The organism is Rhodococcus sp. NKCM2511, from assembly GCF_014905595.1.
GTDB classification, from domain to species: Bacteria; Actinomycetota; Actinomycetes; order Mycobacteriales; family Mycobacteriaceae; genus Rhodococcoides; species Rhodococcoides fascians.
Genome location: NZ_BNHJ02000001.1, coordinates 2,806,339 through 2,863,165, shown reverse-complemented (window position 1 = coordinate 2,863,165; position 56,827 = coordinate 2,806,339). Strand labels below are relative to the sequence as shown.

Here is a 56,827-nt window from a genome sequence, read left to right as displayed (position 1 = left end):
GTGCGGTGGCATCGTTGGCTCGCCCAGGCCCGCGACGTCGACGACAACGGACGTATTGCGCTGTTCCACGGCTGGGAGTCCGGCATGGACAATTCGCCGCGATGGGATTCGGCCTACGCCAATGTGGTTGCCGGTGAGATGGATCCGTATTTTCGCGAGGACAAGGCGGTCATCACGGACTCGTCTCAGCGGCCCAGCAATCTCGAGTACGACCGCTACATCTGGTTGGTGGAGGAGATGAAACAGGTTGGCTACGACGACGATGCGTTGAAAACCAAGATGAGCTTCGCCGTCGAGGACGTGTTCGTCAGTGCCATCTTCGCCGTCGCGTGCGACGTCCTCGCCACCATCGGGGAGGACCACTCGCGGCCGCGCTCGGATGTGCGCGAATTGCGCGGGTGGGCGGACAAGTTCCGCACGGGAGTCATCGCGACCACCGACACGCGTTCGGGCGGGGCAAGAGATTTCGATCTGCGGACGGGTCAGTGGATCGGCACGGAGACCATTGCCATGTTCGCGCCGCTGCTGTGCGGAGGATTGCCGCGCGAGCAGGAGCGCAATCTCATTCGGATCTTCGAGGGCACCCGGTTCTGCGGACATCCGGACCTGCGGTACGCGGTACCGCCGTCGACGTCCCCGGTGTCGAAGGACTTCCGTGCTCGCGAGTACTGGCGTGGACCGGTGTGGCCGGTGATGACATGGCTGTTCTCGTGGGCTTTCGCACGCCGCGGGTGGTCGGAGCGATCACTGTCTTTGCGAGACGAGGGTCTGCGTCAGGCGAGTGACGGCAGCTTTGCCGAGTACTACGAGCCGTTCACCGGCAAGCCGCTCGGCAGCATGCAGCAGTCCTGGACGGCCGCTGCCGTGCTGGATTGGCTCGGATGAGCCGCGCGGGTCAGCCGAGGTAGCTGTCGACCAGCGGGCCGACGACGTCGAACGAGGTGGCGTCGGGCACGAGGTACTTGGCGATCGTGCCGCAGACGAAGGGGTGCCACGCGGACCCGGAGTCGGTTCCCATCGAGGACACGGCGAGGATGTCACCGAAGTAGATGCCCGGCAGGTGCCGCTGGGCGAGTTCGTCGTTGTGCGAGGCAACGGCGAGCAACTCTTCGGCGTGGCTGCGATCGATCTCGTCGCCCATGGACCCGAGCAGGTCGGCGCTGTCGGCGCTGGACCGAACGGGGTCGCTGTCGAGCAACGTCAGTGCCCCGACCGTAACGCCGCGACTTTGCAGCTCGACGGCGATGGCGTGCGCGAGTACTCCACCGAAGGACGTGCCCAGCAGGTGTACGGCCCCGTCGGTCTGGATGCGAACGATGTCGTCGGCGTACTGCGAGGCCAAGGCGACGAGGGACTCCGCGAGCTCTCCCGACGTCGGGACCTGGACGCCGTAGATGGGACGCGCGTCGTCGACGTGTGCTGCGAGTTCCGCGTAGCAGTCGACCAGCCCGACGAGGGGGTGGATGCAGAACACCGGGTCGAGGTGGCCGGCCGTACGAATCGGTGCGATGGTCGGCACCGCGTAATCGGACGGGTCGAGTTCCGTGAGAGCCACGTGGATGCGATCGTTCACGACAGTCATGGGTGCGCCTCCGAGCCAAGAGAAGTAGTTCGTGTTTCTATGGTTTGTTCGTGCCGACTCTGGGTATGTCGCCGTCGGCAGCGTGAGTGTTACCCACGTCTCATCGAGAACGACTCAACCACGTCTCGGAACAGAACGCATTAGTGACTGTTCACCATCGTCGGCTCAGGTCCACCGGGCGTCCCGCAGGTGTTTTCTCGACGTCGACGGGCGTCCACCTGCAGATCCAGTAGCCAGACCAGCAGTGCGGCAATGGCGAACACGGCCCCCGCAGCGCACACTCCCGTCCACTCGAAATGCTTCCACGCCCACGTCCCGACGGCAGATCCTGCTGAGGCGCCCACGAAGTACGTCGTCATGTAGACGGAGTTGATTCGGGCGCGAGCAGCCGGTTCCAGGGCGTAGACGATGTGCTGGTTGCTCACGTGCACGCCCTGCAGAGCCAGTTCGAGAAGTACGAATGCGACCACGAACACCACCCAGTAGTGGCCGCCGACGGCGAACATCGGCCAGAGTGCGATCAGCAGAACCGCACAGGTACCGCTGGCCCATTGCACCAGTCCGCGGTCTGCGAGCCGGCCCGCGACGGAGGCCATCAGAGCGCCGCCGACACCGGCCAATCCGATCAGTCCGATCTGGACGGCACCGAAACCGAACCTCGACGACAGCAACAGCGTCATCGTCGCGAACACCGTGCTCACCGACGCGAAGCCGAGACCGCCGAGCGCCGCGCGGGTCCGAAGCCTGGGGTGGGTGCGTACCAGCCGAACCATCGACACCAGCGCCGAGCCGTAGGTGACGTCCGCCGTCACGGTGTTGCGTGGCAGCACCCGCCACAGGCCGACCGCGGCGATCAGCATCAACACCGCGGCGACGCGGTAGACGCCCTGCCACCCCGTCACCGACGACAGCAGCCCCGAGATGCTGCGTGCCAGCAGGATGCCCGTCAGCAACCCGCCCATGACCACTCCGACGATGCGTCCGGATTGCTCCGGGTGTGCCATCGACGCGGCGAACGGCACGATCACCTGCGCCGCCACCGAGAACAGTCCAGCGATCGCCGTGCCGACGAGGAGCCAGGAGAGGCCGGGAGCGAATCCGGTGATCGCCTGACCCGTCGCGGCGAGAATCATCAGCCCGACGCTCAACGTGCGGCGATCGACGACGTCGCCGAGAGGCACGATGAGCAGCAGGCCGAGGGCATAGGAAATCTGTGCGACGGTCACCGAGGTGGCTGCCGCTGTCTCGGACACGTCGAATTCGGTGGCAATGAGGTCGAGCAGCGGCTGGTTGAGATAGTTGCCGCCGGCCGAGAGTCCGGTGGCGATCGCCATCAGGGCGACGACGGGGGTGCTCACGCCGGTGCGCGAGGTGCTGGCTGTCTTCACAAGAACAAGGGTGCTCGTTGCACATCCAGCTGTCCAATAGAACGTTCCGAACGATCGATCGTCTAAACAGATAGAGTTGCGAAGCGTGGAACTCAGACACATCCGGTACGCCGTGGCGGTCGCCGAAGAGCAGCACTTCGGGCGTGCAGCAGCTCGGCTGCGAGTCGCTCAATCGGCGCTGAGCAGCCAGATCAGAGACCTGGAAAAAGAGCTGGGCGTAGAACTGTTCGCGCGCACGAGCCGAAGCGTCACCATCACCCCGGCTGGACAGATCTTTCTCGAACGCGCGCACAGCGTGCTCGGTGCCGTGTCCCGATTGGTGGCCGACGTCGCGCCCGATCCCACGACCGCCATCAGGCGGCTGCGTATCGGCATGATTGCGCCTCTCGCCCGTGTCGATCTGGCCGCGGTGGTCGGCCGGATCTCCCAGCGATTTCCCAACACGTCGGTGACGTTGCTGCCGCGGCCGAGCAACGACGTTCTCGACGGCATCGCACGCGGAGACCTCGATCTCGGAATCATCGGGCTCGCGCCCGGACGCCCACATCCGGGATTGACCGTCACCGCCCTGTGGACCGAGCCACTGTCACTGTTCGTCGGTCCCGATCATCCTTGGGCTCAAAAGAATTCGATACGGTTGTCCGACCTGTCCGAGATGACGATGATCGACCGACCGGCGGGAAGCGAGGCCAGACTGCAATCCGATCATGCATTCACCCGCTCGTCGGTTCCCCGCGGCCGCATTCTGGAGGCCGATTCGGCCGACCTCATCGGTCAACTCACCGCAGCAGGGTTGGGTGTGACACTGCTGCCGTCGTCCTTGGCGTCGATCCTCCCCGAACTGCACATGATCGACGTCATCGATGCACCGACCCGAACGGTGTCGGTGGTGACCAACCCCGAGCACGCGAATGCCGCGATCGCCGCGGTGGTCGAGGATTTGATCGCGTCGTCGGTGGCGAAGTGAACACAGCCCGACGCCCGTAGTCGAGGGTGCGACCACGGGCATCGTAGCTCTCTCGAAATAGCCTGGGCTAGGCGGACTTCCACACCGCGACGATGGACGGCCGTGGCTGCGTGTCGCCGCCGTCGGGCCAGTGCGAGATCGGAGCGTCGGCGGTGGCGTCGTCGCTTTCACCCGGGTGCTGGACGCAGACCATGACGCGCTCGTCGGTGACGATGGGGCCGCAGGTCTCGCCGCCGGCGGGGACGGTCAGGAACTGACGTGTCTCGCCGCGACGGGGGCCGTCGAGCACCACGGCGAACAGGCCGTCGTTGGAATCGAGGGCGTTGCCGTCGGTCGAGACCCACAGGTTGCCCTTCGAGTCGAACGCGAGATTGTCGGGGCACGAGATAGGGCTGACCTGACTCTTGTCGAATCCGCCGAAATACGTGTCGGCCTCGTTCGGATCACCGCAGACCAACAACAGGTTCCACGTGAACGACGTCCCGGCGTGGTCGTCCTCGAGTTCGAGTACCTGCCCGTTCTTGTTCTTGTTGCGGGGATTGGCCTCGTCGGCGGCCGCTTTGCCCTCGGTGCCGCGGTTGGAGTTGTTGGTCAGTGCGACATACACCTTGCCGGTCACCGGGTTCGGCTCGAAGTCTTCGGGGCGGTCCATCTTGGTTGCGCCCACTGCGTCACCCGCCTGACGGGTGAACACGGCGACTTCCTCGGCCGACATACCGTCGACGAGAGACTTGCCGCGGCCGTCCTCGCCGGTTTCCAGCAAGGGGATCCACGTTCCGCTGCCACGGAATTCACCGTTGGAGGGCAGGGCGCCCGAGCCGTCGATCTCGTCGGGCGTATCGCCGGTGAGGCTGGCGACGTACAGCGTGCCGGCGTCGAGCAAGGTCAGGTTGTTGCGCATCGCGGCCTGGCCGGTGCCGGGCATCATCTTTCGGCTCGAGACGAACTTGTACATGTAGTCGAAACGTTCGTCGTCGCCGCTGTACGCCACGACGGTGCCGTCGTCGGTGACGTGGATGGTCGCGGCCTCGTGCTTGAACCGGCCCAGAGCGGTGTGCTTGATCGGGGCCGACTGCGGATCCCACGGATTCACCTCGACGATGTAGCCGAATCGGTTGACCTCGTTGGGTTCCTGCGCCAGATCGAATCGCTTGTCGAAGCGCTCCCACTTACGTTCGCTGGCACCGCCTTCGACGCCGTAGCGCGAAAGACGCTTGGCCACAGTCGCATCCGTGACGGTCTCGGCGTTGGCGAAATACTGGTTGAAGTTCTCCTCACCGGAGAGCACCGTTCCCCACGGGGTCAGGCCGCCCGAGCAGTTGTTGAACGTGCCGAACACCTTGGTGCCGGTGGGGTCCACGCTGGTCTTGAGGAAGTCGCTGCCTGCGGCGGGCCCGGTGATGACGAACTCGGTGGTGCCGGTGATGCGCCGGTTGTACTGGCCCATAGCGGGGGTGAGCTTGCCGGTGCCCGATTCGCCCTGCACCTGTACGACGGAAAGGCCGTGTGCCGCAAGGGCTACGTCGAACTGCTCGCGGGTGGGGTTCTCCGCGTCGTAGCCCTTGAACATTGCCGGTTCCGTGCTGTACTCGTGGTTGACCACCAGCAGGTGGGCGTTGGGCGTGCCCTCGATCGGCAGCAGGCCGGCGAAGTCGTTGTTGAAACCGAACTGCTTCTCCTGCGCCGCGCCGGTCTGCTTGTCGAAGTCGAAGGCCGGTGCGCCCGCGACGACGGCGTCGCCCCACCGAATGACGATGCCCTGCTCGTAACCGTCGGGAACGACGACGGCATCCTCGGTGTTCGGTTCCACTGCAACGAAATCCACGCCGTCGACGGGCGGAGTATCGGTTCCCGACGTACCCGTGGTTGCGCTACCGGTCGCGGCCGGCTCGTCGGTCGAACATGCGGCCAGTGCGCTACCGGCACCGACGGCGAGCACTGCCATGGCCCCGCCCTTGATGACGCCGCGCCGCGACATCGCGGTCTTGACGATGTCGCCGAAGTACTGGCCCTTCGACGTATTGGGAATCTCGTGGAAACAGGCATCGCCGCACTTGTACTTGCAGGTCAACGATGATCGTTTGGAGCTTCCGTCGTGAACGGCGAACAGGGGCAGTGGCTTCATGTCACGGCACGCTGTCACCCAAAAGCGAAAGTAAAGGAACGTTCAGGTGAAGTTGGGGAGAACGAGGTTGCCCTAACGTCCGATCGTCTGCCACAGCGGATCCGACGGTCCGATGTCGTAGGTGCAGTCCGTAGGCCGCGGATCCGGTACGAAAGCCCACAACAGCGCCCCTGCTGTACCAGCGGCACGCTGGCCGTCGATCTTCGCGGCAATACCGGTTGCTCGAGAATCGACATCGCCGCACGAGCCGGCGAGTTGACCGATCTCCCCGACCAGCAGGGGTTTGCCCACCGCGGCGCTCTGAGTGATCCGCCGCTGCAACCCGTTCCACTGATCTCCGGGCAGCGGCACGCCGTCTGCACCGTAATCGTGGTACTGCAACACATCGACGAAGGGCGACTGGGCGAGGTACTCGTACTCGTCACCCTGGCTTCCGCACTGGCCGCCGCCGGTGAGGCCCGCTGTGATCACGGTGCGAGGATCGACGGAGCGGAGCTGTTGTCCTGCAGTGTCGAAGAACGAGCGAAGCACCTCTGCAGCACCGGCCGTACACGTTCGGCTGGACCAGGAGCACGAGGTATCCGTGCACGAACTCGTCTCCGGTTCACCGACGAGCTCCCACGCAGCCAACGCCGACGAGTCCTTCCATCGATTCGCAGCGGTGAGCATCCATTGCTCGAAGCTGATCTTCGCGGTCGAGGTGGGCGTGCCGGGGGCCGTCGTCCAGCCGTCGACGTACCACTGCCTGTCTTTGAAGACGTTTCCCTCGCACGCCCCGTCCTGGGGTGACAGCACCGGTACGAGGAGTTGATCGTGAGCCTCGGCTGCGGCGAAGACCGCATCCATCGGCCCGAAGTCGAGGGCACCGGTGAATCGGTTGATCGCCAGTGCCTGAAAGGCGTCGAACCGGGTCAGCGAATGTGGAGGAAGCGCCTCGAAGTAACTGTCCAGGTCCACCATCGCCCCGCATCCGGCATTGACCGACCAATCGGTGGCGAGTTGGTAGGCGTTGAACCCGGTCGGCCACCACGGTCGACCGTCGAGTGCGAGACCATCGGTGCTCGCGGAGACACGAGCGCCGGCAACAGGTGCCGCCGTGGCGGTCTCGGCCATGCCCGGTATTACCGTCGACATCAGGACAGCACCGAGAACGCACTGAAGGACTTTCGACGCGATGCGCATCGCCGTAATGGTAGACGCGGATGCGTAGATTCCGAAGCCGTCGATGACGAGCGGCTTTACCGAATTCGACTCCGCGCCGGAGGACATTGTCGGCTGTTGATCGACGGAATCGACAAAGAGCGAACTGAATCGCCGTTACAGTCGGAGAAACCGAATTCAACGGCGGGTTCTGGCGCTGTTTGCGTGCTGTGAGTATTGTGATCGGCACTCCGAAAGTCCTGCGCGCCAACGAGTCGCGCTATTCTCTTGACTCTCCGTTCATTTCGAAGACTGGACATTTCTCATGCGAATCGTTCGCGCTGCGTCTGTGACAGCTCTCGCCGTGGTCCCGATATTGCTTTCGGTGACCACAGCGTCGGCGCAACCCGGCGATCAGGACCAACCCACTGCTGCAAGCGCAGACGAGCTCTCTCGTTTCACTTTTCCCGAGTTGGGCTTGGGGCAGTCCACCACGGTCGACCTGACAGGACCGCGTACGAGGGTGACGGTGCCATCTCCTGCAGGGGCCGTTCCGTCGACCCTGAACGCGGTGCTGACCACGCCCGCTTGGCTCGATCGCGGGTGGGTCGACGTCGAATCGGACGGGCGTCCGATCACTCGTATCGCCCTCGACGGCGCTGCCCCGACCACTCCGGTGTCGATTCCGCTGGCCGCTACGCGAACGGTCGACGGAGTGATTCCACTCGATCTGATCCCTTCCGTCATTCCCGACGATCGCTACTGCCCCGATCCCGATTCGGACGCGGTCCGATTGATCGATGCGACCGTCGACTACTCGGGAGCGCCGGCCGTCCCGGGGACCATCGCTGATTTCCTACCGGTGCTGCTGCGCAAGTTGACGCTGTTCGTGCCCGCCACGCCTGACCGCGAAACTATCACCGCAGCAACAACTGTGGCCACATCCGTGGTACACCACTACGGTGCGCAGCCGGTCCAGGTAGAAGTGCGCCCGGACAGCGAGCTTCAGGGGGCGGTACCCGACGGCTCGTTCGAAAGATCGATCGTGCTGACGAAGAACTCCGACGCCGGTGCCGAGTTGATCTACCCCGTCGAGCAGGCTCCCCCACGGTTGTACCTCGCCGGTACGGGATCGGATCTCACCGATCAAGCCCGGTTGATCACCAGTGACCTCTCCCAGATCGCAATCGGCACCTCGGCATTGGCCGGACCGGGGGCACCCCAGGCTCGACTCGCACCCGATTCGATCACCCTCGACGACCTCGGAATCGGAGCCGTCTCCGGCACAGGAGGTTCCACGGCAACCGCATCTGTCGATATCGATCAGACGCGACTCGGACGATCGGCCGGGAGCGTGTCCGTGCACCTGATCGGCAGCTACACCCCGGGTGCCGGATCTGTGCGAGCCTCGGTCGACGGATCGCCACTCGAAGTCTGGGAGGCCGACGACACCGGCCGTCTCGATCGATGGATCGACATCCCGGATACCGCACTCTCTCGCGTGGGGACTCTCGATGTTTCCGTCGACCATCCGTCGGCCTCTTCCGGCAGCTCCTGCGCTGCCGCCGCCGAAACGACTGTCACCGTAGCCAGTTCGACGCTCGTGCGATCCACCGATTCGTCGTCACCGGTGCCACTGGGATGGCGGTCGATGCCGCAGGCCTTGATGCCGCAGTTCGACATAGCTCTCGCCGACGAGTCCTACGCCGGAGTTGTCCGGGCTGTCACCCTCGCGATCGGCTTGCAGCGGTTGTCGAGCCTGCCGCTCGATCCCGAGGTCGTATCGATGGAGCAGGCGCTCGACGGTAGCGCACCAGCCGTCGTGATTTCGCCTGTCGCAGAGCTTCCGGACTCGGTGACGCTGCCGCTGTCCTCGGTCGACGAGACGACCTTCCGAATCACGGACCCCGAGGCCGCGGGCGGTGCCACCGAGCTCACGGTGGATATCGCCGAGCCCTTGGCGACGATGCAGGTCACGTCGGTGCGCAGCAACGCCGTCCTCGTGGCGTCGTGGAATTCGGCACCGGACGAACTCGACGGCATGTTGTCCTGGCTCGATGCCGATCCGGCGCGGTGGTTTGCGCTGAACGGCGATATCCTGTTCGCCGCGCAGAACACGGAGCCGATGTCGTTGTCCAGCAGTGCATTGTCCGGAGCAGACGCCGCGGCGGCGGCCACCGACGACGGGACCTCCGATCGGATGGTGGTGGTCGTCGTCGGAGTCGGCCTGGCGGTACTTGCAGTCGGCGGCGTCGCGGCATTCGTGTTCGCCGTCCGATCACGTCGTTCGGCGCGCGATCCGGGTCGAGACAGCGGCTCACAATGAGCGAGGACGGGCAGCTGCCGCGGTCTTTCACGCGGTTCAGGTTGTCTCGCGGCCCAATCGCCGTTCTGGTATTTCGGTGGTCCGTTCTGGTCGGCTGCGTGGTGGTGGCTTTCTTCTCCACCTGGGTGCGGCTTGCCCAGGAGGCAGCCGACGGTGCCATCACCGCATATGTTTTCGTGCTGCCGCTGCTCGCAGTGGTTGCGGCTCAGGGGGTGGCGCGGCGACGAGCCGACGAATTGCCCATCCACGACCGCCAGACCGACAACATAGTCGGCGGCATCGCGTTGCTGGTTTCCATCGCGATCAAGGCGCTGTGGCTACCCCGGTACGCAGACCAGTACGAACTCGCCCACCTGGATGTCTTGGCGGCACTTGCCTTCTTCTTCGGCGGGGCGATTCTGATGTTCGGGCTGCGGCCGGTCGGACGATTCTGGTCTGTGTGGCTGTTGCTGTTGGCGTTGAGTCCGCTGGGCTACCGGTTGGTCGCCATCGGATTCGGTGGCAGCAGGTTTGCGTATGCGGCGGTGATGGTGCTGCTGGCCGGCATCGCAGGTGCCATTGCCGTCGGCCGAACCGCACGTCGGGGTTGGCTGGGCTTCGGATGCACGGTGTCGACCGGATTCGTCGTCGCCGCAGTCATGTTGGCCATGTGGCCGCAGGTCGACATCGTCTGGTTGCAGCTCGTCCCGACCGTCGGCGCAGCCGCGGTCACGGGAGGTGCCTTCTATGTCGTAGCCCGTCGCGGTCGGTTCGACGCCCGGCAGCCGCGCCGGGTCGGGTCGCTCACGGCGAAGTGGTCGCCGAGCTCGAAGGCCGTTGCGATCGTTGCTGCGGTAGTTCTGTTCTTCGTTCCTCTGCCCGGTCGAATGGAGTTGTCGACGGTTGCGGGACCACCGGGACCGGTATCCGAGCCACTCATGCCACCCGTTGGCTTCACCCGAACGGACCTGCAGGAATTCGACTGGGTGCGGGCATTTTTCGGGCAATCGTCGTCGTTGGTTCGACAAACCATGCGAGCAGACGTCGGAAATCCCGCATGGGATGTTCGTGGGCGGCCACGGACGGTGGTGGTCGACGTGTTGTCCACTGCGAATCGGGCCAGTCTTGCTGTGTACCCGGAGAGCACGCTCTATCGGCTCTCCAACACCCGTACGAGCCATCCGCTGCGCATCGATCTCGGTCGCGGAGTGACGGGCTCCTTGTACACCTCCGTCAGTGACGCTCTGTTGCTCACCTGGACGAAGCTCGTATTCGATTGGGAACGAGGCGATGTGACGCAGCGCGTGACCATCATCAGCGTCGACAACCACGATGCCGATGCCGAGTTCCCACAACCGACGCCCTCGATGGCGTCGAATCTCGGAACTGCCATCGGGACGTTTCTGCGTGGGAATGCGGTGTCCGTCGACGACGATCCGGAGTACAAGGATCTTGAACTGCTGACCACCTTCGGGACCGGGTTGCTCCGCCAGCAGTGGCGCTCCGGGGACGGTTCGGCGAGATGAACGATTCTCGGAGTTCGCGGCCGTCGCCGCCCCGCGTCGGCACCGAAACGGCAGAGTTCAAAGCGGCGGCGCTCGACGATGCCATCAACGGGCTCGCCGTCCGAAATCCGTTGGCTTCGGCTGCGATTGCTTTCGTGCCATGGCAGAAGTACACGGCGATCGTGGCTGCGGTGCTCCTCGTTGCCTGTGTGGTGTTCGCCCCGATCGGGACTCTGCTCGCGGTCACGGTTCTCTGCACCATCGGATATCTCCTGGCAATGATCGACCGCCTCCTGCTGTTCTCCCGCGGTCTCGACGCTGCCGCAATCGTCACCGTGACCGACGAGCAGGCGCGAGCGATTCCCGACGATCGGTTGCCGCTGTACACGATTCTGGTTCCGGCGTACGACGAGCCCGAGGTGGTGGGTGACCTCATTGCGGCGATGACGGGTCTGGACTATCCAGCCGAAAAGCTGCAGGTCCTGTTGCTGCTCGAAGAGGACGACGACGTCACCATCGAGGCCGCTGCGCGCAGCGGCGTCAGCGACCTCGTCGACGTCGTGCTGGTGCCTGCCGGCGATCCCCGCACGAAGCCGAAAGCCTGCAACTACGGCCTGCATTTCGCGACCGGGTCGATCGTGACGATTTTCGATGCCGAGGATCTGCCCGAGCAATTGCAGCTGCGCCGTGTCGTGGCGGCATTCGAGCGGCTGCCCGACACTGTGGCCTGTGTTCAGGCAAAGCTGGCGTTCCACAACGGTTCTCAGAATCTGCTCACCGGATGGTTCACCGCGGACTATGCGCTGTGGTTCGGATACCTGCTACCGGGTCTGATGGCCAGCACGTCGCCGATCCCCCTCGGCGGAACCTCCAATCATCTTCGGCGCGATGTCATCGACGAGGTCGGTGCCTGGGACGGGTTCAACGTCACCGAGGATGCCGACCTGGGTGTCCGAATCGCGGCCTCGGGCTACTCCACGGCGGTGTTGGACTCGACCACCCTCGAGGAGGCGAACAGCGATCCGATCAACTGGGTACGCCAGCGGTCCCGTTGGTACAAAGGCTATTTGCAGACCTGGCTGGTGCACATGCGCAGGCCGCTCGCGACCGTTCGCGTGCTCGGACCGGTGGGCACCTACAGATTCACCCTGCTACTCGCGGGAACGCCCATCACCGCGTGCATCAACATGGTTTTCTGGTTCACCACGGCAGCGTGGATTCTCGGCCAGCCGACGCTGATTGCGCAACTCTTTCCGCCGTACATCTACTACTTCTCGTTGTTGTCTCTGGTGGTGGGCAACATCGCCACGATCTACATGTACTTGATCGCAAGCAGGGAGAGCGACAACGCCTACCTGTTGGTTCCGAGCCTCACGATGCCCCTGTACTGGGTGATGATGAGCGTGGCGTCCATCAAGGGCTGTTGGCAGTTGGTACGTAATCCGTCCTACTGGGAGAAAACTTTTCACGGCCTGTCCGGACCCGCGCCGGAGACCGGCCCCAGCGAGGAGCAGACCCCATGACGTCGCGGACCCCAGCGGTCGTGTTCGGTACCGCTCTGGCGGGCTACCTGGCGGTGGGACTGACTCTGAGCATGCGGTTCGGCTACATGCTGGGGGATGCGCTGTCGCGAACCTCGGCCGCGCAGGCGGTGTTGCTCAGCCGGGATCCGCACGTCTCTGCCATCGGGTTCATCTTCACGCCGTTGACCGCGCTGGCACAATTGCCGATTGTCGCCTTCGCATCCTGGTGGCCGGGTATCACCCGGTGGAACATCTCGGGTATCGCCGTGTCGGCTGTGTTCATGGCCGGAGCACTGGTGATGATCCACGGAATCTGCCGAGACCGTGGACTTCCCGGTCGTTACTGCCTACTGGTCACGGTGTTGTTCGCGGTCAATCCGATGATCGTCTTCTACGGAGCCAACGGCATGAGCGAGGCCGGCTTTCTGTTCTGTATGTGCTGGGCGGTGCGGCGATTAATTCGATGGGTCGGCACCGACGATGTGCACGATCTCGTTCTGGTCGGCATCGCTCTGGCTCTCGCCTTCCTCACCCGCTACGAGGGTGTGGTCCCCATAGCGCTCACCGCGGTGCTCGTGGCGGCCGTCACGGTACTCCGCCGGGGTCGAGTGCATTGGAAAGCGATGCGGCGCAGAGCAATTCTCGATGCTGTACTCGTTGCCGGCCCCGGTGCGGCAGCGTTCCTGGTCTGGATCACCACGAGCTGGTTGATCACCGGTGAGGCGCTCGCGCAGCTGTCCTCCAGCTACGGCAACGCCGCGATTCTGGCGCAGTCCGGTGGGTCCAGTGGCGACGTGCTGAGCACTGGCCTGTTCTCCTTCGCTGCAATTATTGCCTTGGGGCCGACGTTGGCGGTGTCTCTACCGCTCGCGACGGTACTGGCGATACGTCGCCGGGATCTGGAGTTCTCGGTTGCCCCCGTGCTTCTGGGCGGGGTGCTCGCATTTCAGGCCGCGAGCTACATCACCGGCTCCACGTTCGGCTTTCTGAGATTCTTCGTGTGCGCCATACCCCTGGCCGCTGTGGTTGCGGTGCAACTGTTTCCGGCCGGTCCAGACCTGGCGACCCGACGAGCGGGTGCGTACCGAAGGCACCGCCCGGCTTTGCCTGCCCTGCGTTCTGTTTCCGCGGCCGGGGTCGTCCTCCTCTGTGCACTCGGTCTTCCGGTCACCGGGTGGGCGATGATGCAGCCGTCGTTGTCGAGTCAGCAGTACGCGCTCGGGGCGCTCTTCGACCGAAATCCCTCGGCCGACGACCCTCGGGCTGTGGCAGCCCGGCGAATCATCGACTCGTTCTCCACCGAACGCCGACTCGCCTCGTATCTCGACAGTCAGGATCTACCCGAGGGCTCGATCCTGGTCGACACCGTCTACGGGTTTGCCGTCGTGGCGGCGTCGGAGCACCCGACCCGGTTCGTGATTCCGTCCGACCTCGACTTCACCAAGATTCTCAACGACCCGGCAACCGGAGGCGTGCAATATCTGTTGACCGTGCCGAACGAGGGCCGCGGGGTGTCCGATGCGATCAACCGGCGGTACCCCACCATTTACGACAACGGCGCGGAACTGTATCCACTCGTTCTCGAAGTACCGAACGATGGTGCCGATCAACCGAACTGGCGCCTGTATCAGGTGCCAGGCTGACCGGTCGCTGCTACAGCACCTGCGAGAGGAATGTCTTCAGTCGATCGGTGTGCGGATCGTCGAACAACTGCTCCGGCGTTCCGGTTTCGACGGCGCTGCCGTGATCCATGAAGAGGACCTTGTTGGACACCGACCGAGCGAAGCCCATTTCGTGGGTCACCACGACCATCGTCATGCCGCCCTTGGCGAGGTCGGCCATCAATGCCAGCACTCCCTTGACCAGTTCCGGGTCCAGCGCAGAGGTGGCCTCGTCGAAGAACATCACCTCGGGCTTCATCGCGAGAGCTCGTGCGATGGCGACGCGTTGCTGTTGGCCACCCGAGAGGTTGCCGGGACGCGAGTCCGCCTTGTTGGCCAGGCCCACCAGTTCGAGCTGCTCCATCGCGGCCGCGCGCGCCGCATCCTTGTTGAGCCCCAGCAGCTTCTGCGGCCCGAGCGCGATGTTGTCGGCGACGGTCTTGTGCGGGAACAGGTTGAAGTGCTGGAACACCATGCCGATGCGTTGACGAAGTTCGTCGGGATTGTCCTTCAGCACCGACTTGCCGTCGAGCAGGATGTCTCCCTGCTCGGGCTCGTGCAGGCGATTGAGGGCCCGCAACAGCGTGGACTTACCCGAGCCCGAAGGCCCGATGACAGTGGTGGTCTTACCTGCGTCGACATGCAGGCTCACCCCACGCAGAACCTTGTTGGTACCGAACGACAGGTGAATGTCCTTGCCGGTCAGAGAAACTGAAGTCACGTCGGCTACCTCTCCACCACGATGGATGTTTCGACGGGACCGAGGGTGCCCGAGGTGTCGGCCTTACCGGATCGCAGGCGTCGGTCGATGTAATTGACCAGGTGCGTCAGCGGGATGGTCAGGATGAGATAGAACAATCCGGCGGCCAGCAGCGGCGAGAGATTGCCGGTCTGGGCGGCGGTGTCCTGGCCGACGCGGAACAATTCTCGTTGCGAGGCAAGCAGACCCAGGAAGTAGATCAGCGAGCTGTCCTTGATCAACGAGATGAACTGGTTGACGATCGCAGGCAGCACGCGCCGAATGCCCTGCGGCACGACCACCAGGTTCATGGACCGTCGGTAGCTGAAACCCAGTGCGCGGGAGGCTTCGAGCTGCCCGGAGTCGACGCTCTGGATGCCGGAGCGGAAGATCTCACCGAAGTAGGCCGCTGCCATCAACGACAGCGCCAGGATGCCCAACGGGAACGGGCTTCTACTGCCGGTGAATTGGGTCAGCGTCGGGCCGAACCCGAGGCCGATGAGCAGGATGACCACGGCGGCGGGTAGTCCACGAAAGATGTCCGTGTACACCCGCGCCGGCCACCGCAGCCAGCGGGTGCGGGAAATACCCGCCACCGCCAGCCCGAGTCCGATCACGGTACCGATCACTCCCGACGAAGCCGCCAGAATGAGGGTGTTCGGCAATCCGACCGTGACCAGTTTGGGAATGGTCTCGCCGATCAGTTCCCAATCGAAGAACGTGTCGTACAGATTCGACAGAGTGCTCATGAGGTACGGGTGCCCTTACGACGCCGGCAGAACGGACGCCTTGCTGCCCGGCTTCCAGTCGGCGGGGACCTCACGGTCCGGGTACCACTGCTTCTCGAGCGTGCTCCAGGTGCCGTCGTCGACCACGGCGTCGAGGCCGGCGTTCAGGGCGTCGATCAACGGCTGATTGTCCTTGGCGACGGCGTAGGCGGTGAAGTTGGTGGTGTTGATGGTCTTCTCCAGAATGGAGACACCGTCCTCGGTCTTGACCTGACCGGTTGCCTGCTGCGACGGCGCGACCCAGGCGTCGACCTGACCGGACTTCACGTTCGCGTACGCGGTGTTGTAATCCGGGAACCGCACCGGCTCGATGCCGAGGGTGTTGGTGACGTAATCGTCCTGCACGGTGCCCTGCACGACGGCGATGCGCTGATCGGCGTTCAACTCGGCGATCGTCTTGATCGAGTAGTCGTTCTTCGCGACCAGTGCCATCTCACCGAAGTCGTAACCGTTGGTGAAGCCGACGGTCTGGCGACGCGCATCCGTCGTCGAAATTGACGAGGAGCCGGCGTCGTAGACCTTGTTGTTGACCGCTGCGAGCAGGCCCGAGAACTCGGTCGCCGAGAACTCGACGGTGAGGTTCAGCTTGGCCGCGACGGCTTTGAGTAGCTCGTTGTCGAAGCCGGTGAAGTTGCCTGCGTCGTCGATGAAGATGTTCGGCGGCGCGTCGGACAGGGTGCCGACGTACAACGTCCCCGGCTTGATCAGACCGAGGTTCGCGGTGTCGATCTGATCGAGCGCGGTGACGCTGTCGGTCGTGTACTTGTCGAGCGAGGCCTGGTCGGAACCGGCCAGAGCGTTCTCGCCGGTGCCACCCGAGCTTCCGTCGGAACACGCGACGGCTCCGAGCGTGAGTGCGAGCGTCGCAGCGACTGCTGCGATGGCACGGCCTCGTAAACGACGTGTGTTCAAGATGAAGCTCCTAGGTGCAATCGGGAGGGACGAACGAGGCTATCGTGCCGATGGAGGCACACGACAATCACATTGCAGTTGTATGAAGCAACCCGCTTGTTCCCGAAATTCCCTCACCTCAATCGCGTCTAGCGGTGTGCGTCCCGCCACGCGATGGCCTCGCCCAGTTCCGTGAGGTCGTAATCCGGTCCCCCGGTACCGACCGTGAACAGCGTGGCTCCGGCGTCGACGAAGTCCTGTGCGGTGTCCGCGCCCGGCCACGAGACCGAGCGGGTGATGCCCGAGGTGTCCCGCCCGACGGTGGTGCCGTGCTCGGCGAGGATCTCGGATTTACGCTTCAGTGCATCGAGGTCGGCGAAGCTGTGCCAGATGTGGGCGTACTCGGCCACGAGCTTGAGGGTCTTCTTCTCACCGCCGCCGCCGATGAGGATCGGGATGTCTCGCGTCGGGGCCGGGTTACCGACGTCGAGGCGGTGCCGAATCCTGCCGAGGCGCTCCTTGAGCAGCGCCAGACGTGAACCGGCCGTACCGAATTCGTAGCCGAAGTTGTCGTAGTCCTTCTCGTTCCATCCGGCACCGATACCGAGAATCAGTCGGCCGCCGCTGATGTGATCGACGGTGCGCGCCATGTCTGCCAGCAGGTCGGGGTTGCGGTAGCCACCTCCGGTGACGAGCGCGCCGATCTCCACGTTCGACGTCTGCTCGGCCCAGGCACCGAGCATCGTCCAGCACTCGAAATGCGCGCCGTCGAGGTCGCCGTACAGCGGATAGAAGTGGTCCCAGTTGAAGACGATGTCGACTCCCGCGTCTTCGGACCGCAGCACCGCGTCGCGGATCAGCTGATAGTCGGGCGCGTGCTGGGGCTGAAGCTGAACACCGATCTTGACGGTCATGTACGTCTCCTCGTCGTGTGGGCTGTCTCACCCATGATGCACCTCGTTTCGCGCGATGCACGTTGCCCGAGATCAGCCGACTCGTACTCCGCTCTCGGCCATCATCGCTCGGAGGACGAACCCGGCCTCGGAGCCGACGATGTCGCCGACCAACGTGATGTAGCGATCGACGAACGCTCCGCCGTGCTGTTGCTCGTCCTCGTCACCGAAGTGGTGAGCCAGTTCGTGGAGCACCACCAGCTCGCGCAGCGCCCAGGCCCGATTGCCTTGATGCAGGGGTACCGCGATGGTCGCGGCGTCGCGTTCGTAGTGGGCGGCACCCGATCCGGATCTGGCCCGGACGGTCACCGTCCGGCCGGCGTCGGGCCAGGTAGTCGCGATCCAGTCCAGCGCCAGCACCGCATCGACATAGCTCTGCACGGATTTCAACGAGGCGAACTTCCGCTCGATCGGCAGCGTGATCTGTGAGCCCAACACCGTCACGACGCGGTTGTCGCGCTCCTCGGCTCGATCGAACATGATCCGCACCATCTGTTCGGCGTCGTACACCGCCGACCGCTGCGCATCCCTCGGTCTGCTCACTCGTCCAGCTTAAGCAGGTCGAGTTGTTTCCGTACCGGCGCTCGCCTATGGTTCAAGTGACAACGATTGTCGAAGTCATTCCCACTTCCAGGCTCAGGAGTTCGTCGTGCTCGTCGTCGAGAATCTCCGCATCGACGCCGGACGCACCCGCATCGTCGACGGCGTCTCGTTCGAGATACCCACGGGTCGACGCGTCGGCCTGCTGGGCGCCTCGGGTTCGGGCAAGTCCTCCATCGCATCGGCTCTGGTCGGATACCTCCCGCCGGGCATCACGTGTTCCGGTCGCGTCGTCGTCGACGGCCACGATGTCGCTGGTGTTCCGACCCCGCAGCGGCCGCGCACCGCACGCCCGGCGATGGTCTTCCAGGATTCCGCGACGGCGCTGAACCCGATGGTCACCGTCGGCCGGCAATTGCGGACGGACGACGCAGCCGCGCTGCTGGCGCGAGTGGGTCTGCACGACACCGCGCGCATCCTGGCCTCGCACCCACTCGAACTCTCGGGAGGTCAGCGTCAACGAGTGTGTATCGCACTGGCATTGGCGCGCGAATGCTCGCTTGTGATCGCCGACGAACCGACGACGGCGCTCGACGTGTTGAGTCAGGCGCGAGTCCTCGACGCCCTTCGGCAGATGCCGTCGCTGCTGCTGATCACCCACGACATCGCCGTCGCCGCGCAGTTGTGCGACCACCTGCTGGTTCTCGATTCCGGCACAATCATCGAATCCGGTTCCACTGCAACGGTACTCAAGAATCCATGCTCGGATCGAACGCGACAGATGATCGACGTCGCTCGGGCGGCTGATCCGTTCCGGCAGCTGGTTGCATCGTGAGCCTGGACGAGGCTGCCGGTTTGGTGGGTACGGCACTCACCCGGCAGTACGACCGGCACGGCACGTCGCACACCGCGTTGGATGCCGTCACGTTCGCGGTGCCGCCGATCGGGCGTATTGCCGTCGTCGGTGAATCCGGTTCCGGTAAAACGACATTGCTGCGCCTGCTGCTTGCCGTCGATGCCCCGAGCGGCGGAAGGATCTCGCTCGACGGGCGAGTCGTCCGACCCGGATCGGCCGGATCGCTGCGGTGGTTCCGCCGCCGTGTGCAGTACATTCCGCAGGATCCGGCGACCAGCCTCGACCCGCGCCGCAGCGTCCTCGACCTCGTCGCTACTCCGCTACGCCTGCTCGGTATCGAGGGTGATCACCGAGCCATGGCCACCGGCGCATTGTCTGCCGTCGGACTCGATGCGCACTTCCTGGCTCGCCGTTCGGCCGAGCTGTCCGGCGGACAGAAACAACGAGTCGCCATCGCCCGAGCCGTGGCCTGCGCGCCGCACTATCTGTTGGCGGACGAGCCGGTCAGTGGGCTCGATCCCGACCTCCGAGAGCAGGTGCTCGATGTACTTGCCGGCCTACCGGGTGCGCTGCTGATCGTCAGCCACGACCTGTCGGCCGTGGCCAGACTCTGCAGCGACGTGTCGGTGATGCAGGAGGGTCGCATCGTCGAATCCGGTTCTGTCCGCAGCGTTCTCACTCGGCCCCAGCACGAGCACACCCGAGATCTGATCGACGCCGTTCCTCGGCTCACGTAACACAATCAGGAGCTACATTGACCAGCAACATGTTTCGCATCGGCGCGCTCGCAGCAGTGGGCACACTGACGCTCACCGGGTGCTTTTCGTCCAGTTCTGCCTCCTCCGACAACGGCGAGAACCGCGTGCGCGTGGCAATGCTGCAGCCACCTCGTTCGGGGTTGTCCCAGTTCAGTGACGACGCCTTCAAGCTGTCGCGCTGGTCCACCGCCGAGACGTTGATCGTTCTCGATGATCTCGGTGAGGCCGAGCCGGGTCTGGCCACCGCCTGGAACCGCGTGGACGATCGGACCTGGAACTTCGACATCCGGCCGGACGTCACGTTCCACAACGGAGCCCCGCTCGACGCAGCGGCCGTCGTCACCGCGCTGACCGCAGCCACGCAGTCGGCCCCCAAGCCGCGCATCCTCGACGGCGTCGAGATGACGGTGACCGCCACCGACGCCGACAGCGTCGCCGTGACCACTGCCGACGTCGATCCACTGGTACCGCAACGACTGTCGAGCCCACAGCTGGCCATCCTGGCACCCGACGCGTACTCGACGGGCAGCAGCAACCCCATCGGCACCGGCACCGGACCCTTCGTTCTGAAGGCCGTGAACGGCACGTCGACAGCAACTCTCGACCGCAACGAGAACTACTGGGGAGAGCCGGCGAAGGTCTCCGGCATCGACGTCGACTTCGTACCCGACGGCACGGCCCGCGCCGCCGCGCTACGCAACGGAACAGCCGATATAGTGGAGGCGATTCCGGTGTCTCAGGCCGCCAATGTCAATCAGGCACTCGTACACGAGGTGCCGATGCCGCGCACCAACACGCTATACCTGAACACAGCGTCCGGGGTCTTCGCAGACCCGGCCATGCGCGCAGCCGCACGCGAATCGATCGACCGCGACCGTCTGGTCGATCAGGTGTACGAGGGCCGCGCCGACGCCGCGAACGGACTGCTCGGCCCCGCTCTGCCGTGGGCCGCCGATCGTCCGGCCCGTACGCAGACCCCGGCCGGCGACGCCGCAGGGAAGAAGATCACCCTCGCCACGTTCACGGACCGAGCCGAACTCCCCGAGGTCGCGGTGCTGCTGCAGCAGGAGCTCGAAGCCAAGGGCTTCGTCGTCGAACAGGTCGTGCGCGAGTACCAGTTCATCGAAACCGATGCTCTCGCCGGTGCTTTCGATGCGTTCATCCTCTCCCGCGCCACCGTGCTCGACTCCGGAGACCCGGCAGCGTACATGTACTCCGACTTCGCCTGCGAGGGATCGTTCAACATCTCGCAGTTCTGCGACCCACAGGTCGACACCGCGCTGGCCGACGCCGCAGCCACCGAACCCGGCGACGCTCGCCGCACCGCGATCCTCGACGCCGAAAAACTGATCCTCGAAAAAGATGCTGCGGTACCGCTGCTGCACGAACGCGTCATCCAGGGAGAATCCGAGAACGTGACCGGCGTGGCCCGCGATCCACGCGAGCGCACGTTGATCACCAACCAGACCGCCTTCGAGTAGGCAGTGAGAACGACTGTCTCACGGCTGCTCTCGGTAGCGGGCGTCGTACTGCTCGTCGGGATGCTGCCGTGGTTGTCCGACCGAGATCCCGCACTGAGCATTCTGCGGGCACGCTCCGCCGAGCAAGAAGCGACGCCCGAGGCCCTCGCGGCCATCCGCAACGACCTCGGTCTCGACGCGGGGCCGCTACGGACATTCTGGAACTGGCTCACCGGCCTCGCGTCGGGCAATCCCGGAACATCCTGGAACACCGGCAAACCCGTACTGCCCGGTGCGCTCGAGGCACTGTCCGTCTCGCTGACCCTGATGGGTTTCGCGATGGTCGTCGCGCTCGTGACGGCCGCTCTCGTCGTCCTGCCGAGCATGCGGGCCGGGCTGCGCGGCACGCCGAAACGTACCGGCGGAAGCATTGCGGCCGCGCTGACGTCTCTGCCGGAGTTCCTGCTCGCCTCGGTACTGGTGGTCGTCGGAGCAGTGTGGTTGTCGTTTCCGGCGTACGGGTGGAACGGGCCGGAATATGCGGTGTTGCCCGCACTGGCACTGGGCCTTCCAGCGGGTGGCTTGATCGGTCGCCTCCTCGCCGACGCGGTAGCCGTGACCTTCACCGAGGGATGGGTGATCACGTGGACGGTGGCCGGGTTCTCGCGGCGGCAGATTGCCGTCGCTGTGTTGCGCCGGGCCGTCCCCGGACTCGCGTCGCAGGTCGGTTTGATCATGGTGGCCATGACGGGCGGCGCAGTGGCCGTCGAAAAGGTCTTCGCCATACCGGGATTGGGGCGCTCGACGCTCGGTGACGCGCAGTCGCAGGACCTGCCCGCCCTACAGATCGACATCCTGCTGCTGCTGGCCGTCAGTGCCGCCCTCGGTATCGCGGCGGAACTGTTACGCCGTCTACTGCTCGGCAGCGCACTGCACGAGAAGGCGATGCCAATTCCAGGCGGGGTGTTCCACCCCTCATCGCGTCGGTGGATCGTCCCGATAGCAGCCGCATCGATGCTCGCGGTGATGGTACTGGTGGGGCTGCCACGAGACGGCCAGGTCACCACCCGTGAGAAGTTCGCCCGACCATCGTCGACGTTCCCGTTCGGAACCGACGCGTCCGGCCGCGACTTGCTCGCCCGAGTGGCGGACGGGGCAGTGCGGTCGATCGGCCTGTCGCTGGCAGTCACGCTGGCGGCGTTGTGCGTCGGGGTACTGCTGGGGCTGATTCCCCGAGCGACCCGCGGCCTGGTGGAGGTCACCAATGCCGCACCGCCCGTCGTGACCGGCATCCTCATCGCCGCGATCTGGGGTCCGAGCGCCGGCGGGGCGGCTGTCGCGGTCCTGATCGTGACGTGGGCTCCACTCGCCGCGCACACCGCCGCACTCGTCGACGAGGCGCGAGCACAGCCCTACATCTCCATCTTGCCGACACTCGGTGCCCGCAACGGTCGAATCCTGTTCGGCTCCATCGTTCCCGGCGTGCTGCCGGCCGTGTTCCGGCACGCCATGATCCGCCTTCCCGGTGTCGCTCTGGCACTCGCCGCCCTCGGATTTCTGGGACTCGGTCCGCAACCTCCGACCGCGGATTGGGGACTGATCCTGTCCGACGGGGTAGCCGCCGTCGAGCGAGCACCGTGGGTCGCGGCAGCACCGCTGGCGTCGTTGATCGCGCTGGCCGTCCTCGCCGTCTCCGTCGCCAGCGCGACGTCGGGGCGGGTGAGAACGACCGGTAGCGTTGACGGCAAAGTCGATGCAGGAGGGCGCGTTACATGAGTTCGAGGACCGACAAGTCGCCGACGCGGTGGCGGTGGTCGTTTCTCGTCGACCTCGGGCGCGCCACGCCCACGGTGCGATTGCTGGTTCTCACCCAGATGACGTTCAACATCGGCTTTTTCATGGTGTTGCCGTATCTGTCGGTGCACCTGACTTCCGATCTGGGACTCGGAGCGGCACTCGTCGGCGTCGTCCTCGGTATCCGAACGTTCTCGCAGCAGGGCCTGTTCTTCGTGGGCGGCACCCTCGCCGATCGGTGGGGCATCAAGCCGGTGGTCCTCGTCGGCTGTGTCCTGCGAGTCCTGGGGTTCCTGGGCCTGGCCGCGTTCGATTCTCTCGCCGGTGTCGTCGCCGCGACGGTACTGGTCGGGTTCGCAGCCGCATTGTTCTCTCCCGCAGTCGAATCCGCGATCGCCATCGAAGCAGGCAAAAGCGAACGCACCGGCGGTGCCACCCGGGTTCAGACCTTCGCGCTGTTGTCGGTGTGCAATCAGATCGGATCGTTCACCGGCCCGCTCATCGGATCTCTGCTGTTGCTGGCCGACTTTCGGATCGCATGCCTCACGGCCGCAGTCATTTTCGTCCTCGTCATCGCCGCACACATCAGATGGCTGCCGCGCGAGCCCGGCGAACACCGCGACGATCCGTGGCTCTCGGGCTGGACCGACGTGATCCGAAACCGCACCTTCGTGCTGTTCGCCGTCGCCATGAGCGCGCAGTTGGTGGCCTACAACCAGCTGTATCTGCTGCTCCCCCTCGAGGTCGAACGGGCCTGGGGAACCCAGACGGTACTCGGCTGGTTCTTCGCAATCTCCGCAGTACTCGTCGTCACGACGCAGTTGCCCATCACCCGACGCGTCGCCGCGGTCTCGCCGCGCATCACGCTGCCGATCGGATTTGCCGTCATGGCACTCTCTTTCGCGTTGGTGGCGGTCCTCAGTCCTCTGGAGCTGACGGGGCTCGTCGGCCTGATTCCGGCCGCCCTGTTCGTGCTGCTGCTGGCACTGGGGCAGATGATCGCGATGCCGCAGGCCCGGGACCTCGTCCCCAAGATGGCCGCCGAACGCCGACTCGGTTCGTACTACGGATTCATGGCCTCCCTCGGCGGCATCGGGGTACTCCTCGGCTCGATCGCCGTCGGAGCGGTGATCGACGCGTCACCCGACACCGGCTGGGGAGCAGCAATCCCATGGTTGGTCGCTGCCCTGTTCCCCATCGCCAGTGTCATCGGCCTGCGAATCGTGTTGGCTCGACTCGACTGAGTTGGTTCTGGTGTCGCCGGCTTCTGTCGGCCGCCCGCATTTCCCCGCCCCCTTTTCTCCGCCCCCATCCCGCCGTCGTCCCCATCCCGCCGCCCCCATCCCGCCCACCCCATCCCGCCGCCCCCATTTCCCCGCAAAAGCGCGCGCGTTTGCCATACGCGAGCAGATTCGCCTCGAATTCGGGGCTATTCCGCGCGCACCTGGCGAACGCGCGCGCGTTTGCGGCAACCCCGACTGCAGCCGAGAGTCGACTCTCCCCCACGGGGAGGGGCGAGAATATCGACATGAACGGATTGCTCACGATCGGCGAGTTCTCTCGAATCACCCATCTGTCGGTGAAGACCCTGCGTCGCTATCACGAGTCGGGTCTGCTCGAACCCGCGACGGTCGACGACTACTCGGGCTACCGGTACTACGCCACCGATCAGGTCGGGGTCGCGCAGATCATCGGTCGATTCCGGAAGATGCAGATGCCGGAGCGGGAGGTGCGGGCAATCGTGCAGACACCCGATCCCGATGCTCGCGCTCGACTGATCACAGAACATCTCACTCGACTCGAGCGTCAGTTGGACGACACCAGATCAGCCGTGACGGCGCTGCGCCGGTTGCTCGATCCCACTCCGCCCGCGATCGATGTCCGACGCATTCTCACCGAACAGGGTTCTGTCGCAGCCATTTCCGAGGTGGTCGACGCGTCCGACGTGCTGGGCTGGTACTCGGACGCGATGGCCGAGATCGACGCGGTCGTATCGGACACCACCGGGCCGCCGGGCGGGCTGTACGACAACGAACTCTTCACCGACGGGCGGGGTGAGCTGACCGTCTTCGTTCCCACCATCGACGCGCCGTCCGTCGGCCGGGTTCGGCCGATGACGCTGCCTCCCGTCGAACTCGCGGTGACGGTTCATCACGGACCCCACGACGACATCGACGTCACGTACGGTGCGCTCGGGGTGCACGTGGAGACCAACGGCCTGGCCATCGCGGGGCCGGTTCGCGAGGTCTATGTCGTCGGGCCGCGGGATACCGAGAACTCGGCGCTGTGGCGTACCGACATCGGATGGCCGGTGTTCACGGCATCACCGGCCACGTAGCAGTCAGCGTCCCAGCTGCCGGCTTGCTCCGCCGATCTCTGCGTGGGCGCCGATCTTCGCGTTTCGTCCCGCTCGATCTCCGGCCTTGCGTGCGCCCTCGGAGTACCCGGCGCTCGCGCTCTGGCCTCGCCAGTGCCCGCGTGCAGTGGACGTCTGGCGGTAGTAGTCGCGTAGCTCGATCTCTTTGTCTCGCAATACCAGAGCGGTACCGGCACCGGAGGTCTCGTGCGCGATGGCCTTGGCCTCGGTGTCCTTCTTGACCTCCGCGAGCCGTTGACCGATGCGCGACGCGAATGCCGTCTGAAAGTTCAGACGCGCCGTCACGGCGGCGACGGGCACTTCCTCGCGTCGGGTGTAGCGGCGACGATTCTTGACCTCGGTGACGGTGCGGATGGCCGTCTCGGATTTGTAGGCACCGGACTTGATGTACGCGTCGGACGCTCGGACCATCTGAATCAGCAAAGAGGAGTACAGGGCCTCGGTGGTCTCGATGTCCGAGTCGAAACCGTAGGCGAACACCTGCGTCGACGATCTGGCGACGTCGCACTGCACATCGTTTGCGTGGGCGATGGCGACGAACAGTTGGACGTAGGTCTTGAGTCCACGCTTGCCCGGTTCACCGATGGGGATGACCTTCTGAGTCGACGTCGCCTGCCGTTCGCGGGATGCGCTGTGCGAACGCGCCACCGCCAGATCCACCGACGCCGACGTGGCCAAACGCTGCGCGGCCTCCATGAAGGCCTCGGCCTCGTGGGGGTTGTCGGTGGACTCCGCCTGACGCAGCAATCCGCCGATACGCGTCAGCATCTTGTCCGAACTCATGAGCGAAAGGGTACCGGGCACCTCCGACACGTCCGGGTTGACCGATTCAGGAACTCGATAATGACCCCTGCGCGGTGAGTTGTGTGCCACAGTACCCATCGACATATGTGTCGGGGGAGCATCACAGCACGATTCTGCGTGCCCATCTCCGGGCGCATACCACCGCGTAGAAGTAAGTGGAGAAAACAATGGCGTCTTTGATCACGAAGGTGGCAGTGGTTGCGACAGCAGCCACGCTGCTGACGCTCACGGCATGTTCGAGCGACAGCGGTTCGAGCGGCGATTCGGGTGCTGCATCCGAAAATGCCGACGGCCGTGGACCTATCACCTATGTAGAGGGCCAGGACACCACCGAGACCGGTGTCGTCCAGCAGATCATCTCGGAGTGGAACGCCGCCAACCCTGATCAGCAGGTCACCTTCAAGGAGCAGTCCGCCGACGCCGATCAGGCCCACGACGACTTCGTTCAGCAGCTCCAGGCGCAGCAGAGCGACTACGACGTCATGGCACTCGACGTCGTCTGGACCGCCGAATTCGCGGCCAAGGGCTGGCTCGTCCCGCTCGAGGGCGAATTCGCACTCGACAACGCAGGCGTTCTTCCGGCGACCGTCGCGAGCGCGACCTACAACGGCAAGCAGTACGCCGCACCGAAGAACACCAATGGCGGACTGCTCTACTACCGCAGTGATCTGCTCCCCGAAGCGCCCACCACCTGGGCCGAGCTCACCGAGGACTGCCAGGTCGCCCGCGACAACAACATCGACTGCTACGCAGGGCAATTCGCCCCCTACGAGGGTCTGACGGCCAACGCGTCGGAGATCATCAACGCGCACGGCGGATCGATCGTCGGCGAAGACGGCAAGACCCCCACCGTCAACAGTCCGGAAGCCAAGGCCGGACTGCAGACTCTGGTCACCGCGTTCGAGACCGGCGTCATCCCGGCCCAGGACACCACGTTCAAGGAGTCCGACAGCCAGCAGGCGTTCCAGGACGGAAAGACACTGTTCCTGCGCAACTGGCCGTACGTCTACGGCACCGCCGCAGAAGAAGGTTCGGCTGTGGTCGGAAAGTACGCGGTCGCACCGCTTCCCGGCGTCACCGGAGTGGGCACCTCGACGCTCGGCGGATACAACGCCGCGATCAGCGCGTACTCCGAGAACAAGGCCACTGCTGCCGACTTCCTGCGCTTCATGCAGGGCGAGAAGGCGCAGCGCATCATCGCCGAGGGTGCTTTGCCGCCCGTGCTCTCGTCGCTGTACGACGATCCCGCACTGATCGCCGCGATGCCGTACCTTCCCGCATTGAAGGCATCCATCGAGAACGCAGTCCCGCGTCCCGTCACCCCGTTCTACCCGGCCGTCTCGAAGGCCGTGCAGGACAACGTCTCTGCCGCCATCAAGGGTGAGAAGAGCGTCGACCAGGCGATCACGGACATGCAGGCCGGTATCGAAACCGCCGGCGCCAACTGATTTCGGGAGAACCAATGGCTGTACCTGCTGGTGTGACCAGTGGGGCCGCCGCAACCACCGCGGCCGGGGGCTCGTCCCCCGGCCGCGGTCGGCATGTGCGGTCCAAGAACAAGCGGTTCGGCCTGACGCAGGGTCGGGCCTGGCTGTTGATCGCACCGACGATGGTGATCCTCGCGATCGTCATCGTCTACCCGGTGATCCGAGCCCTGGTGATGTCCTTCTCCAAGGATCCCGGTCTCGATCCCGCCACCGGCATGTTCGTCACCGGTGGATCTGCCGGCTTCGACAACTACACGCACTGGATCCTGCAGCAATGCACCTCGGCGTCGGGCACATCGGTGCCCTGCCCGCCGGGAACGCTGGGGTCGCAGTTCTGGGGTGCCGTCGGAAACACCGCGTTCTTCACGGTCGTCACGGTGTCCATCGAGGTGGTCATCGGCTTCGGAATGGCCGTCATCATGGGCAAGACCTTCGCCGGACGCGCCCTGTTGCGCGCGGCAATCCTGATCCCCTGGGCGATCCCGACGGCGGTCACGGCCAAGCTCTGGTACTTCATCTTCGCGTACGACGGCATCGCCAATCGCATTCTGGGAACCAACATTCTATGGACCGGCGACGCGTGGCCCGCTCGCTTCGCCGTCATCATCGCCGACGTGTGGAAGACGACGCCCTTCATGGCGTTGCTGATCCTGGCCGGGTTGCAGATGATTCCCGCCGATGTCTACGAGGCGGCCCGCGTCGACGGGGCGTCGGCGTGGCAGCGGTTCACCAAGATCACACTGCCGTTGGTCAAGCCCGCGTTGATGGTGGCAATTCTGTTCCGCACCATGGACGCGCTGCGTATGTACGACTTGCCGGCGATCCTCACCGAGGGCAATCCCGCCACCCGGACCATCTCGATCCTGGTGGTGGATCAGATTCGGCAGGGATTCAACAGCGCTGCCTCGTTGTCGACGATCTCGTTCATCATGATCTTCGTCGTGGCGTTCATCCTGGTGAAGTTCCTCGGTGCCAATGCCGTTGCCACTCAGGACAATCAGCGCAAGGGGCCCGGCCGATGAAGCAAGCTCGCATCTATCTCGGCGTCGTCGTCATTCTCGTCTGGGGACTGGCGCCGTTCTATTGGATGGTCGTCACCGCATTCCGCGACCCGCGCTACACCTTCGACACGACGCCGTGGCCGACGCACGTCACGTGGGAGAACTTCGAGAACGCGTTGTCGACGGCGAACGGCAACAATTTTCTTCGTGCGGTGGGCAACAGCCTGATCGTGGGCGGCGCGACCACTCTGATCGCGTTGGTCATCGGCATCTTCACCGCATACGCACTCTCGCGCATCGACTTTCGATTCAAGTACGTGGTGACGGGCATCATCCTGGGTGCGTCGATGTTCCCCGTCGTCGCATTGGTGACCCCGCTGTTCCAGTTCTTCACCAACATCGGCTGGATCGGCAGCTACCAGGCGATGGTCATCCCGAACATCTCGTTCGTCCTACCGCTGACGATCTATACGTTGGCGGCGTTCTTCGCCGAATTGCCCTGGGAGCTCGAAGAAGCCGCGCGGATCGACGGTGCCGGACGATTCCAGGCATTCCGCCTGGTGATGCTCCCGCTCGCCGCGCCTGCCTTGTTCACCACCGCGATTCTCGCGTTCATCGCCGCAGTGAACGAGTACCTGCTCGCCAGTCAGCTCTCGAGTGACAAGACCGAACCGGTGACCGTCGCCATCGCGCGGTTCACCGGCAACGATCCGCTTGTGGTGCCGTATGCCGCGATCATGGCCGCGGGCACCATCGTTGCGATTCCACTGGTGATCATGGTGCTGCTGTTCCAGCGCCGCATCATCTCCGGACTGACGGCGGGCGGCGTCAAGTCGTGACAGCGCAGGACCACCTGCAGTTGTTGGCAGGCATTCTCGGGTTCTTCGCGCTGGTAGCTCTCGGTTTCGCCGTAGCCGGGATCATCGGAGGTGATCCCGGCGTGCTGCCGTCCGTAGCGCTGCTCGGCTTGCTGGTCGCACTGTGGTTCACCGTCAAGAAGATTCGCTGAAACTCGTCGTCGCTACGGCCACCAGTTCGGCGAGTGCCGGACTCATCGCGCTGCGCCACACCAGGGCCAGCAGGGCGGCGGTGTGCGAGTCGGTCAGCTCGATCGCGACGAGCCGGTCGCCGTAGAACTCGGCCATCGACCGGCTGAGAATCCCGACCCCCAAACCGCGGGCTGCGAGGTCGGCCACCGCGTCAGGTGCGCTGGCCTGCAACGTGATCGACGGTGACAGACCTACCCCGGCGCAGTCCCCGTCGAACACCGCACGAATTCCGGTGCCCGGCGGTAGGGCAACGATCGGATACTCGCACACCTCGGCGAGTGTCGCGTCCTTCTGCGCCGCCAGTGGATGCTCCGCCGGCACGGCTGCGACGATGCGCTCGTCGATCACCACCATCGATTCGAGTCCGGTGGGGGTCCGAGAAGCGAGACCGACCAACACAAGATCGAGCTCGCTGGATCGAACATCCGCGACGAGATCGTCCGAATTACCCTCGCGCAAAGCAATGTCGACGCCGGGATGTGCCGCGTGGAAGCCCGCCAACGCGTCGAACAGTGGGGGAACGGTGCAGGCGGTGACCATACCGATGCTCAGTGTTCCGCGCAGTAGGCCCGTCACATCGTCGACGGATTGTTTGACGGATCCGGCCGCGGCGAGTGTGGCCCGAGCCTGCGGCAACGCCGCCTGGCCGGCTGTGGTCAAAGTGGCTGTGCCACCGGATCTGTCGATCAGCTCGGCACCGAGTTCGCGCTCGAGCGCCCTGATCTGCGCGCTGACCCCCGATTGGCTGATGTGAACGCGGGCGGCAGCGCGGGTGAAGTTCGCTTCCTCGGCCACCGCGACGAAATACTCGAGCTGCCTCAGTTCCATTGCTGTACTCCCAGATCGGGACCTTCGCCGGCGTCGAGGCGGGCTATCGCGCGCTTCGGTGCGGTGACGCGGTAGCTGCAGTCGATCAGCTCGGCGGCTTCGGCCCAGACATCGCTGTCGGCCTTGTCTGTGCGGTCACTGCTCAGGTCGAACCCCACCCAGCCTGCGGGTCCGAGGTAGGCGGGATGAAAGTAGCGCGGCTCGAGTTCGCAGGCTCGCTGCTCCTCGGCGCTCTCGCATTTGACGATGATCGACAGATCGAACTGATCGCCGCCTTTGACGCCACCGCCGAAGTAGACGAACACCGAGGTCGTGCGGAAGGTCGGCCTGCCGTGCGAAACCTTCTCGGTCACGTCGGGGTACGCGAACGCCAGAGCGCGAACGCGTTCGAGAATCGGATGCTTCGAGGTGGGATCGATGGCCACGCGAGAACCATAGCGCGTAGCGTCTAGCTGCGGCTATGAGTAAAAGTTCTGGTTATGATCGGAACCAACTGTTGGACTTCTGACTGCGCCGGTTCGAGACTCGAATCCATGACACAGACACCCGCACAAATTGCAGCAACCTACTTCGAGGCCTGGAAGGCGAAGGACTTCGACACTCTCGCGTCGATCCTGCACGAAGACGCCACGTTTCGGGGGCCACTGGGCACCGCCGACAGCGGCGAAGAATGCGTCGCCGGGTTGAAGGGAATGTCGCAGATCGTCACCGACATCGACATCGCGCACGTCTTCGTCGATGGCTCGAACGTGCTGACGTGGTTCGAGCTGCACACGTCGATCGCACCCCCGGCCCCCACCGCGAACTGGCAACGAATCGAGAACGGCAAAATCACCGAAATCAGGGTGACATTCGACCCTCGCGCCATCGTCGCGGCGGGATAGCCGAACGCCCGCCGGTACTCAATGTGACATTTGGTGGCCTTTTGGGGGGTCAATGTCACGTTGAGTGGACCGGCGGGCGTCAGTGCCGCGGAGAGTTACGCGTCGATGATGAAGGCTTCGAGTTGTTCGCGAGCGACGTCGTCGGCCAGCTGCTTCGGCGGGCTTTTCATCAGGTAGGCGGAAGCCGGGATGACCGGTCCACCGATGCCGCGGTCCTTGGCGATTTTCGCGGCGCGGACTGCGTCGATGATGACACCGGCGGAGTTGGGCGAGTCCCAGACCTCGAGCTTGTATTCGAGGCTCAGGGGAACGTCACCGAAGGCGCGGCCTTCGAGGCGCACGTAGGCCCACTTGCGGTCGTCGAGCCAGCCGACGTGGTCGGACGGTCCGATGTGGACGTCCTTGGCGTTGAATTCCTTCTGCAGGTTCGACGTGACGGCCTGGGTCTTGGAGATCTTCTTCGACTCGAGGCGGGTGCGCTCGAGCATGTTGAGGAAGTCCATGTTGCCGCCGACGTTGAGCTGCATAGTGCGGTCGAGCTGCACGCCGCGGTCTTCGAACAGCTTCGCCATGACGCGGTGGGTGATGGTGGCACCGACCTGGCTCTTGATGTCGTCGCCGACGATGGGGACGCCAGCGTCCTCGAACTTCTTGGCCCAGACGGGGTCGGAGGCGATGAAGACGGGGAGGGCGTTGACGAAGGCGACGCCTGCGTCGATGGCGGCCTGTGCGTAGAACTTGTCGGCTTCTTCGGATCCGACGGGGAGGTAGGACACGAGGACGTCGACCTTGGCGTCACGCAGTGCCTGTGCGACGTCGACTGCTTCGCCGTCGGCCTCGGTGATGGTCTCGCGGTAGTACTTTCCGAGGCCGTCGAGGGTCGGTCCGCGCAGGACGTGGACGTCCTTCGGGGGCACGTCGGCGATCTTGATGGTGTTGTTCTCGCTGGAGAAGATGGCCTCGGAGAGGTCGAAGCCGACCTTCTTGGCGTCGACGTCGAACGCGGCGACGAACTCGACGTCGCGGACGTGGTACTTGCCGAACATGACGTGCATCAGGCCGGGAACGGTGGCGTTCTCGTCTGCGTCCTTGTAGTACTCGACACCCTGGACCAGGGATGAGGCGCAGTTGCCCACACCCACAATGGCCACGCGGATTGCGTTGTTGTTCTCACCCATGGTCGGGTTCTCCTTCTGTCTTGACTGTCCTGTTTGGTGCTGTGTGGGACGGTGCTGGGTTGGGGGCGGCTTGCTCGGCTGCGATGACTTCGTTGAGCCAGCGCACCTCGCGTTCGCTCGATTCGAGACCGAGCTGGTGGAGTTGCCGGGTGTAGCGGTCGAGTGTTCCGTTCGCCTTGGCCACAGCGTCGCGGAGGCCTTCTCGGCGCTCCTCGACCTGGCGTCGTCTGCCTTCGAGAATGCGGACCCGAGCTTCTGCCGGGGTTCGACTGAAGAAGGCCAGATGTACGCCGAATCCGTCGTCGGTGTAGTTCTGCGGTCCGGTGTCGGCCACCAGTTCGGCAAATCGTTCCCTGCCGAGGGGGGTGAGCACGTACACCCGTTTTGCTCGTCTTTTCACGAGCAGTTCGGGACCGGCGTCCTCGGCGATGAGCCCGTCGGTTTGTAGTCGACGGAGCGCCGGGTACAGCGATCCGTACGAAAACGCACGAAATGCTCCGAGCAGGCCGGTCAGCCGCTTGCGAAGCTCGTAACCGTGCATGGGTGATTCGAGAAGCAGTCCGAGAATTGCGAGTTCGAGCATGCAACTCCCCCTTCTCGAATCCAACGATCACATCCTGGCGATGCGATGAGCCACACTATCGGAGAATGTATCGCGCCGATACATGAAGTGACAAACCAATGGCAGGTTACATCGCGCGAACCGGCATTTGCGGACGTGTTTTTCGGGGTCCTTCGCGGGTATCGACACAGGACGGCACTACATCGAAGGAGCGCATCATGCACGAATACGATCAACCGCCCCCACTGTCGAACGCCGAGTCCGAGCGGGGCTCCCACGTGGCGGACCTGTCGACGGTGCAGCTGATCGAGCGACTGACTACTCAGGTCTCGACGCTCGTCCGGACCGAGATCGACGCCGGACTCGCCGAAGTCAAGAGCAAGGGAAGCCGCCTCGGGGTAGGCGTCGGAATCTCCGGCGCGGGTGCGCTGCTGCTGTTCCTCGGGCTCGCCACCTTGATCGCTACCGCAGTGCTCGGACTGGCAACAGTGTTGTCCGCATGGCTCGCAGCGCTGATCGTCGCGATCGTGGTGCTGGCGATCGGGGGCATCCTGGCCGCAGTCGGCGCGTCACGGGCAAAGAAGGCCTTGCCGCCGATTCCCGCGGACACCGCAGCACGTATCGGCGACGACATCACCGCAGTGAAGGAGGGCATCCGATGACCGACTCACCGGCCCACAGTGTTTCCGGCAACTCCGATCAGCCGCCCAGCATCGAGGAACAGCGTTCCGAACTGGCCGACACCGTCGCCGCTCTCGCGGCCAAAGCCGACATCCCCACTCGAGTGGGCAACGAGGCCTCTCGACAGGCGACACGTGCCTCCGATGCGGTGCGCAGTAGGCCCGGCACTGCCGCAGGGGCCGTGGGCTTCGTTGTGACCGCAGTGTTGGTGACGGTTCTTCTTCGTCGCCGACGTACGAGAAAGGTGTTTCGATGAGTGCAGTATCGAAGGCGTTCTACAGACCGATGTCGTTGGCGACGAGTGTGCTCGGCGGGCTGGCGGCCGGCGCGGTGTTCAAGCAGGTGTGGAAGCACGTCGGCGACGACGACGCGGCGGCCCCCGACCCGAAGGATCTGAATCGCTCCGTCCGAGAGGTGCTGATCGCGGCAGCCGTCCACGGTGCGGTGTTCGGCGTCGTCAAGGCCGCAGTCGACAGGGCAGGGGCAACCGGTTACCGCGCCATCACGCACGAGAGCCCGAAGTAGCCGACACGCAACATGATTCGCGGCGTCTATCGGCTTACCGAGACGATGTTGCCCGCGAAGTCCGCTTCGACGCGGCCGCCCTGGTCGTCGTCGTTGTGTGCGGTGATCGAGATGCGCTGCTCACCGCGGGAGCCGGTGATCATGACGTATTCGACGGCGGCGTCCGGGACCCCGACGGCCTCGGGCGTTCCCGCGACGAGGCCTGCCAGAACCGCGGAATCGACTGTGGCCCAATCGAAGAGCGCCTCTTGTTCCTCGGGCGGCTCGGTCTCGTGATACACCTCGAACCCCCCGGAGACGAATACGCGCTCTCGTCGGCCCTCTGCCGTCGGGCGATAGACATCGGCACGGTTGCCGTCCATCTGGACGAACACCTCGAGAACCTGCGAACTGCCGAAGCGTTCCACGTAGCGTTCTCGAAAATCGTCGAGTCCGGCTGCCGTGTCGAAAACGAAGGGACGGGCGATGATCGGGGTGACGTCGACCGGCAGGTCCATCGGCACGGTGGGGGTCACGCTGCGCGTCGTCGTGGACGCGACGACGGCAGCAGCCGGAACCGGTTGTTCGCCGGTCCTGGTCGACAGAAACACCACCAGCCCTACAGTCACGATGACGACCGAGCCGAGTGCCAGCAGTAGCCGGTTCTTCGGTTCGGATGTTCGCGGCGGTGGTTCCGGAAGGTCGACGTCGATTTGTAGGTCGGAGACCAGTCGTCGCAGATCACGCAGGGTGATGGCCACCCGCGCACGTTCGCTGCGTAGGCGGTGCTCGTCGAAGGTGAGCTGGCCGTCGGCGTATGCGGAATCCAGAACGGTGGCGGTCAGCGCGCGGTCAATTTCACGGGCGCGAAAATCGGGTCGTTGTGCCATCATGCGGCCTCCTTTCCGGACACATCAGCCGAACGAAAACGGCGTGACACGCAGGAAGTTGCCTGCGGGATCGAATAGGAGAGTTCCGCTTTCCTGATCGGTGTTGTCGGCGGAGACGGAAATTTGCGGACCGTTGTCGCTGCCGTGGAAGCTCACGTTGTAGCTGTCGATGCGACTCATGTTCAAGCTCTCGCGGGCACCGGCGATGATCCCCGCTGCCTTCGTCAGATCGACCGTCGCCAGGTCGATCTGAGGTTCGTCGAAGTCGCGGGTGCTCGAGAAATTGTCGTCGTAGTCGCCGATCACGCCGTTGCGATAGGTGTAGCTGACCTGTTTCTGTGGCACGCCGGGTGCGGGTGCCGAAATGACGGCGTAGTCGTCGTACAAACCGAGTCTGTCGACCACCGACGTGCCGATCTTCTGTTGCAGTGCATCGACGATGTCCACGACGACTGCAGGATTCTTGTACCCGGCCGACCCGAGACCCGATTCGGGGTCATCGGTGTTCGAGCACGCGCGAATGCCGAATGTGAGCGCCACGAGTGCGGCAACGGCAGGGACCGCGACGGCCATGAAGCCCAGGCGTGAGCCCTTTGCCGTCGTGATCGGATGCGCGAACTCGATCGGGTCGGCCATCGGCGGCAGATCGGTGTCGTTCTGAAGGTCCTCGATGAGGGCGTGCAGATCGGCGATCGTGTCGGCTTCCTTCGCCAGATCGATCCTTGCGGCGTGCTCGAAATCGGACAGCTGGCCATCGGCGAGTGCTTCGTCCAACGTGGCGCAAGTATCGGTGCGATCCACATCACGCGCTCGCGTACTGGGTGACAGTCGCGTCGGCACAGGTGGAGCATAGTTTCTCGGCCCAGGAATGGGGGTCGATCGTCGTCCAGGCGGGGATCGCAGGTCTCCATCGACACTGCCGCACGTACTCTGGTTCTCGTGCGACTTCAGCGACAGGTGGTGGACTACGCCCTTCAGCGTCGGTCGCTGCTGGCCGAGGTCTACTCCGGTAGGACGGGCGTGGCAGCGGTCTGCGATGCAGATCCCTATCTTCTACGTGCCGCCAAGTTCCACGGCCGCGGCAGCGACGTAGTGTGCCCGATCTGCCGGAAGGAGCAGCTCACGCTGGTGTCGTGGGTGTTCGGCGAGAAGCTCGGACCCCTGTCCGGCTCCGCGAGAACGGCCGACGAACTCGGCCGGCTGGCTGCCACCCAAGAGGAATTTTCGGTCCATGTGGTCGAGGTCTGCCGCTCGTGCAGCTGGAATCACCTCGTCCAGTCCTACGTCCTCGGGGCCGTGCCCGCACCCAAGCAACCCCGTCGCCCACGATCGGGATCCCGTCAACCGAACCGTCGAACTGCGAGTGAATGACACAATCGCTTCGCTGAACCCAGCCACCGAGAATTCGACGCGGCCGCCGAGATTACTGGAGATTCGTACGTGAGTTCCCCCTACGACAACAACCCGGGTAACAACGAACCTGGCCGTAGCGACTCCGGACGGCGCCCCGACGTGCCCGGACCACCGCGCGGCAGCCGCCATTCCGATCCGCCCGGACGTCGTCCGGTACCCCCACCGGGCCAACGTCCGCTACCGCCTCCGGGTCAGCGCCCCGGACCGCCTCCCGGGCAGCGTCCGATGCCACCGCAGGGTCGACCGCCGATGCCACCTCCGGGTCAGCGTCCGGTGCCTCCTCCGGGTCAGCGCCCCGGGCCCCCTCCTGGGCAGCGTCCGATGCCACCGCAGGGTCGACCGCCGATGCCTCCCGCCGGCCAACGTCCGGGTCCGCCTCCGGGTCAGCGTCCGATGCCACCGCAGGGTCGCCCGTCCGGTGACGGTCGCTACGCCGCGGCAGGTGTCACCCGATCGGGATCCGTCCCGCCGCCACACGAACCGAACGATCCATCAGCTAGCTCCTCGGGCAACGAACCGCCCGAGCCCCCCGAAAGAGGTTCCGCCGCGAAAACGAAGAAGAAATCCAAGTGGCGGGTAGTTCGACGCACGTTGTATGCGTTGGTCGCCTTGGGCCTGATAGTGCCGATTCTGCTGTTCATGGTGGCGTACACGCTGGTGGACGTCCCGCGGCCCGGTGACCTCAGGACCAATCAGGTTGCGACGATCTTCGCCTCCGACGGGTCGAGCGTGCTCGGCAAGGTGGTGCCACCCGAGGGCAACCGAACCGATGTCACGATCGACCAGATTCCGGAGCACGTACGTAACGCCGTGCTCTCGGCGGAGGATCGCGACTTCTATTCCAATCCCGGGTTCTCGGTGACCGGCTTCGGCCGTGCCCTGCGCGACAACGTGCTCGGACGTGACAGCGCGGGCGGCGGTTCCACGATCACCCAGCAGTACGTCAAGAATGCGGTGGTCGGCTCCGAGCGGACGTTGACGCGCAAGATGCGGGAGCTGGTCATCTCGTCGAAGATGGCTCGCCAATGGTCCAAGGACGACATTCTCGCGGCGTATCTGAACACCATCTATTTCGGTCGTGGCGCTTATGGCATCGCTGCCGCGTCGACGGCGTACTTCGGCAAATCCGTGGATCAGCTCTCGGTCGAGGAAGGCGCAGTACTGGCTGCGACCATCCAGCAGCCGTCCGGACTCGATCCGGAAGTCAACCCCACCGGTGCTCAGTCGCGGTGGAACTACGTGCTCGACGGCATGGTCTCGCAGGGCCAGCTCGATGCGACTCAGCGTGCGGCGATGCAGTATCCGCAGTGGGTCCCCATTTCTCAGGTCGATTCGGGCGATGCCGCCGACGCAGGTCCCAACGGTCTGATCAAGGCGCAGGTTTTGCGTGAATTGTCGGCTGTCGGGGTCAGTGATCAGGATCTGAACACCGAGGGTCTGCAGATCACGACGACGATCGATCCGAGGGCGCAGGCCGCCGCGGTCGAGGCCGTGGACAACAACCTGCAGGGTGAGCCGTCGGAGCTGCGCACGGCGTCGGTGTCGATCGATCCGCGCAGTGGCGCGGTCCGCTCGTACTACGGCGGCGCGGACGGGCGCGGTTTCGACTTCGCTCAGTCCGGGTTGCAGACCGGATCGTCGTTCAAGGTGTTCGGCCTCGCCGCTGCCTTGGACCAAGGCATTCCGCTGTCGAAGATGTACGACAGTTCCTCGCTCGACGTCAACGGCATCCAGATCAGCAACGTCGAGGGCGAATCCTGTGGCACGTGCACCATCGCCGAAGCCCTCAAGCGGTCGCTGAACACGAGCTTCTACCGCATGATGCTGGGCATGGACAACGGCCCGCAGGCGATCGCGGACATGGCACACAAGCTCGGTATCCCGCAGGAGATCGAGGGCGTCGGCCCCACGCTGACCGAGCCCGACAACGCGGGCCCGAACTACGGAATCGTGCTCGGCCAGTACCAGTCGCGGGTGATCGATATGGCCTCGGCCTACGCCACACTGGCAGCCTCCGGCGTCTACCACACCCCGCACTTCGTGCAGAAGGTCGTCACGGCCGACGGCACGGTGTTGCTCGATCGTGCACCCGAGGCCGGTCAGCAGGTCGTCTCGGCGGCGGTGGCCGACAACGTGACGTCGGCGATGCGTCCGATCGCCGGCTACTCCAACGGTCACAACCTCGCGGGTGGTCGTCAATCGGCGGCGAAGACCGGTACCGCGCAGCTCGGTGATACCGGGCAGAACAAGGACGCCTGGATGGTCGGGTACACCCCGTCACTGTCGACGGCGGTGTGGGTCGGTACCGAGCAGGGCTTGCCGCTCGAGAACAGTTACGGCGGTCCGATCTACGGATCGGGCATACCGTCGGACATCTGGAAGGCGACGATGGACGGCACGCTCGAGGGCACCTCGAACGAGACGTTCCCGACGCCCGAGGCCATCGCCGGTCAGGCAGGTGTCCCGCAGTACTCGGCACCGGCTGCCCCGGTCACGACGGTGGCTCCGTCCGCGCCGCCGCCCGTGACTCTGCCGATCCCGACGGAGATTTCGCCGCCGGTGGTCATCACGCCGCGTCAGGTCGAGATTCTGCCGGGCGTCACCATTCCGCTGCCGGGTCTGGCCCCGGCTCAGCCCGCACAGCCACCGGCAGCACCCGAGCCGGCAGCCCCCGAACCGGCGACTCCCGGCCAGTAGCACCGAACGGTGACGACCGAACCCGAGCGCAAGGGCAGAGCCCTTGCCAGTCCTGGTCGCCTGGACACGGCGAGTGCAACGGACCGTGACGCACCCAGCCGTACCGATCCGATGACCGAGGAACTGTCCTCGGTCATCGGCGGGCCGGTGGGCGCGCACGCTCTGGTCGGTCGGCAACGGTGGTTCACTGCGCTGCGGGTCATCCTGTTGCTCGCTGTGGTCTTTCTCTGCTTCGGCTGGTTCGCCAAGGCAGCGTGCATTCAACAGGCACCGGTGGGTCCGAACGGTGAACTCGGACTCGACTGGAGCGGCAGTCGCCAGTACGTGGCGATGTGCTATTCGGACACCGTGCCGCTCTACGGTGCCGAGCGGCTCGACCAAGGCGCGTTTCCGTACAAGAAGTCCTGGGAAGAAACGAAGGCCGACGGGTCGAGTCAGATCCGGTACATGGAATATCCGGTCATTGCCGGCCTGTACCAGTACGGCTCGATGGTCGTCGGAAAGGCATGGAACTCACTGAGTTTCCTGCCGCAAGCCCTGCCTGTGGTCGTCTACTTCAACGTCGTCGCTCTGGGATTGGCCGTCGCGTGGCTGGTCACCGTGTGGGCGACGGCGATCTCGGCGGGGCGACGCATCTGGGACGCTGCCCTGGTGGCTGCCTCACCGCTGGTGATCGTGCATGGATTCACCAACTTCGACGCTCTCGCAACGGCATTCGCGCTCACCGGTCTGCTGGCCTGGGCCAAGAAGCGGCCCGTACTGGCCGGCATACTGCTGGGTCTCGGCGGTGCCACCAAGCTCTATCCTCTGTTGTTCCTCGGGCCGCTGCTGGTGTTGTGCTGGCGGGCCGGCCGCATGCGCGAGTGGGGGCTGACCGCAGCGGCTGCCCTCGGGGCCTGGCTTGCGGTCAATCTTCCACTGGCCCTGCTGTATCCGACGGGGTGGTACGAGTTCTTCCGGCTCAACTCCGAGCGCGGAGCCGACCCCGATTCGCTGTACAACGTCGTCACTTCCTTCACCGGATGGACGGGCTTCGACGGCCCCCTCTATCCGGGGGACAAGCCGATGGTTCTCAACGCAGTCACGCTGCTGCTCTTCGCCGTCGTGTGTGCGCTGATCGCCTACATCGGTACGACGGCTCCGACCCGGCCGAGGCTGGCCCAGTTGGTATTCCTGGTGGTGGCCGGGTTCCTGCTGACCAACAAGGTGTGGAGTCCCCAGTACTCGCTGTGGCTGGTCCCTCTCGCGGTGCTGGCTCTACCGCATCGTCGAATCCTGTTGGCGTGGATGGCAATCGACGCGTTCGTCTGGTTCCCCCGGATGTACTACTACCTGGGCGTGGACAACAAGGGTCTGCCCGAACAGTGGTTCACCGCCACCGTGGTCGTGCGCGATATCGCAGTGATCGGCTTGTGCGCGTTGATCGTTCGGCAGATCTACCGGCCGTCGGAGGATCTCATTCGAAACGGCAGCGCCGTCGACCCGCTCGGTGGCGTACTCGACGGCGCTGCAGATCGAACCGGTCGGCGTGCGGTCACATATAGCGGCCGAGCTGCTTGACGGCTTCACCGGCGTGCTTGGCCTGGATGCCGTCGCCGATGGCCTGTAGCTTCCATTCACTGCCCTGGCGGTAGACCTTTGCCATCACCAATCCCGTGAACGGCATGCCGCCCTGCAGGGTGAAGCGGGCGAGTTCGGTGTTGGTGGTGTTGTCGACCAGCCGGCAGAACGCATTGGCAACCTGCTCGAACGTCTGGCCGCGGTACGAGGTGACCGTGAAGACGATGCCGGTGACGTGCTGGGGTACCCGCGTCAGATCGACGACGATGACCTCGTCGTCGCCCTCACCCTCGCCGGTCAGGTTGTCTCCCTTGTGCGTGATCGACCCGTCCTTGGCGTTGAGCTGGCCGTAGTACACGACATCGTTGACGTTGCGATCTGCCAGCATGATCGCCGACGCGTCCAGGTCGATGTTCGCCGCACGGCCTCCGCCGCCGAACAGTCCACCCTTCTTCGGTGTCGTCACCGGATCCCAGCCGAGACCCATGCGAATCACCGTCAGGGCCACGCCGCCGTCCTTGCGCAGCGTGACCTTCTGGCCCTTGGACAGACTGACGGGCTTGGACTTGGTGAGACTGACTTCCGGAGCCTCGGAGCGAACCGGTGCGGGCGGAGCGGGTGGCGCGGCCGGGGCGGGTGGCGTCGGCGGTGCAGGGGGCGGTGTGGGTGCCGGAGCCGGCGCGTCGTCCACGGAGACACCGTGATCGGTCACCAACGCAGCGAAACCACCCGCGTAACCCTGCCCGACGGCACGAACTTTCCAGCTCCCCTGACGGCGGTAGATTTCCAGCGCAATGACGATGGATTCGGAGCTGAGGCCCTCGATCGTGTACTCGTACAACACGTTTCCCGCTGTGTCGCTGACTCGCGCGACCGGGGGTGCCGATCGGCCGAAGTTGCTCGACGCGTCGTCGAGGGTGATGACCGCACGGATCTGCTCGATGTCGGACGGAACGGCGCCGAGTGAGACGGCGAGCCGCGCCAGCCCGCCCTGCCCGGGTTCGAGTCGGACACCGGGACCGGTCGGCTGATTGAAGAACACGAAATCGGCGTCCGTGCGCACCTTTCCGGCGTCGTTGACCAGAAGCGCAGACAGGTCGGCCGGCACCGCCAGGACGATGGACACGACGACGTCGCCGACGGTGAGGGGGCCGTTCTGACCCTTGGACAACGGTTGACCGGCCGGAGCAGACAATGTGGTGGACTCTCTCTCGAAGTGCTGGTTACCGTCATCCAATGTACTTGGTCGATTTGTCCGTCTGGTGTGGCTGCGACGGCGTACAGGTCAGACTTGGCGGAGGGTGAACAGGTCACCCGGGGTGCAGCCGAGCACCCGGCAAACCGCGGTCAGGGTGGAAAATCGGATGGCCTTGGCGCGGTCGTTCTTGAGTACCGACAGATTCACGACGCTGACCCCCGCCAGACGCGACAGCTCGGCGAGCGTCATGCCGCGGGCTTCGAGGATCTCGCCGAGATGACACACGACGAGATGGTCGACCAACTCCTCGGCCATCAGACCAGACCATCGGCATCACGAGCGAGCTTGGAGCCCTGGGCGATGGTGGCGTAGACGAATTGCAGGAACGTGGACACGAAGATTGCGATCCAGAGACCGGTGGCCGGTCGAGCGGTGTCCACGGTCCCGCTCAGCTCGAGCGCACCGACGACGCTGTTGGTGCCCAGCATGTTCATGAACCCAGTGATGATGGGGTAGGCGAGAATGCACGCGCCGATCACTACGACGTCGGTGCGTGCGGCGTTGGTGAAGGGATTCCCGGCGATGACGCGATCGCAGAAGCGGTAGAAGAACAGCAGGCCCACCAGGATGATCACCAGTCCGACGGCGAGGGATCCGTAGCGCATCACGTCGATGAAGCCCAGCAGTCGTACGATTTCGGCTTTCGGGACGCTCAGCTCGACCGAGTTCCCCGGTTGCAACTGGCCTCCGAACAACTCCACCGGCGGGGTGTTCCACTCGGGTTCGACCGTGGCAAGGACGTAGTCCGAGGAGTGGTATTTCCACATCTTCCAGCCGGTCCAGCCCACGGCCAGTGCTCCGTAGAACACCATCGCCCACTTGTTGGTCCTCATGGAACCCAGTCCGTATGCCATCCCGCCGCCTCCATATCGATAGTCGATAACAACGAATATCGATAACCTATCGAAAATCGATACGGTGTCAAGGGGTGGGCTGTGTCATCGGCGTAAGGCCGACTCCAACTGTCGCCCGATTTCGGCGACGAATCGGGTGGAATCGGCGGGCACGACGTCGATCGACGCGTGGGACCGAACGAGGTAGCGGCCGTCCCCGTCGAAGTCCATCCAGAAGAACGAGACGGCATCGGTATCGCGGCGGTGGTCGTAGGTGGCACCGCGCGCGACGATCACCTCGCCGACTGCCGATCGCGGTCGGGCGAAGAACGCCTCGAATTTCTCGTCCGCAGTCGCGTTTCGAGTGGCCGTGGACAGGATTGCTCCGCTCGATGTGGTTGCAGTGCAGGGATGTTCGAGGGTGGCGGCCGCACGGCGTCCGGCCTGCACGGTCGGCACGGACTCGGCGATCCGTACGGGGGCAGATGCCGGGGTCACCGTGTCGATCGTGACCGAACAGTCCGGCCCAGGTCGTTGGGTGAGGACAACCGCGAGATCGTGGGTCACCGCTGCATGAACGCGCACCGGGCTCTGCCCGAGAGCGTGTGTGTCGCTTCGGCATTCGATGCGTACAGCGGGGTCGATCACCACTCCGATTGCTGCCTCGAGCCGCTCGTCCACCAGCGCGTCGATCCTCGCCGACGCTTCGCGTCGCAGCCGTCGGAGCTGATCCTCGGTATCGACGTCGACGGTGACGGCCAGAGGGTAGGGCAGCCGATCCCGTCCGAAACGACTGCAGAGCATCGCGAAATCCATCCCGCGCACGGTCCATTGCGTCACCGTCAGCCGCCGAGCACAGGGGGTGCGACGAGTGGCAGGTCGCCGATCAGTTCGCTGCCGTTGCCGACGTCGATCAAATAGCCGGGGGTGGTGTGTTCTCCGTCGTTGTCGCCGGTGCCACGACCTCCCGCCGCGCCCATACCGCCCACTCCGGGCATACCGTGAGCCCCTGCTCGACCGGCCGCCGCCGCACCCGCGCCGCCCGGGCCGCCGCTGGAACCGCCGGGACCGATCGGAGACCCGAGAACAGAGCCGCCGTAACCTGCACCGGAACCCGCACCGCCACCGGATCCGTTGTAGCCCGAGCCGCCGTAGTTGGAGCCGCCGTAGTTGGAGCCGCTGTAGCCCGAGCCGCCGTAGCCGGAGCCCGGGGAGCCTGTCCCCGAGGATCCGCCGCCTCCCACGTTGCTTCCGAGTCCCCCGGGAGCATTTCCGGGGCCACCGGCTGCGGCGGCTCGGGTTTCCCCGGATCGATCTGCAGGCGGCAGCGGTCCGGATGGACTCGAACCCGGTTGCCCGGGGCCCGATTGTCCAGGCGTCGCGGTGCCGGCATCGGTCTGCTGCGTAGCCGACTGCGCTGCGGGATCGACGGCTCCTGCCGAGCCTGCGCCCCCACCGGACGTCGCACCGCCGCTCCCACTGGCGGCCGGATAATTGCCTGCCGGGAAACCGCCTGCCCAGCCGCCGGTGGGACCACCGCCTCCGCCGTCGACGGGATTGTGCGCCGTCGGCAGCACCGGAACGTTGGTGTCGGACAGCACCACGCCCGGTACGTACACCGATCGCATGATCCGGCGCGCTTCGTTCTGCTGCTCCTCCTGCACAGCCGTCGCCGTTTTCGTGGCGAACGGAACGGGGAGCAGGGAACCGATCAGGGTGCTGCTCTCGGACGCGACCACCGGCGGCATTCTCGACTTGGTCTGCTCGAATCCCGCGTGTGCTTCGAGCAGCTTGTTCCCGATCAGGCTCATCGACGTGGCCAGCGCGGACGCCGACGAGACGTAATCGCCCACGCCGCCGCGCACGGCGTCGGACATCGGCCCGGACCAGCCCGACGCCATGGCCGCCTCGATACCCGTTCGGAAGCCGTCGGATCCGGAGCCGGCGGCGGCCGAGAGGTCGTTCCAGTTCTTCGACGAGGTCGCAATGGGACCGATGGCCAACGACCCGACCATGCCCGCGATGTCCTCGTGTGACATCACCTCGAACGGTTCGGTGATCGTCACTTCGTTGGGTTCGTAGTCACCGCGGTAGTCGAAAGCTCCGTTCGCTTTCTCGAACGCCTCCCCGAGCATGGTGCCGACGAGCTCGGGCCCCACCGGGGTCACGAATATGTTGGTGACTATCCCGTCGATCGTCGCTTCGAGTTCCTCGTACGGATTCGCCATGCCCACCCCTTGCCACGCGCCTGTCCCCCCGACGAACTGTTAGACGCGGTGCGCAGTGGTTCGGTTCCGCAGCCAGTCGAGAATTTCCTCGCTGGCCCGCACGCCGGAGGAATCGGTGACGGTCAACCCGGGGCGGGTGAACCCCAGCAGTTCGAGCTCGCCGTGCCGCGGCCTAACTGCCTCGTCGGCGGCCATGAGCATCTCGGCGTCGAGCGCGCCGTCACCGGCAGCGAACACGCCGGCCTCGGCATCCAGGGAACCGTCCTGAACCAGCCTGGAACGGACCTCGGCCACGGCGGAGCTCTTGCACACCGCGTTGGGCATCGTGTAGATCTTGCGGCCTTGCTGGGACACGTTCCAGTCGCGTGCCGCGCACCACTGCGACCAGTCCGAGACGAAGTCCGGTGGGACGGCGGTGACGTCGACGACGAGGTAGCAGAACAGGCCGTCGGCCTCGCGGTACTTGAGTACCCAGTCCTTGGAGACCCTCGATCTCAACTCTGCGCCGATGCCGGCCAGGTCCAGATCGAAGCCCTTGCGCCAGGCCGTATCCGGCTCACCGTCGACGAGAATGTTGCCACCGTTGCTGGTGATGGCGTACCGCCACGGGGCACCCGGCAAGTCGATGCGCTGGAACTGTTCGATGGTTCGCGTCGTCGTCGGAACCACGGTGACGCTCTCGCTCAACCCGCGGAGCAGCGACATGGACCGAGTGCTCATGTACGACAGCGGTTTACCCTCGTACACCTCCACGCACTCGAACGTCTCGTCCAGTGGCACACCGAGCGCGCCTTCGGAGAAGATCATCGTGCGATCGAGGTCGACGGCGATGAGGGCGCTCACGAGGCATCCTCGGTCGAGACGTTCTTGATCAGACCCATGCACGAGTAGGCGAGGTCGGGTACCACGTCGACCGGTACTCCCCTGGCTTCGGCGAGCATCCGAATATGTTGGTGCTCCGGAGCATTCGCGTCGCGTACCAACACGCGCCACGGTACTCGGCGTAGCAGCACCCGCGTGGTCTCGCCGACACCGGGCTTGACGAAGTTGACGTGCGAGATGCCGTACTCCTGGCGGACCTTCTCCACCGATGCCCATCCCGACCAGGTGGAGGTTCTGTCGGACGCGAGCACCGACGACACCGTCTCCGCGACCTCGTCACGCACGTCGTCGAATCGAGCCGTCACCGCGTCGAGTAGGTGCCCCGAGACATCGTCGGGAGCGAGGTCTGCGTAGTACTTCGCGCCGTGGAAATCACCCGGCCGGATGAGGCTGTCGTTGAGTACAGTTCGCGAAACGAGGCCCGAGACGGTCGAATTCAGGCAGGCCGAGGCGATGAGGAAGTCGTCTCGGGTCCCGTAGGTGCGAGCGCAGTGTCCGGGATCGGCGAGCACGGCCAGATCGTCGTCGAAGTCCGCCCCAGGGAAGTCGCGTAGTGCCGCTGTGAGTTCGCGTGCGATGGCACCTTTGCCGGTCCAGCCGTCCACGAACACCACCGAGCGTGAATCGTGGTGCTCGGCGAGGTAGCGCAGAGCGACGCTGTCGATACCCCGATCACGCACGATCGAGACGGCGTAATGCGGTATCTCGATGCCGTGGGCGGCGAAAGCCCAGCGCCGCATCAGAATTCCCACCGGAGTACCGGCCCGGGCCAGTGACGCGAGCACGATGTCGTGTCCGCGCTCGGCGAGCACCACCTCGGTGACGGTTCCGACGGCGACCGCGAGCCGCGCCGCACTCTCGTGCAGTACCTTCTCGAACAGTTCGCGATACGCAAGATCGGGTTGGTATTCCACCGGCAGCGATTCGGCATAGTGCGCCGTGCCGGCCTGAATCGCCCTCTCGCGCTCCGCCGTTGCCGCTTCCAGCGAGATCCCTGACAGGTCTTTGAGTAGCCAGGTCACCTCGTTCGGCGCGTACGAGCCGAACTCGGGCCCACGCAGCGGACGGGCGCGTCTGGCGATCTCGAGCGCCTGCGGATCGGCACCGGTGACGACCACGACCAGCACGTCGGTGCCCGCCGCCGCGAGTGTCTCCGCCGCGGCGGTGAGTGCGTCGGTATCCGCGGGGGTATCGGCGACGAACACCAGGGTCGAGCCGGCCGGCGCGTCGGCGTTGTAGAGGTAGCGCAGAGAGGATTCGTCCTCGGGCGCTGCGAATTCGAAGCCCCGGCGCAGTGGGTAGCCCGCCACGTCGAGTACGTAGGCGGGCGAGCGGGTGGTCGTCTGGAACAGTGCGCTGTGTCCGCGTCGTTGCAGCGCTGCCGCCAGGCGTAACGGCAGGTACATCAGCTCCTCGTGCCCGACGACCACGACGGCACCCGAGTCGGGGAGCGACGCGTCGACGGTGGCCGCGACCGCTTCGATCGCGTCGGCGAACCCGGCCGCATCGGACCTGAGGAAGCCGTGGCGGCCGCCCTCGGGTAGAGCTGCGGGCCAGGGCGCGTCGATGCGGCGTACCGAACCGGGTTGTGTAGCAACCGGATTGAACGTCGGATCGGGGAGGCTCAGAACCGTCTCCACGAGCCCGGGTTCCAGCTCGACCGATCCCTGAGCGAGGCTGACGTTGTCGATCACGACGCCCAGTTCGGTGGCCGTTGCTGCGGTCGCGTCGAGATGCTCGGCGGTACGCATGTCCACCAGGGATGCGATGACGTAGTGGGAACGCGCAGCCGTGGAATGGATCTGGCGGAGCGCATCGAGCGCGGTGGCTCCGGTCGAGATCTCGTCGTCGACGAGAACGAGGGGTAGTTCGCCGCCGAGCAGGTCCGCCGAGGTCGGCATCAGCAGATGGTCGGTGGCGTGCGAGTGCCCTTCCTCGAACTCACCGTGCACCGTCATGCCCGATACCGTGCGGCGGGTGGAGTGCACATAGCAGCGCGCATCGAGGGCGGTTGCCACCGTGTGACCCAATCCCGTTGCCGTCTCCGCGAATCCGAGAACATCGACGTCGGAGCCGCCGACCGCCGCAGCGACCAGGCCGGCCAATTCATCGCCGGCACCGATGACGACGTCCGGATCCACGGGTATGTGTTTGCCGAGCACAGTGGACACCAACAGGTGTGCCCGTCGGGGATTGCGACGTAGGCCGGGACGCACCAGTTGTCGTGCCGTCCACGACGACGAGGAGCCGGTGTCGGTCAGGACGATGCCGTCGGCCGGGTTGTCGGTCATCGCTGAGCCAGCGCCGTCAGGAGGTCCACGAACGTGATCCCTTCGTTGGTGACCCCGAATGCCCGGGCGCGAACCATCGTCTGTTTCGCCCAATTGCGATGTGGTCCCAGCTCGTTCATCTTGTTCCGGTAGCCGGAGGCCTGCGCGCCGCCCTGGTCGGAGGCCAGAATGTCGAGGGCGTCGTGGTATTCCTCGTGCGTCACTGCGGACAATGCGTGCACGGCAGGAACGTGGGATGGATGGATGACGGTCTTGCCCTGGATACCGTTGGCGCGGTCGAGGGCGACCTCACGCAGCAGTGCGTCCAGGTCGCTGCTGACCAGTTGTTGCCGGAAACGCACGGCCTCCTGGTCGACGAACGGCGTCTGGCGCAGCAGTGGCCGGAACATGCGTTCGTGGTCTGCGAAGTACTCCCACACCGGCCCGGTGATGACGAATCCCGATCCGTCGTTGCGGCCCAGGTGGTTGACAATCGCGCTGATGACGTCGGCCACGACGCGGACGTCGTAGATCGTCAGGTCACGGTCGCGGCGAATGCCGAAGGTGCCGCACATGTCGGTGGCTCCGATGCGGACGGCCAGCACGATGTCTCGGTATTTTCCCAGTAGTTCTCGGATGGCAACGAGTTCGGTGTCGCGTGTTTCGCGGTGGACCACCTCGGCCGACTCGAGAACCGGCATCGCCAACAAGCGGGTGTCGTGCGCGGTGGACGCGGCGAGAATCTCGTCGAGGTACTCGGCTCCGGTTGCCGAGGTGAACTTCGGTACGACGAATCCGGCAAGTCCAGCGGCCCCAGGAGTCAGACCGGCGCAGACCGTCCGAATCTGTTGGGCCGTGCGGGCTCGGACGAACACCAGTGCATTCGAACCCGAGAGTTCGTTCAGAGTTCGGATGGTGTTCTCCACCGCGTACTGCAGATCATGATCTGCGACTGCATCTTCGAGATCGATCACGATCGATCGAACGCCCTCGTCGGTGCGCTTGTGCACCGTCGCGGTCAGGTCCGCACGGGTCGCGGGAATGTACAGCGTCGCACCGAGTGCTGTTGCTACGACGTTGTTTCCGTCACTGACCGCGATGTCCTCCGGTTGCAGGAAGAACATGCGTTCGCGGGTGTCGGCGTCGAGATGGCGAAAGTGTTGCACCATGATCCTTCGTGTGAATGCGGTCGGTGCTAGCTGCGCATGCGTTCGATCACGCCTGCGATGAAGTCCGAAATGGTAGCCAGATCCTGCAGATATGACCAGTAGTCGGGATGGGTACCCGTCAGTGCGTTGCTCGCCCTGTCGATCCGGGCGAGCTGAGCATCCAGCACCGAGCCCCATTCGGCAACCAGACCGCGATTGATCGCGAGTTGTTGAGCGTCACGAAGTTTGAACCGGACCTTGTTCTCGGTCTCGCTCGGATCGGCTTTGACTGCGCGCAGCAGGCGAACTCGATCGGTGACGGCGTCGACCAGGTGCTCGGCATCGGTCAGGTGCGACCGGGCCTGGGCGACGAGATCCAAGGCCTGCTCGGGGTTGCCCGTGTCGAGCGCCGAACGGGCCGCTCGTAGATCCTCGTCGGCCTGCTCGATGTGGCGCACACTCGATCGTTCGTTGTGCGACAGATCTGCCGAACTCTTGGCATTGAATTCGCGGAGCAGACTCGAGAAGGCCGGCGCGATCCCCTCGGATCTCGTTCGTACGGCTTCGATTCGGGTCCGCACCGAGACCAGTGCGGTCCGGGCCTCCTGCTGACGTCCGGGAGCCGAGCGAACCGCCTCGCGCAACGCAGTGGATCTGTCCCGGACGACGGCGGCCTGCTCTCGCGCACGCAGCGGATCCCGTCGAACATCGTTCAATTGTGTTGTGGCGGCATCCAGTTCGTTCCAGGCCTGCCGCAGTGATGGATAGGTGGCGTACTGCTCGTCGACGGTGGACCGCGCAGCGTCCGCCTCGGCCAGCGCGTCCTGCACCAGGCGCGGGGTGGCCGCGAACTGTGCAGAGGCGTGCTCGAGAGTCCCGCGATGAGCCTCGTAGAAACGGTCGACGGCGACACTGGCGTCGTGGAGCAGTCGCGTCGCGTTGTCGAATGCCGACCTGGCGGCGGCAGTGGTGATTCCGTCGAACTGTTCGACGGCAGCGAGATACGCCGCTCCCGCGTCGAAACACAGCTTCTCGGTATCGAACCATCGGCGGGCGAGTCCGTCCTCCGGACGCAGCGCGGTGGATGCCTCGACGCCGGCGGATGCGATGGACTGTCGCTTGTCCATGTCGAGAAAGGCGGCGACAGCGGCGTCCTGGGAACGACGCGCGGCGGCGTCCGATTCGGAACCTCGGCGAAACACCCCAGGCCAGCGACTTGTCACCTGTTCGATACTACCGACGGGAACCTCCGCATCACCGCGCTCGTTGGTCGAGTACGTCCAGAAACCGGACATTCCCACTACGGTTGTACCCGTAACGGGAAACCAATTGCGAAAGGACCTCTCAATGGGCGTCAGCCTCAGCAAGGGTGGCAATGTCTCGCTCACCAAGGCAGCACCGAACCTGACCGCGGTCGTGGTCGGCCTCGGTTGGGACATCCGCACGACGACGGGCACCGACTTCGACCTCGATGCCAGCGCCATCGCATTGAACTCGACGAAGAAGGCCCTGAGCGACGGGCACTTCGTGTTCTTCAACAACTTGAAGTCTCCCGACGGCTCCATCGAGCACACCGGGGACAACACGACCGGTGAAGGCGACGGAGACGACGAGCAGATCAAGGTCGATCTCGCCGCTGTGCCGCCGGAGATCGAGACCATCACGTTCCCCGTGTCGATCTACGATGCGGACGCTCGCTCGCAGTCGTTCGGTCAGGTGCGCAACGCGTTCATCCGCGTCATCAACCAGGCCGACAACTCCGAGCTTGCTCGCTACGACCTCAGCGAGGATGCCTCGACCGAGACCGCGATGGTCTTCGGCGAGCTGTACCGCAACGGCGCGGAGTGGAAGTTCCGCGCAGTCGGCCAGGGCTACGCGTCCGGACTCGCAGGCATCGCCCGGGACTTCGGAGTAAACGTCTAGTAAAGGCACTCCCAAGATTGGGGATACCCCCGCCTCGTCATTCATGATGGGCGGGGGTTTTTCCGTTTCGTCCCCCAACTTGGTCGCGCCTGCGGGCTCTGCTCCTAGCCAGAAAGGCCACTGACGTGGTTATGAGAATCTTCGGCTGGTCGATTGCGGTCACCATCGTGTCCGTCATCGTGGCCTTCTTGTACGGCGGACTCGAGGCGATGATTCTCGTCCTCATCCTCGGTGTGCTCGAAGTGTCCCTGTCCTTCGACAACGCCGTCATCAACGCCACCGTGTTGCGACGGATGAGTGAGTTCTGGCAGAAGATCTTCCTCACCATCGGCATCGTCATCGCCGTGTTCGGCATGCGGTTGCTGTTCCCGCTGGTCATCGTCTGGGCCGCGTCGGGCCTCGGTCCGGTCGCCGCCATCGACCTGGCGCTCAACCCGCCCGCCGACGGTGCCGCGACCTTCCCTGACGGTTCGCCCAGTTACGAGACGCTCCTCACCGACGCGCATCCGCAGATCGCAGCCTTCGGCGGCATGTTCCTGCTGATGCTCTTCCTCGGCTTCATCTTCGAGGATCGCGAGATCACCTGGCTGAGCTGGCTGGAGAAGCCTCTCGCCCGGATCGGTCGCCTCGATCAGCTGTCCGTTGTCGTCGCGGGCCTGCTGCTCGTGCTCAGCGCCGAATTCCTCGCCGACGACGACAAGATATCCACCGTCATGGTCTCCGGCGTGCTCGGCATGATCACCTACATTGCCGTCAACGGTCTCGGCGAACTGTTCCACATCGAGGAAGAGGGCGAAGAGTCCTCCGGCGGCCCGAGCGAACTGGCGAAGGCGACCGGCAAGGCCGGCTTCTTCCTGTTCCTCTACCTCGAGGTCCTCGACGCGTCGTTCTCGTTCGACGGTGTCATCGGAGCCTTCGCCATCACCGCGGACCCGATCATCATCGCGCTCGGCCTCGGCTTCATCGGTGCCATGTTCGTTCGCTCGATCACGGTGTTCCTCGTTCGCAAGGGAACGTTGTCGGACTACGTCTACCTCGAGCACGGCGCGCACTGGGCAATCGGTGCCTTGGCCCTCATCCTGCTCGTGTCGATCGGCGTGCACATCAACGAACTGATCACCGGCTTCGTCGGAATCCTCTTCATCGGTGCCGCACTGATCAGCAGCATCCGACGCAACAAGCGTCTCGAGAGCGAAGGCGTGGACACCGAAGTCCACGTCTGACCTACGCTCTCGAACCGCAACAGCTCGAAGACTTACAGCTCCGAGATGTCGACGAGTCCGTCCTGCAGGGCCCTGGCCACCAGAGCAGCCTTGGTCGGGGCGGACCGTCCGACAGAGGTGTATTTCGCGCGGATGCGCGTCAGGTGGGTGTTGACGGTTCCCAGCGACAGGAACAGTGCCTTCGCGACCTCGGTCTTGGAGTCGAGGCGAATCCAGCAGAGCAGTACCTCGATCTCACGGTCGGTCAGGCCGGGCCGCGTGGGGAACGTGTCCAGCTGCTCAGCGGGCGGCACCAGGCTGATCAGTCCGCGAGCGAGCGGTGCGGCAGAGATGGAGTCGCTGTGTTCCGAGGGCATGGGATCGAGCAGTGCGGACATCAGTTCTCCCGAGGGCCGAGGCAGGTTGAGACGGTCTAAACCTGAGTCGACTCATTCTCACAGGTCGATCACAGACTCGCTGCCCTGATTTCTATGGGCATTTGAACCGTCAACTCCGAGGATGCGTCATGAATCGCGTTCCAACCGGTCATCAGTCCTGCGAGGGGAGCTCGGGCATCGGGAGCCACCCGTCTTCGACCGCGCGTTTGTACAGATCGGTTTTGGTCGGTGCCGGACGCCCCGCCTCGGCGTATTTGTTGCGGATGCGCACGAGGTAGTCGTTCACGGTCTGTTCCGACAGTCCGGCCAGGCGGGCGACGCGTCCAGCCTTCTCGCCCGACGCGTAAAGGGCAAGCACCTCGCGTTGACGTGGGCTCAGGCCGACGTCGGGAAGTTGTGGATCGCCGTCGATCGCCGCGGCCCAGTCCGTGGTGACCACCTGCCCGCCGCTCGCGGCTCGCCGGATCGCGGACACGATGGCCGATGCGGGCGCGGACTTGCGCACCACGCCGAGCACTCCCGCGCGTGCCGCGGACCGAACCAGGAATGCGTTCTCGGCACCGGTGTACACCAGCACTCGTGATCCCGCGGCGTGCAACTGTTCCACGTTCGAGCGCGGAGACGATCCGTCGCCGAGGCGCAGATCGAGTACCACCAGGTCGAGCTGCTCTCGGTGGGCGAGCAATTCGTCCACGGTGGAGGCCATGATCACGAGATCGAGATCGGGTTCGTCCGCCAGCATGGCCTTGAGGCCGAGCGCAACGGATTCGTGGTCCTCGATCAAACCGATCCGACGTACCGCGGCAGTGCCGTCCTCGGTACTTCCCTGAGATTGCGACACCTGTGCCATGTCCCCGCCCCGCTCTGCGCCCTTTTCCCCCAGCGCCCTGTTTCCCGAAGCTCTAGTGCCTCGGTGATGCCGTCACAGATGTCGTCGACGAACGAGGCGACGTTACCGACTCCGAGTCGGTTTCGCCCGGTTGGGCGAACCGCAGGCGAGCGCGGGCGAACACCACGAACAGCACCACCAGCAGCAGCGCTCGCCCCCAGACTCCGACGAGGACGAAGAATTCCTCGTCGTTGGCGTCGACGCCGGAGGCCAGCGCAGCGAAGTACTTGAACACGCCGATCCCCATCGACAGATCGACCATCAAGTACGCGGCGACGATCCCCCAGGGGATCCGAAGCAACACGAGGAAGGGAAGCAGCCACAGTGTGTACTGGGGTGAGTGCACCTTGTGCAGCAGCATGAAGCCGCACAGCATCGACCCGCTCACGGCGACCCAGGGATAGGTGCCGATCGCGTTCGCGCGCCGGAAGCCGAGCCACAGCGCGAGCGCGAACGCGACGAACACCAGGAGCGGCGACGCCACGTCGACGACTTTCTGGAACGACGCTTCGGCGTCGTTGTACGCGTCGGGCGTCATGCGGTCGTTGACGTAGAGGTGACGCAGCCCCCAGTACCAGATGGAGTTGGTCGTCAGGTCCGCCTGGCGCAGCGACTGGAAGGTGAACGACGCGCGCCAGCCCTCGTAACCGATGACGGCGAACGGCAGGTTGACTGCGACGACGGTGGCGATCGCGGCTCCCGCGACCTGCAGGCCGCCGCGTATGTCGTAGCGGCCACGGACGGTCTCCGGTTTTTCTCGACCGTTCGTTCCGCCGGTGACGACATAGGCAATGAGCGGGAGCACGAACGCGCCCGGATAGATCTTGAGGCAGAATCCGATCGCCAGTAGTACCGAAGCCACAATTGCCTTGCGCCGCAATGCAATCGGCAATGTCATGACGAAGATCGCACCTACCGCAGAGGCGACGACCGGTAGCTCCCAGTTGTGGAAGGCGTACATCACCAGGGGTGGGGAGATGGACCACAGCAGCGCCGGCCACCCGGCCATCCGCCCGAGCATCCAGGCGGTGAGAAGCCCGAACGGTGCAAGGATCAGTGCCGAGGTCAACAGGAACTGCGCGTCGGTGTGGGCCGGGATCGCGCCGAGCCACATCAGCAGACCGCTCAGAACCGGATACTCCACCGTCCCTCCGGTGAGGATTCCATCGCTCGTGATTGCCCCGTGGATGTAGGGAAATATGTGATTGTCGATATCGCGGCCGAGCCACAGGAACTGGATGTCGGAGTAGCAGACGGACGAGTCCTTGATGACGTCGAACACCGTGCTGCGTCCGGACTCGTCGAACGGTGCGACGGCGCAGCGGGCCTTGTTCAGATATCCCAGAATCAACCCGATTGCTGCCATCGCGACGACCACGACAACCGTCGTCGGACTGGCGCGGACCCCGGATCGCATGGTGCAAGAGTATGACGAGCGAATGCCCGACTGTGCGCCCAGAGGGAATTAGCAGGTCAGGGCCCTGTCGTGTATCTTCGAGGGGTTGCTGACGCAACGACCCTCCTGCCACGGATAGTCCGTGGCCGTTTTCACTAGTCCACAGGAGGTGATGAGGTCTTATGCGTCATTACGAATTGATGGTCATTCTCGACCCCAATCTGGACGAGCGCACTGTCGCTCCGTCGCTCGATACGTTCCTCAACGTCGTTCGCAAGGATGGCGGCACCGTCGACAAGGTCGATGTATGGGGCAAGCGTCGTCTGGCTTACGAGATCCTCAAGCATGCCGAGGGCATCTACGCCGTTGTGAACCTCAACGCCGAGCCTGCCACCGTCAGCGAGCTGGATCGTCAGCTCGGACTCAACGAGTCCGTGTTGCGTACGAAGGTCCTGCGACAGGGCAAGTAATTGTCGGTGTCCGGCCCTAGGCTGGCACTCACAACGCTTACTACTGAAAGAGGAACCATGGCAGGCGAGACCGTCATCACCGTCATCGGAAACTTGACGGCTGATCCAGAACTTCGATTCACCCCCGCCGGTGCGGCAGTTGCCAACTTCACGGTTGCATCCACCCCGCGCACATTCGATCGTCAGACGAACGAATGGAAAGACGGCGACGCGCTCTTCATGCGCTGCAACATCTGGCGCGAGGCAGCGGAGAACGTTGCCGAGAGTCTGACCCGAGGCTCACGAGTGATCGTGAGCGGACGGCTGCGGCAGCGTTCGTACGAGACGCGCGAGGGTGAGAAGCGGACAGTCGTCGAGCTCGAAGTCGACGAGATCGGACCTTCACTTCGCTACGCCACCGCAAAGGTCAACAAGGCCAATCGCGGTGGAGGTGGCGGCGGAGGCGGCTTCAACTCCGGCTCGGGTTCCTCCGGCGGATCGGGCGGCGGCCGCTCGAACTCCTCGTCCAACTCCGGTTCCGGTGGAGACGATCCCTGGGGCAGTGCCCCGGCGGCGTCGGGCTCCTTCGGCGGACGTGGCGGAGACGAAGAGCCACCGTTCTAGATCCTTCGATCGAGAACAACCAGATGTAACGGAGAAAGACCCATGCCCAAACCGCCATTGCGCGACAAGGTGCTCAAGAAGAAGGCGTGTTCCTTCTGCAAGGAAAAGAACACGGCGATCGATTACAAGGACACGACGTTGCTGCGTAAGTACGTCAGCGATCGCGGAAAGATCCGTGCTCGCCGTGTCACCGGCAACTGCGTCCAGCATCAGCGTGACGTGGCCGTTGCCGTGAAGAACTCGCGTGAGGTAGCACTGCTGCCTTACGCCGCGACGGCTCGATAGAAAGGGGCGATTGGTATGAAACTGATCCTCACCGCTGATGTGGACAACCTCGGTGCGCCTGGCGACACCGTAGAGGTCAAGGACGGCTACGGCCGTAACTTCCTGCTGCCCCGCGGATTGGCCATCCAGGCCACCCGTGGAGCTCAGAAGCA

General features: G+C 64.7%; 55 protein-coding genes and 1 pseudogene (2 of these 56 running past the window's edge). 29 read left to right on the top strand and 27 right to left on the bottom strand.

What is annotated here, in order from left to right; all coding sequences use genetic code 11:
• Window positions 1–885, top strand: the 3' portion of a protein-coding gene (locus tag JLZ96_RS13330; protein WP_027495036.1) for an amylo-alpha-1,6-glucosidase. It extends 453 nt beyond the left edge of the window; 885 of the gene's 1,338 nt are visible here — the last part of the coding sequence; its start codon lies beyond the left edge, outside the window; the stop codon is at window positions 883–885.
• A 10-nt stretch (window positions 886–895) separates the two neighbouring features.
• On the opposite strand, the gene JLZ96_RS13325 is transcribed toward JLZ96_RS13330, so the two are convergent.
• Both JLZ96_RS13325 and JLZ96_RS13320 read right to left on the bottom strand, forming a co-directional pair.
• Window positions 896–1,582, bottom strand: coding sequence for a thioesterase domain-containing protein (locus tag JLZ96_RS13325; protein ID WP_201010330.1), 687 nt, complete (start codon window positions 1,580–1,582; stop codon window positions 896–898).
• A gap of 140 nt (window positions 1,583–1,722) precedes the next feature.
• Window positions 1,723–2,916 (bottom strand): MFS transporter, encoded by a 1,194-nt coding sequence (locus JLZ96_RS13320; RefSeq protein ID WP_236254110.1) that lies wholly within the window; start codon window positions 2,914–2,916, stop codon window positions 1,723–1,725.
• A gap of 139 nt (window positions 2,917–3,055) precedes the next feature.
• Here JLZ96_RS13320 and JLZ96_RS13315 point away from each other — a divergent pair, with 139 nt between their 5' ends.
• Window positions 3,056–3,937 carry a LysR family transcriptional regulator gene (locus JLZ96_RS13315; protein WP_201010328.1) on the top strand — a complete coding sequence of 294 codons (882 nt, stop codon included), beginning with the start codon at window positions 3,056–3,058 and terminating at the stop codon, window positions 3,935–3,937.
• 67 nt (window positions 3,938–4,004) lie between these two features.
• Here the strand turns inward: JLZ96_RS13315 and JLZ96_RS13310 are convergent, their stop codons facing one another.
• A complete protein-coding gene (locus JLZ96_RS13310) occupies window positions 4,005–6,062 on the bottom strand; it encodes a PhoX family phosphatase (RefSeq protein WP_201010327.1) in 2,058 nt (685 codons plus the stop codon).
• A 72-nt stretch (window positions 6,063–6,134) separates the two neighbouring features.
• Window positions 6,135–7,196, bottom strand: coding sequence for a cellulase family glycosylhydrolase (locus tag JLZ96_RS13305; protein WP_201010736.1), 1,062 nt, complete (start codon window positions 7,194–7,196; stop codon window positions 6,135–6,137).
• A 391-nt stretch (window positions 7,197–7,587) separates the two neighbouring features.
• Between JLZ96_RS13305 and JLZ96_RS13300 the strand changes: the two genes are divergently transcribed.
• Genes JLZ96_RS13300 through JLZ96_RS13285 form a run of 4 tightly spaced genes read left to right on the top strand, consistent with a single transcriptional unit; the run spans window position 7,588 to window position 14,178 of the window.
• Complete coding sequence (locus JLZ96_RS13300; protein WP_201010326.1) at window positions 7,588–9,528, top strand: hypothetical protein; 1,941 nt, start codon at window positions 7,588–7,590, stop codon at window positions 9,526–9,528.
• Window positions 9,525–11,033, top strand: coding sequence for a hypothetical protein (locus JLZ96_RS13295; RefSeq protein ID WP_201010325.1), 1,509 nt, complete (start codon window positions 9,525–9,527; stop codon window positions 11,031–11,033). The genes JLZ96_RS13300 and JLZ96_RS13295 overlap by 4 nt, the downstream gene beginning before the upstream one ends.
• Complete coding sequence (locus tag JLZ96_RS13290; RefSeq protein ID WP_032385414.1) at window positions 11,030–12,535, top strand: glycosyltransferase; 1,506 nt, start codon at window positions 11,030–11,032, stop codon at window positions 12,533–12,535. The genes JLZ96_RS13295 and JLZ96_RS13290 overlap by 4 nt, the downstream gene beginning before the upstream one ends.
• A complete protein-coding gene (locus JLZ96_RS13285; RefSeq protein ID WP_201010324.1) occupies window positions 12,532–14,178 on the top strand; it encodes a glycosyltransferase family 39 protein in 1,647 nt (548 codons plus the stop codon). Before JLZ96_RS13290 ends, JLZ96_RS13285 begins: the two co-directional genes overlap by 4 nt.
• Window positions 14,179–14,188: 10 nt before the next feature.
• Here the strand turns inward: JLZ96_RS13285 and JLZ96_RS13280 are convergent, their stop codons facing one another.
• The 4 genes and pseudogenes from JLZ96_RS13280 to JLZ96_RS13260 form a co-directional block, all read right to left on the bottom strand.
• On the bottom strand, window positions 14,189–14,917 hold the full coding sequence (locus tag JLZ96_RS13280) for an amino acid ABC transporter ATP-binding protein (RefSeq protein ID WP_174557188.1): 729 nt from the start codon (window positions 14,915–14,917) through the stop codon (window positions 14,189–14,191).
• Between the two features lie 5 nt (window positions 14,918–14,922).
• A pseudogene (locus JLZ96_RS24980) lies at window positions 14,923–16,638 on the bottom strand (ABC transporter substrate-binding protein/permease).
• A 125-nt stretch (window positions 16,639–16,763) separates the two neighbouring features.
• Window positions 16,764–17,528 (bottom strand): LLM class F420-dependent oxidoreductase, encoded by a 765-nt coding sequence (locus JLZ96_RS13265; protein WP_201010323.1) that lies wholly within the window; start codon window positions 17,526–17,528, stop codon window positions 16,764–16,766.
• Between the two features lie 72 nt (window positions 17,529–17,600).
• The gene (locus JLZ96_RS13260; RefSeq protein ID WP_027495044.1) at window positions 17,601–18,110 is read right to left on the bottom strand and encodes a TIGR04338 family metallohydrolase; all 510 of its coding nucleotides are present in this window, start codon (window positions 18,108–18,110) and stop codon (window positions 17,601–17,603) included.
• A 106-nt stretch (window positions 18,111–18,216) separates the two neighbouring features.
• Here JLZ96_RS13260 and JLZ96_RS13255 point away from each other — a divergent pair, with 106 nt between their 5' ends.
• The 6 genes from JLZ96_RS13255 to JLZ96_RS13230 all read left to right on the top strand — a co-directional run bounded on the left by JLZ96_RS13255 (window position 18,217) and on the right by JLZ96_RS13230 (window position 25,313).
• Window positions 18,217–18,942 carry an ABC transporter ATP-binding protein gene (locus tag JLZ96_RS13255; protein WP_201010322.1) on the top strand — a complete coding sequence of 242 codons (726 nt, stop codon included), beginning with the start codon at window positions 18,217–18,219 and terminating at the stop codon, window positions 18,940–18,942.
• Complete coding sequence (locus JLZ96_RS13250; protein ID WP_201010321.1) at window positions 18,939–19,700, top strand: ABC transporter ATP-binding protein; 762 nt, start codon at window positions 18,939–18,941, stop codon at window positions 19,698–19,700. The genes JLZ96_RS13255 and JLZ96_RS13250 overlap by 4 nt, the downstream gene beginning before the upstream one ends.
• A gap of 17 nt (window positions 19,701–19,717) precedes the next feature.
• Window positions 19,718–21,202, top strand: a complete 1,485-nt coding sequence (locus JLZ96_RS13245) for an ABC transporter substrate-binding protein (RefSeq protein ID WP_236253946.1) — start codon at window positions 19,718–19,720, stop codon at window positions 21,200–21,202.
• Window positions 21,203–21,205: 3 nt separating this feature from the next.
• Window positions 21,206–22,957, top strand: coding sequence for an ABC transporter permease subunit (locus tag JLZ96_RS13240; RefSeq protein ID WP_201010320.1), 1,752 nt, complete (start codon window positions 21,206–21,208; stop codon window positions 22,955–22,957).
• Window positions 22,954–24,219 (top strand): MFS transporter, encoded by a 1,266-nt coding sequence (locus JLZ96_RS13235; RefSeq protein WP_032407729.1) that lies wholly within the window; start codon window positions 22,954–22,956, stop codon window positions 24,217–24,219. The genes JLZ96_RS13240 and JLZ96_RS13235 overlap by 4 nt, the downstream gene beginning before the upstream one ends.
• A 284-nt stretch (window positions 24,220–24,503) precedes the next feature.
• Complete coding sequence (locus tag JLZ96_RS13230; RefSeq protein WP_201010319.1) at window positions 24,504–25,313, top strand: MerR family transcriptional regulator; 810 nt, start codon at window positions 24,504–24,506, stop codon at window positions 25,311–25,313.
• Window positions 25,314–25,316: 3 nt separating this feature from the next.
• Here JLZ96_RS13230 and JLZ96_RS13225 read toward each other — a convergent pair whose 3' ends face one another.
• On the bottom strand, window positions 25,317–26,135 hold the full coding sequence (locus tag JLZ96_RS13225) for a DUF2786 domain-containing protein (protein ID WP_201010318.1): 819 nt from the start codon (window positions 26,133–26,135) through the stop codon (window positions 25,317–25,319).
• Window positions 26,136–26,323: 188 nt separating this feature from the next.
• Between JLZ96_RS13225 and JLZ96_RS13220 the strand changes: the two genes are divergently transcribed.
• From JLZ96_RS13220 to JLZ96_RS13205, 4 genes are read left to right on the top strand one after another with little or no spacing between them, the layout of a single operon-like run.
• Window positions 26,324–27,604 (top strand): ABC transporter substrate-binding protein, encoded by a 1,281-nt coding sequence (locus tag JLZ96_RS13220; protein ID WP_032367659.1) that lies wholly within the window; start codon window positions 26,324–26,326, stop codon window positions 27,602–27,604.
• Between the two features lie 14 nt (window positions 27,605–27,618).
• Window positions 27,619–28,665: a carbohydrate ABC transporter permease gene (locus JLZ96_RS13215; protein WP_174557187.1), complete on the top strand. Its 1,047-nt coding sequence runs from the start codon at window positions 27,619–27,621 to the stop codon at window positions 28,663–28,665.
• A complete protein-coding gene (locus JLZ96_RS13210; protein WP_032367661.1) occupies window positions 28,662–29,483 on the top strand; it encodes a carbohydrate ABC transporter permease in 822 nt (273 codons plus the stop codon). The genes JLZ96_RS13215 and JLZ96_RS13210 overlap by 4 nt, the downstream gene beginning before the upstream one ends.
• Window positions 29,480–29,653, top strand: a complete 174-nt coding sequence (locus tag JLZ96_RS13205; RefSeq protein WP_167327633.1) for a hypothetical protein — start codon at window positions 29,480–29,482, stop codon at window positions 29,651–29,653. The genes JLZ96_RS13210 and JLZ96_RS13205 overlap by 4 nt, the downstream gene beginning before the upstream one ends.
• Here the strand turns inward: JLZ96_RS13205 and JLZ96_RS13200 are convergent.
• Window positions 29,637–30,521 carry a LysR family transcriptional regulator gene (locus JLZ96_RS13200; protein WP_201010317.1) on the bottom strand — a complete coding sequence of 295 codons (885 nt, stop codon included), beginning with the start codon at window positions 30,519–30,521 and terminating at the stop codon, window positions 29,637–29,639. The two genes, JLZ96_RS13205 and JLZ96_RS13200, sit on opposite strands and share 17 nt — an antisense overlap.
• On the bottom strand, window positions 30,512–30,946 hold the full coding sequence (locus tag JLZ96_RS13195; RefSeq protein WP_201010316.1) for an MmcQ/YjbR family DNA-binding protein: 435 nt from the start codon (window positions 30,944–30,946) through the stop codon (window positions 30,512–30,514). Before JLZ96_RS13195 ends, JLZ96_RS13200 begins: the two co-directional genes overlap by 10 nt.
• A 108-nt stretch (window positions 30,947–31,054) precedes the next feature.
• On the opposite strand from JLZ96_RS13195, the gene JLZ96_RS13190 reads away from it, so the two are divergent.
• On the top strand, window positions 31,055–31,405 hold the full coding sequence (locus JLZ96_RS13190; RefSeq protein ID WP_201010315.1) for a nuclear transport factor 2 family protein: 351 nt from the start codon (window positions 31,055–31,057) through the stop codon (window positions 31,403–31,405).
• 95 nt (window positions 31,406–31,500) lie between these two features.
• Here the strand turns inward: JLZ96_RS13190 and JLZ96_RS13185 are convergent, their stop codons facing one another.
• Complete coding sequence (locus tag JLZ96_RS13185; protein WP_027495057.1) at window positions 31,501–32,583, bottom strand: inositol-3-phosphate synthase; 1,083 nt, start codon at window positions 32,581–32,583, stop codon at window positions 31,501–31,503.
• Complete coding sequence (locus JLZ96_RS13180) at window positions 32,576–33,166, bottom strand: PadR family transcriptional regulator (protein ID WP_027495058.1); 591 nt, start codon at window positions 33,164–33,166, stop codon at window positions 32,576–32,578. The genes JLZ96_RS13185 and JLZ96_RS13180 overlap by 8 nt, the downstream gene beginning before the upstream one ends.
• Window positions 33,167–33,363: 197 nt before the next feature.
• On the opposite strand from JLZ96_RS13180, the gene JLZ96_RS13175 reads away from it, so the two are divergent.
• From JLZ96_RS13175 to JLZ96_RS13165, 3 genes are read left to right on the top strand one after another with little or no spacing between them, the layout of a single operon-like run.
• Entirely contained in the window at window positions 33,364–33,807 is a 444-nt protein-coding gene (locus JLZ96_RS13175; RefSeq protein WP_236253945.1) for a phage holin family protein, read from the top strand.
• Window positions 33,804–34,082 carry a DUF3618 domain-containing protein gene (locus tag JLZ96_RS13170; protein ID WP_032370039.1) on the top strand — a complete coding sequence of 93 codons (279 nt, stop codon included), beginning with the start codon at window positions 33,804–33,806 and terminating at the stop codon, window positions 34,080–34,082. The genes JLZ96_RS13175 and JLZ96_RS13170 overlap by 4 nt, the downstream gene beginning before the upstream one ends.
• On the top strand, window positions 34,079–34,351 hold the full coding sequence (locus JLZ96_RS13165) for a DUF4235 domain-containing protein (RefSeq protein ID WP_032370038.1): 273 nt from the start codon (window positions 34,079–34,081) through the stop codon (window positions 34,349–34,351). Before JLZ96_RS13170 ends, JLZ96_RS13165 begins: the two co-directional genes overlap by 4 nt.
• 26 nt (window positions 34,352–34,377) lie before the next feature.
• On the opposite strand, the gene JLZ96_RS13160 is transcribed toward JLZ96_RS13165, so the two are convergent.
• Together JLZ96_RS13160 and JLZ96_RS13155 are read right to left on the bottom strand one after the other, a co-directional pair.
• Window positions 34,378–35,223, bottom strand: a complete 846-nt coding sequence (locus JLZ96_RS13160; RefSeq protein ID WP_201010314.1) for a DUF1707 domain-containing protein — start codon at window positions 35,221–35,223, stop codon at window positions 34,378–34,380.
• Between the two features lie 21 nt (window positions 35,224–35,244).
• Complete coding sequence (locus JLZ96_RS13155) at window positions 35,245–36,060, bottom strand: DUF1707 domain-containing protein (protein ID WP_236253943.1); 816 nt, start codon at window positions 36,058–36,060, stop codon at window positions 35,245–35,247.
• Window positions 36,061–36,159: 99 nt separating this feature from the next.
• On the opposite strand from JLZ96_RS13155, the gene JLZ96_RS13150 reads away from it, so the two are divergent.
• The 3 genes from JLZ96_RS13150 (at window position 36,160) to JLZ96_RS13140 (ending at window position 40,890) form a co-directional block, all read left to right on the top strand.
• Window positions 36,160–36,591, top strand: a complete 432-nt coding sequence (locus tag JLZ96_RS13150) for a DUF5318 domain-containing protein (RefSeq protein ID WP_027495064.1) — start codon at window positions 36,160–36,162, stop codon at window positions 36,589–36,591.
• Window positions 36,592–36,954: 363 nt separating this feature from the next.
• Window positions 36,955–39,330 (top strand): transglycosylase domain-containing protein, encoded by a 2,376-nt coding sequence (locus JLZ96_RS13145; RefSeq protein WP_371828001.1) that lies wholly within the window; start codon window positions 36,955–36,957, stop codon window positions 39,328–39,330.
• Between the two features lie 111 nt (window positions 39,331–39,441).
• Window positions 39,442–40,890 carry a glycosyltransferase family 87 protein gene (locus JLZ96_RS13140; RefSeq protein WP_052053643.1) on the top strand — a complete coding sequence of 483 codons (1,449 nt, stop codon included), beginning with the start codon at window positions 39,442–39,444 and terminating at the stop codon, window positions 40,888–40,890.
• On the opposite strand, the gene JLZ96_RS13135 is transcribed toward JLZ96_RS13140, so the two are convergent.
• From JLZ96_RS13135 to JLZ96_RS13095, 9 genes are all read right to left on the bottom strand, one after another.
• Window positions 40,865–42,085, bottom strand: coding sequence for a TerD family protein (locus JLZ96_RS13135; protein ID WP_236253941.1), 1,221 nt, complete (start codon window positions 42,083–42,085; stop codon window positions 40,865–40,867). The two genes, JLZ96_RS13140 and JLZ96_RS13135, sit on opposite strands and share 26 nt — an antisense overlap.
• 90 nt (window positions 42,086–42,175) lie before the next feature.
• A complete protein-coding gene (locus tag JLZ96_RS13130; RefSeq protein WP_201010313.1) occupies window positions 42,176–42,403 on the bottom strand; it encodes a helix-turn-helix transcriptional regulator in 228 nt (75 codons plus the stop codon).
• Window positions 42,403–43,002 (bottom strand): hypothetical protein, encoded by a 600-nt coding sequence (locus JLZ96_RS13125; protein ID WP_236253939.1) that lies wholly within the window; start codon window positions 43,000–43,002, stop codon window positions 42,403–42,405. Before JLZ96_RS13125 ends, JLZ96_RS13130 begins: the two co-directional genes overlap by 1 nt.
• 84 nt (window positions 43,003–43,086) lie before the next feature.
• A complete protein-coding gene (locus tag JLZ96_RS13120; protein ID WP_201010312.1) occupies window positions 43,087–43,821 on the bottom strand; it encodes an ESX secretion-associated protein EspG in 735 nt (244 codons plus the stop codon).
• Window positions 43,822–43,823: 2 nt separating this feature from the next.
• A complete protein-coding gene (locus tag JLZ96_RS13115) occupies window positions 43,824–45,209 on the bottom strand; it encodes a PPE domain-containing protein (protein ID WP_201010311.1) in 1,386 nt (461 codons plus the stop codon).
• Between the two features lie 39 nt (window positions 45,210–45,248).
• A complete protein-coding gene (locus tag JLZ96_RS13110; protein ID WP_201010310.1) occupies window positions 45,249–46,052 on the bottom strand; it encodes an HAD family hydrolase in 804 nt (267 codons plus the stop codon).
• A complete protein-coding gene (locus JLZ96_RS13105) occupies window positions 46,049–48,382 on the bottom strand; it encodes a phosphoribosyltransferase (protein ID WP_201010309.1) in 2,334 nt (777 codons plus the stop codon). The genes JLZ96_RS13110 and JLZ96_RS13105 overlap by 4 nt, the downstream gene beginning before the upstream one ends.
• On the bottom strand, window positions 48,379–49,527 hold the full coding sequence (locus tag JLZ96_RS13100) for an HpcH/HpaI aldolase/citrate lyase family protein (protein ID WP_032382656.1): 1,149 nt from the start codon (window positions 49,525–49,527) through the stop codon (window positions 48,379–48,381). The genes JLZ96_RS13105 and JLZ96_RS13100 overlap by 4 nt, the downstream gene beginning before the upstream one ends.
• Before the next feature lie 29 nt (window positions 49,528–49,556).
• Complete coding sequence (locus JLZ96_RS13095; protein ID WP_201010732.1) at window positions 49,557–50,636, bottom strand: hypothetical protein; 1,080 nt, start codon at window positions 50,634–50,636, stop codon at window positions 49,557–49,559.
• A 220-nt stretch (window positions 50,637–50,856) separates the two neighbouring features.
• Here JLZ96_RS13095 and JLZ96_RS13090 point away from each other — a divergent pair, with 220 nt between their 5' ends.
• Together JLZ96_RS13090 and JLZ96_RS13085 are read left to right on the top strand one after the other, a co-directional pair.
• Window positions 50,857–51,432 carry a TerD family protein gene (locus JLZ96_RS13090; protein ID WP_027495074.1) on the top strand — a complete coding sequence of 192 codons (576 nt, stop codon included), beginning with the start codon at window positions 50,857–50,859 and terminating at the stop codon, window positions 51,430–51,432.
• A gap of 125 nt (window positions 51,433–51,557) precedes the next feature.
• Window positions 51,558–52,655 (top strand): DUF475 domain-containing protein, encoded by a 1,098-nt coding sequence (locus JLZ96_RS13085; protein WP_032373439.1) that lies wholly within the window; start codon window positions 51,558–51,560, stop codon window positions 52,653–52,655.
• Between the two features lie 32 nt (window positions 52,656–52,687).
• Here JLZ96_RS13085 and JLZ96_RS13080 read toward each other — a convergent pair whose 3' ends face one another.
• The 3 genes from JLZ96_RS13080 to JLZ96_RS13070 all read right to left on the bottom strand — a co-directional run bounded on the left by JLZ96_RS13080 (window position 52,688) and on the right by JLZ96_RS13070 (window position 55,338).
• On the bottom strand, window positions 52,688–53,032 hold the full coding sequence (locus JLZ96_RS13080; protein ID WP_201010308.1) for a response regulator transcription factor: 345 nt from the start codon (window positions 53,030–53,032) through the stop codon (window positions 52,688–52,690).
• Window positions 53,033–53,183: 151 nt separating this feature from the next.
• The gene (locus JLZ96_RS13075; RefSeq protein ID WP_048318943.1) at window positions 53,184–53,882 is read right to left on the bottom strand and encodes a response regulator; all 699 of its coding nucleotides are present in this window, start codon (window positions 53,880–53,882) and stop codon (window positions 53,184–53,186) included.
• Window positions 53,883–53,934: 52 nt separating this feature from the next.
• Window positions 53,935–55,338, bottom strand: coding sequence for a glycosyltransferase family 87 protein (locus tag JLZ96_RS13070; RefSeq protein WP_201010307.1), 1,404 nt, complete (start codon window positions 55,336–55,338; stop codon window positions 53,935–53,937).
• 161 nt (window positions 55,339–55,499) lie between these two features.
• On the opposite strand from JLZ96_RS13070, the gene rpsF reads away from it, so the two are divergent.
• The 4 genes in view from rpsF to rplI are tightly spaced (at most 57 nt apart) and all read left to right on the top strand, a layout consistent with a single transcriptional unit that may run on beyond the window.
• Window positions 55,500–55,787: a 30S ribosomal protein S6 gene (rpsF, locus tag JLZ96_RS13065; RefSeq protein WP_008711385.1), complete on the top strand. Its 288-nt coding sequence runs from the start codon at window positions 55,500–55,502 to the stop codon at window positions 55,785–55,787.
• A gap of 57 nt (window positions 55,788–55,844) precedes the next feature.
• Window positions 55,845–56,390 (top strand): single-stranded DNA-binding protein, encoded by a 546-nt coding sequence (locus JLZ96_RS13060; protein ID WP_027495079.1) that lies wholly within the window; start codon window positions 55,845–55,847, stop codon window positions 56,388–56,390.
• 42 nt (window positions 56,391–56,432) lie between these two features.
• Complete coding sequence (gene rpsR, locus JLZ96_RS13055; RefSeq protein WP_027495080.1) at window positions 56,433–56,675, top strand: 30S ribosomal protein S18; 243 nt, start codon at window positions 56,433–56,435, stop codon at window positions 56,673–56,675.
• Window positions 56,676–56,690: 15 nt separating this feature from the next.
• Window positions 56,691–56,827: the start of a 50S ribosomal protein L9 gene (gene rplI, locus JLZ96_RS13050; protein WP_027495081.1), read on the top strand. It continues 319 nt past the right edge of the window; the window shows 137 of its 456 coding nt (coding positions 1–137); the start codon lies at window positions 56,691–56,693; the stop codon falls past the right edge of the window.

Coding starts and splice junctions, on each gene's coding strand:
- JLZ96_RS13185 (WP_027495057.1), bottom strand. CDS start 32,583: ATGGGTGAGAACAACAACGCAATCCGCGTGGCCATTGTGGGTGTGGGC.
- JLZ96_RS13105 (WP_201010309.1), bottom strand. CDS start 48,382: ATGACCGACAACCCGGCCGACGGCATCGTCCTGACCGACACCGGCTCC.
- rpsF (WP_008711385.1), top strand. CDS start 55,500: ATGCGTCATTACGAATTGATGGTCATTCTCGACCCCAATCTGGACGAG.
- JLZ96_RS13225 (WP_201010318.1), bottom strand. CDS start 26,135: ATGAGTTCGGACAAGATGCTGACGCGTATCGGCGGATTGCTGCGTCAG.
- JLZ96_RS13200 (WP_201010317.1), bottom strand. CDS start 30,521: ATGGAACTGAGGCAGCTCGAGTATTTCGTCGCGGTGGCCGAGGAAGCG.
- JLZ96_RS13220 (WP_032367659.1), top strand. CDS start 26,324: ATGGCGTCTTTGATCACGAAGGTGGCAGTGGTTGCGACAGCAGCCACG.
- JLZ96_RS13290 (WP_032385414.1), top strand. CDS start 11,030: ATGAACGATTCTCGGAGTTCGCGGCCGTCGCCGCCCCGCGTCGGCACC.
- JLZ96_RS13060 (WP_027495079.1), top strand. CDS start 55,845: ATGGCAGGCGAGACCGTCATCACCGTCATCGGAAACTTGACGGCTGAT.
- JLZ96_RS13070 (WP_201010307.1), bottom strand. CDS start 55,338: ATGCGATCCGGGGTCCGCGCCAGTCCGACGACGGTTGTCGTGGTCGTC.
- JLZ96_RS13145 (WP_371828001.1), top strand. CDS start 36,955: ATGCCACCGCAGGGTCGACCGCCGATGCCTCCCGCCGGCCAACGTCCG.
- JLZ96_RS13130 (WP_201010313.1), bottom strand. CDS start 42,403: ATGGCCGAGGAGTTGGTCGACCATCTCGTCGTGTGTCATCTCGGCGAG.
- JLZ96_RS13190 (WP_201010315.1), top strand. CDS start 31,055: ATGACACAGACACCCGCACAAATTGCAGCAACCTACTTCGAGGCCTGG.
- JLZ96_RS13320 (WP_236254110.1), bottom strand. CDS start 2,916: ATGGCGATCGCCACCGGACTCTCGGCCGGCGGCAACTATCTCAACCAG.
- JLZ96_RS13215 (WP_174557187.1), top strand. CDS start 27,619: ATGGCTGTACCTGCTGGTGTGACCAGTGGGGCCGCCGCAACCACCGCG.
- JLZ96_RS13125 (WP_236253939.1), bottom strand. CDS start 43,002: ATGGCATACGGACTGGGTTCCATGAGGACCAACAAGTGGGCGATGGTG.
- JLZ96_RS13310 (WP_201010327.1), bottom strand. CDS start 6,062: ATGAAGCCACTGCCCCTGTTCGCCGTTCACGACGGAAGCTCCAAACGA.
- JLZ96_RS13090 (WP_027495074.1), top strand. CDS start 50,857: ATGGGCGTCAGCCTCAGCAAGGGTGGCAATGTCTCGCTCACCAAGGCA.
- JLZ96_RS13175 (WP_236253945.1), top strand. CDS start 33,364: ATGCACGAATACGATCAACCGCCCCCACTGTCGAACGCCGAGTCCGAG.
- JLZ96_RS13170 (WP_032370039.1), top strand. CDS start 33,804: ATGACCGACTCACCGGCCCACAGTGTTTCCGGCAACTCCGATCAGCCG.
- JLZ96_RS13230 (WP_201010319.1), top strand. CDS start 24,504: ATGAACGGATTGCTCACGATCGGCGAGTTCTCTCGAATCACCCATCTG.
- JLZ96_RS13180 (WP_027495058.1), bottom strand. CDS start 33,166: ATGCTCGAACTCGCAATTCTCGGACTGCTTCTCGAATCACCCATGCAC.
- JLZ96_RS13095 (WP_201010732.1), bottom strand. CDS start 50,636: ATGGACAAGCGACAGTCCATCGCATCCGCCGGCGTCGAGGCATCCACC.
- JLZ96_RS13080 (WP_201010308.1), bottom strand. CDS start 53,032: ATGTCCGCACTGCTCGATCCCATGCCCTCGGAACACAGCGACTCCATC.
- JLZ96_RS13265 (WP_201010323.1), bottom strand. CDS start 17,528: ATGACCGTCAAGATCGGTGTTCAGCTTCAGCCCCAGCACGCGCCCGAC.
- JLZ96_RS13140 (WP_052053643.1), top strand. CDS start 39,442: ATGACCGAGGAACTGTCCTCGGTCATCGGCGGGCCGGTGGGCGCGCAC.
- JLZ96_RS13165 (WP_032370038.1), top strand. CDS start 34,079: ATGAGTGCAGTATCGAAGGCGTTCTACAGACCGATGTCGTTGGCGACG.
- JLZ96_RS13235 (WP_032407729.1), top strand. CDS start 22,954: ATGAGTTCGAGGACCGACAAGTCGCCGACGCGGTGGCGGTGGTCGTTT.
- JLZ96_RS13295 (WP_201010325.1), top strand. CDS start 9,525: ATGAGCGAGGACGGGCAGCTGCCGCGGTCTTTCACGCGGTTCAGGTTG.
- JLZ96_RS13285 (WP_201010324.1), top strand. CDS start 12,532: ATGACGTCGCGGACCCCAGCGGTCGTGTTCGGTACCGCTCTGGCGGGC.
- JLZ96_RS13210 (WP_032367661.1), top strand. CDS start 28,662: ATGAAGCAAGCTCGCATCTATCTCGGCGTCGTCGTCATTCTCGTCTGG.
- rpsR (WP_027495080.1), top strand. CDS start 56,433: ATGCCCAAACCGCCATTGCGCGACAAGGTGCTCAAGAAGAAGGCGTGT.
- JLZ96_RS13115 (WP_201010311.1), bottom strand. CDS start 45,209: ATGGCGAATCCGTACGAGGAACTCGAAGCGACGATCGACGGGATAGTC.
- JLZ96_RS13075 (WP_048318943.1), bottom strand. CDS start 53,882: ATGGCACAGGTGTCGCAATCTCAGGGAAGTACCGAGGACGGCACTGCC.
- JLZ96_RS13160 (WP_201010314.1), bottom strand. CDS start 35,223: ATGATGGCACAACGACCCGATTTTCGCGCCCGTGAAATTGACCGCGCG.
- JLZ96_RS13305 (WP_201010736.1), bottom strand. CDS start 7,196: ATGTCGACGGTAATACCGGGCATGGCCGAGACCGCCACGGCGGCACCT.
- JLZ96_RS13325 (WP_201010330.1), bottom strand. CDS start 1,582: ATGACTGTCGTGAACGATCGCATCCACGTGGCTCTCACGGAACTCGAC.